54 protein-coding genes and 1 pseudogene (1 of these 55 running past the window's edge) are annotated in these 57,671 nt (G+C 40.9%); 8 read left to right on the forward strand and 47 right to left on the reverse strand.

Going from position 1 to position 57,671, the window contains the following annotated elements; genetic code table 11:
* Positions 1-137: 137 nt before the first annotated feature.
* Complete coding sequence (gene rlmD / locus HMPREF1125_RS06065) at positions 138-1,499, reverse strand: 23S rRNA (uracil(1939)-C(5))-methyltransferase RlmD (RefSeq protein WP_001050320.1); 1,362 nt, start codon at positions 1,497-1,499, stop codon at positions 138-140.
* Positions 1,500-1,554: 55 nt separating this feature from the next.
* Here rlmD and HMPREF1125_RS06070 point away from each other — a divergent pair, with 55 nt between their 5' ends.
* From HMPREF1125_RS06070 to HMPREF1125_RS06080, 3 genes are all read left to right on the forward strand, one after another.
* The gene (locus HMPREF1125_RS06070; protein WP_001093504.1) at positions 1,555-2,331 is read left to right on the forward strand and encodes an aminoglycoside 3'-phosphotransferase; all 777 of its coding nucleotides are present in this window, start codon (positions 1,555-1,557) and stop codon (positions 2,329-2,331) included.
* 10 nt (positions 2,332-2,341) lie between these two features.
* Entirely contained in the window at positions 2,342-3,118 is a 777-nt protein-coding gene (gene recX, locus HMPREF1125_RS06075; RefSeq protein ID WP_000705060.1) for a recombination regulator RecX, read from the forward strand.
* 88 nt (positions 3,119-3,206) lie between these two features.
* On the forward strand, positions 3,207-3,740 hold the full coding sequence (locus HMPREF1125_RS06080) for a DUF402 domain-containing protein (protein WP_000775318.1): 534 nt from the start codon (positions 3,207-3,209) through the stop codon (positions 3,738-3,740).
* Between the two features lie 71 nt (positions 3,741-3,811).
* Here HMPREF1125_RS06080 and HMPREF1125_RS06085 read toward each other — a convergent pair.
* The 17 genes and pseudogenes from HMPREF1125_RS06085 to HMPREF1125_RS06165 all read right to left on the reverse strand — a co-directional run bounded on the left by HMPREF1125_RS06085 (position 3,812) and on the right by HMPREF1125_RS06165 (position 21,644).
* Positions 3,812-4,579: pseudogene (locus HMPREF1125_RS06085) on the reverse strand (epoxyqueuosine reductase QueH).
* 124 nt (positions 4,580-4,703) lie between these two features.
* Positions 4,704-6,326 carry a chaperonin GroEL gene (gene groL, locus HMPREF1125_RS06090; protein ID WP_000031570.1) on the reverse strand — a complete coding sequence of 541 codons (1,623 nt, stop codon included), beginning with the start codon at positions 6,324-6,326 and terminating at the stop codon, positions 4,704-4,706.
* A gap of 15 nt (positions 6,327-6,341) precedes the next feature.
* A complete protein-coding gene (gene groES / locus HMPREF1125_RS06095) occupies positions 6,342-6,626 on the reverse strand; it encodes a co-chaperone GroES (protein WP_000917328.1) in 285 nt (94 codons plus the stop codon).
* Between the two features lie 308 nt (positions 6,627-6,934).
* Positions 6,935-7,330, reverse strand: coding sequence for a single-stranded DNA-binding protein (locus HMPREF1125_RS06100; protein ID WP_000282461.1), 396 nt, complete (start codon positions 7,328-7,330; stop codon positions 6,935-6,937).
* 76 nt (positions 7,331-7,406) lie between these two features.
* A complete protein-coding gene (locus HMPREF1125_RS06105; protein ID WP_001107781.1) occupies positions 7,407-8,168 on the reverse strand; it encodes an SDR family NAD(P)-dependent oxidoreductase in 762 nt (253 codons plus the stop codon).
* 41 nt (positions 8,169-8,209) lie between these two features.
* Positions 8,210-8,836, reverse strand: coding sequence for a YtpR family tRNA-binding protein (ytpR, locus tag HMPREF1125_RS06110; protein WP_000578279.1), 627 nt, complete (start codon positions 8,834-8,836; stop codon positions 8,210-8,212).
* A 15-nt stretch (positions 8,837-8,851) separates the two neighbouring features.
* Positions 8,852-9,169: a thioredoxin family protein gene (locus HMPREF1125_RS06115; RefSeq protein WP_000632376.1), complete on the reverse strand. Its 318-nt coding sequence runs from the start codon at positions 9,167-9,169 to the stop codon at positions 8,852-8,854.
* Positions 9,166-9,465 carry a DUF4651 domain-containing protein gene (locus tag HMPREF1125_RS06120; protein WP_025172335.1) on the reverse strand — a complete coding sequence of 100 codons (300 nt, stop codon included), beginning with the start codon at positions 9,463-9,465 and terminating at the stop codon, positions 9,166-9,168. The genes HMPREF1125_RS06115 and HMPREF1125_RS06120 overlap by 4 nt, the downstream gene beginning before the upstream one ends.
* Before the next feature lie 92 nt (positions 9,466-9,557).
* Complete coding sequence (locus HMPREF1125_RS06125; RefSeq protein WP_000724448.1) at positions 9,558-10,817, reverse strand: N-acetylmuramoyl-L-alanine amidase family protein; 1,260 nt, start codon at positions 10,815-10,817, stop codon at positions 9,558-9,560.
* A 119-nt stretch (positions 10,818-10,936) separates the two neighbouring features.
* A complete protein-coding gene (locus HMPREF1125_RS06130; RefSeq protein ID WP_000105252.1) occupies positions 10,937-12,544 on the reverse strand; it encodes a CTP synthase in 1,608 nt (535 codons plus the stop codon).
* Between the two features lie 246 nt (positions 12,545-12,790).
* The gene (rpoE, locus tag HMPREF1125_RS06135; RefSeq protein WP_000418415.1) at positions 12,791-13,381 is read right to left on the reverse strand and encodes a DNA-directed RNA polymerase subunit delta; all 591 of its coding nucleotides are present in this window, start codon (positions 13,379-13,381) and stop codon (positions 12,791-12,793) included.
* A gap of 448 nt (positions 13,382-13,829) precedes the next feature.
* Positions 13,830-14,855, reverse strand: coding sequence for a DUF4435 domain-containing protein (locus HMPREF1125_RS06140; protein WP_000164975.1), 1,026 nt, complete (start codon positions 14,853-14,855; stop codon positions 13,830-13,832).
* The gene (locus HMPREF1125_RS06145; RefSeq protein ID WP_001256120.1) at positions 14,842-16,287 is read right to left on the reverse strand and encodes an AAA family ATPase; all 1,446 of its coding nucleotides are present in this window, start codon (positions 16,285-16,287) and stop codon (positions 14,842-14,844) included. Before HMPREF1125_RS06145 ends, HMPREF1125_RS06140 begins: the two co-directional genes overlap by 14 nt.
* A gap of 60 nt (positions 16,288-16,347) precedes the next feature.
* Positions 16,348-18,999: a valine--tRNA ligase gene (locus tag HMPREF1125_RS06150; protein WP_000032151.1), complete on the reverse strand. Its 2,652-nt coding sequence runs from the start codon at positions 18,997-18,999 to the stop codon at positions 16,348-16,350.
* Positions 19,000-19,017: 18 nt separating this feature from the next.
* On the reverse strand, positions 19,018-20,349 hold the full coding sequence (locus tag HMPREF1125_RS06155) for a hypothetical protein (RefSeq protein ID WP_002883037.1): 1,332 nt from the start codon (positions 20,347-20,349) through the stop codon (positions 19,018-19,020).
* 53 nt (positions 20,350-20,402) lie between these two features.
* Positions 20,403-20,969, reverse strand: a complete 567-nt coding sequence (locus tag HMPREF1125_RS06160) for a GNAT family N-acetyltransferase (RefSeq protein ID WP_000196172.1) — start codon at positions 20,967-20,969, stop codon at positions 20,403-20,405.
* Between the two features lie 279 nt (positions 20,970-21,248).
* Positions 21,249-21,644 carry a helix-hairpin-helix domain-containing protein gene (locus tag HMPREF1125_RS06165; protein ID WP_000038706.1) on the reverse strand — a complete coding sequence of 132 codons (396 nt, stop codon included), beginning with the start codon at positions 21,642-21,644 and terminating at the stop codon, positions 21,249-21,251.
* 280 nt (positions 21,645-21,924) lie between these two features.
* On the opposite strand from HMPREF1125_RS06165, the gene HMPREF1125_RS06170 reads away from it, so the two are divergent.
* A complete protein-coding gene (locus HMPREF1125_RS06170; RefSeq protein WP_080585595.1) occupies positions 21,925-22,116 on the forward strand; it encodes a DUF898 family protein in 192 nt (63 codons plus the stop codon).
* A 93-nt stretch (positions 22,117-22,209) separates the two neighbouring features.
* On the opposite strand, the gene HMPREF1125_RS06175 is transcribed toward HMPREF1125_RS06170, so the two are convergent.
* From HMPREF1125_RS06175 to HMPREF1125_RS06235, 14 genes are all read right to left on the reverse strand, one after another.
* Positions 22,210-22,464, reverse strand: coding sequence for a DUF1912 family protein (locus tag HMPREF1125_RS06175; protein ID WP_000119714.1), 255 nt, complete (start codon positions 22,462-22,464; stop codon positions 22,210-22,212).
* 9 nt (positions 22,465-22,473) lie between these two features.
* Positions 22,474-23,808: a DUF438 domain-containing protein gene (locus HMPREF1125_RS06180; RefSeq protein WP_000752877.1), complete on the reverse strand. Its 1,335-nt coding sequence runs from the start codon at positions 23,806-23,808 to the stop codon at positions 22,474-22,476.
* Positions 23,808-24,041 carry a DUF1858 domain-containing protein gene (locus HMPREF1125_RS06185; RefSeq protein WP_000368742.1) on the reverse strand — a complete coding sequence of 78 codons (234 nt, stop codon included), beginning with the start codon at positions 24,039-24,041 and terminating at the stop codon, positions 23,808-23,810. The genes HMPREF1125_RS06180 and HMPREF1125_RS06185 overlap by 1 nt, the downstream gene beginning before the upstream one ends.
* 109 nt (positions 24,042-24,150) lie before the next feature.
* The gene (locus tag HMPREF1125_RS0102230; protein WP_000505779.1) at positions 24,151-24,333 is read right to left on the reverse strand and encodes a hypothetical protein; all 183 of its coding nucleotides are present in this window, start codon (positions 24,331-24,333) and stop codon (positions 24,151-24,153) included.
* Positions 24,334-24,548: 215 nt separating this feature from the next.
* Complete coding sequence (gene rbfA / locus HMPREF1125_RS06190) at positions 24,549-24,899, reverse strand: 30S ribosome-binding factor RbfA (RefSeq protein WP_001273601.1); 351 nt, start codon at positions 24,897-24,899, stop codon at positions 24,549-24,551.
* Between the two features lie 250 nt (positions 24,900-25,149).
* Positions 25,150-27,915 (reverse strand): translation initiation factor IF-2, encoded by a 2,766-nt coding sequence (gene infB, locus HMPREF1125_RS06195; protein ID WP_000039181.1) that lies wholly within the window; start codon positions 27,913-27,915, stop codon positions 25,150-25,152.
* Between the two features lie 16 nt (positions 27,916-27,931).
* A complete protein-coding gene (locus tag HMPREF1125_RS06200) occupies positions 27,932-28,231 on the reverse strand; it encodes a YlxQ-related RNA-binding protein (protein ID WP_001041393.1) in 300 nt (99 codons plus the stop codon).
* Complete coding sequence (rnpM, locus tag HMPREF1125_RS06205) at positions 28,224-28,517, reverse strand: RNase P modulator RnpM (protein ID WP_000857554.1); 294 nt, start codon at positions 28,515-28,517, stop codon at positions 28,224-28,226. The genes HMPREF1125_RS06200 and rnpM overlap by 8 nt, the downstream gene beginning before the upstream one ends.
* 21 nt (positions 28,518-28,538) lie before the next feature.
* Positions 28,539-29,675, reverse strand: a complete 1,137-nt coding sequence (nusA, locus tag HMPREF1125_RS06210; protein ID WP_000032281.1) for a transcription termination factor NusA — start codon at positions 29,673-29,675, stop codon at positions 28,539-28,541.
* A gap of 42 nt (positions 29,676-29,717) precedes the next feature.
* Positions 29,718-30,197, reverse strand: a complete 480-nt coding sequence (gene rimP / locus HMPREF1125_RS06215; protein ID WP_000338690.1) for a ribosome maturation factor RimP — start codon at positions 30,195-30,197, stop codon at positions 29,718-29,720.
* A 126-nt stretch (positions 30,198-30,323) separates the two neighbouring features.
* Complete coding sequence (gene trmB, locus HMPREF1125_RS06220; RefSeq protein ID WP_001266090.1) at positions 30,324-30,959, reverse strand: tRNA (guanosine(46)-N7)-methyltransferase TrmB; 636 nt, start codon at positions 30,957-30,959, stop codon at positions 30,324-30,326.
* Positions 30,956-31,750: a cell cycle regulator CcrZ gene (gene ccrZ, locus HMPREF1125_RS06225; RefSeq protein WP_000363022.1), complete on the reverse strand. Its 795-nt coding sequence runs from the start codon at positions 31,748-31,750 to the stop codon at positions 30,956-30,958. The genes trmB and ccrZ overlap by 4 nt, the downstream gene beginning before the upstream one ends.
* 47 nt (positions 31,751-31,797) lie before the next feature.
* Positions 31,798-32,847 (reverse strand): ABC transporter permease, encoded by a 1,050-nt coding sequence (locus HMPREF1125_RS06230; RefSeq protein WP_000653793.1) that lies wholly within the window; start codon positions 32,845-32,847, stop codon positions 31,798-31,800.
* Entirely contained in the window at positions 32,844-33,575 is a 732-nt protein-coding gene (locus HMPREF1125_RS06235; RefSeq protein ID WP_000889935.1) for an ABC transporter ATP-binding protein, read from the reverse strand. Before HMPREF1125_RS06235 ends, HMPREF1125_RS06230 begins: the two co-directional genes overlap by 4 nt.
* 67 nt (positions 33,576-33,642) lie before the next feature.
* Between HMPREF1125_RS06235 and HMPREF1125_RS06240 the strand changes: the two genes are divergently transcribed.
* The 3 genes from HMPREF1125_RS06240 to HMPREF1125_RS06250 all read left to right on the forward strand — a co-directional run bounded on the left by HMPREF1125_RS06240 (position 33,643) and on the right by HMPREF1125_RS06250 (position 35,064).
* Positions 33,643-34,053, forward strand: a complete 411-nt coding sequence (locus HMPREF1125_RS06240; RefSeq protein ID WP_001278328.1) for an HIT family protein — start codon at positions 33,643-33,645, stop codon at positions 34,051-34,053.
* Positions 34,054-34,062: 9 nt separating this feature from the next.
* On the forward strand, positions 34,063-34,341 hold the full coding sequence (locus HMPREF1125_RS06245) for a hypothetical protein (RefSeq protein WP_000777737.1): 279 nt from the start codon (positions 34,063-34,065) through the stop codon (positions 34,339-34,341).
* Positions 34,342-34,410: 69 nt separating this feature from the next.
* Positions 34,411-35,064, forward strand: a complete 654-nt coding sequence (locus tag HMPREF1125_RS06250; RefSeq protein WP_025172336.1) for a hypothetical protein — start codon at positions 34,411-34,413, stop codon at positions 35,062-35,064.
* A gap of 77 nt (positions 35,065-35,141) precedes the next feature.
* Here the strand turns inward: HMPREF1125_RS06250 and dnaJ are convergent, their stop codons facing one another.
* The 15 genes from dnaJ to HMPREF1125_RS06330 form a co-directional block, all read right to left on the reverse strand.
* A complete protein-coding gene (dnaJ, locus tag HMPREF1125_RS06255) occupies positions 35,142-36,278 on the reverse strand; it encodes a molecular chaperone DnaJ (protein WP_001066312.1) in 1,137 nt (378 codons plus the stop codon).
* A gap of 312 nt (positions 36,279-36,590) precedes the next feature.
* The gene (locus tag HMPREF1125_RS06260; protein WP_000868702.1) at positions 36,591-36,920 is read right to left on the reverse strand and encodes a hypothetical protein; all 330 of its coding nucleotides are present in this window, start codon (positions 36,918-36,920) and stop codon (positions 36,591-36,593) included.
* Positions 36,921-36,971: 51 nt separating this feature from the next.
* The gene (gene dnaK, locus HMPREF1125_RS06265; RefSeq protein WP_000034657.1) at positions 36,972-38,795 is read right to left on the reverse strand and encodes a molecular chaperone DnaK; all 1,824 of its coding nucleotides are present in this window, start codon (positions 38,793-38,795) and stop codon (positions 36,972-36,974) included.
* A 237-nt stretch (positions 38,796-39,032) separates the two neighbouring features.
* Positions 39,033-39,461, reverse strand: coding sequence for a hypothetical protein (locus HMPREF1125_RS06270; RefSeq protein ID WP_000412896.1), 429 nt, complete (start codon positions 39,459-39,461; stop codon positions 39,033-39,035).
* A 15-nt stretch (positions 39,462-39,476) separates the two neighbouring features.
* A complete protein-coding gene (grpE, locus tag HMPREF1125_RS06275; protein ID WP_000046038.1) occupies positions 39,477-40,001 on the reverse strand; it encodes a nucleotide exchange factor GrpE in 525 nt (174 codons plus the stop codon).
* Positions 40,002-40,027: 26 nt separating this feature from the next.
* Entirely contained in the window at positions 40,028-41,062 is a 1,035-nt protein-coding gene (gene hrcA, locus HMPREF1125_RS06280; RefSeq protein ID WP_000255761.1) for a heat-inducible transcriptional repressor HrcA, read from the reverse strand.
* Positions 41,063-41,222: 160 nt separating this feature from the next.
* The gene (locus HMPREF1125_RS06285; RefSeq protein ID WP_000836734.1) at positions 41,223-41,735 is read right to left on the reverse strand and encodes a DUF2812 domain-containing protein; all 513 of its coding nucleotides are present in this window, start codon (positions 41,733-41,735) and stop codon (positions 41,223-41,225) included.
* A 34-nt stretch (positions 41,736-41,769) separates the two neighbouring features.
* Entirely contained in the window at positions 41,770-42,345 is a 576-nt protein-coding gene (locus HMPREF1125_RS06290; protein ID WP_000412692.1) for a DUF2812 domain-containing protein, read from the reverse strand.
* Positions 42,345-42,665, reverse strand: a complete 321-nt coding sequence (locus tag HMPREF1125_RS06295) for a PadR family transcriptional regulator (RefSeq protein WP_000423977.1) — start codon at positions 42,663-42,665, stop codon at positions 42,345-42,347. The genes HMPREF1125_RS06290 and HMPREF1125_RS06295 overlap by 1 nt, the downstream gene beginning before the upstream one ends.
* Positions 42,666-42,777: 112 nt before the next feature.
* Positions 42,778-44,124 (reverse strand): type I glutamate--ammonia ligase, encoded by a 1,347-nt coding sequence (glnA, locus tag HMPREF1125_RS06300; RefSeq protein WP_001122897.1) that lies wholly within the window; start codon positions 44,122-44,124, stop codon positions 42,778-42,780.
* Between the two features lie 36 nt (positions 44,125-44,160).
* Complete coding sequence (gene glnR, locus HMPREF1125_RS06305; RefSeq protein ID WP_000664335.1) at positions 44,161-44,517, reverse strand: transcriptional repressor GlnR; 357 nt, start codon at positions 44,515-44,517, stop codon at positions 44,161-44,163.
* Between the two features lie 76 nt (positions 44,518-44,593).
* Positions 44,594-45,121 carry an FUSC family protein gene (locus HMPREF1125_RS06310; protein ID WP_000119909.1) on the reverse strand — a complete coding sequence of 176 codons (528 nt, stop codon included), beginning with the start codon at positions 45,119-45,121 and terminating at the stop codon, positions 44,594-44,596.
* A gap of 134 nt (positions 45,122-45,255) precedes the next feature.
* Positions 45,256-49,443 (reverse strand): antigen I/II family LPXTG-anchored adhesin, encoded by a 4,188-nt coding sequence (locus tag HMPREF1125_RS06315; RefSeq protein ID WP_000791197.1) that lies wholly within the window; start codon positions 49,441-49,443, stop codon positions 45,256-45,258.
* A gap of 169 nt (positions 49,444-49,612) precedes the next feature.
* Complete coding sequence (locus HMPREF1125_RS06320) at positions 49,613-50,812, reverse strand: phosphoglycerate kinase (protein ID WP_001096770.1); 1,200 nt, start codon at positions 50,810-50,812, stop codon at positions 49,613-49,615.
* A gap of 242 nt (positions 50,813-51,054) precedes the next feature.
* Positions 51,055-55,785 carry an endo-beta-N-acetylglucosaminidase gene (locus tag HMPREF1125_RS06330; protein ID WP_000792775.1) on the reverse strand — a complete coding sequence of 1,577 codons (4,731 nt, stop codon included), beginning with the start codon at positions 55,783-55,785 and terminating at the stop codon, positions 51,055-51,057.
* A 333-nt stretch (positions 55,786-56,118) separates the two neighbouring features.
* Between HMPREF1125_RS06330 and HMPREF1125_RS06335 the strand changes: the two genes are divergently transcribed.
* Positions 56,119-57,671: the 5' portion of a Na/Pi cotransporter family protein gene (locus HMPREF1125_RS06335; RefSeq protein ID WP_000026626.1), read on the forward strand. The gene runs 79 nt beyond the window's last position; 1,553 of the gene's 1,632 nt are visible here — the first part of the coding sequence; its start codon is at positions 56,119-56,121; its stop codon lies beyond the right edge, outside the window.

Consider the following 57,671-nt stretch of genomic DNA (forward strand, 5'->3'; position numbering starts at 1 on the left):
CGGTGTCTTAACCCCTTGACCAACGGACCTTGAGCTTTTCAACTCTTTCTATTATACCTACTTTTCCTCCTTTGTCAAGGACTTTTTTAAAATACTTTAATTTTTTACCGCCTACATTTATCTTTTATAATGTTAGCTTATTTCCTAGTTTTCTTAACCAACTTCACGACCGCTTCTGTCCGTGCAGTGTGGGGAAACATATCGACTGACTGGATATACTGAAGATCATATACTTTCACTAGTTTAACCAAATCTCGCGCTAATGTCGAAACATTACAAGAAACATAAACCATTTTTCCCGGTACATAGGTTAGGATGGTATCTAATAACTTGTCGTCTAACCCCGTACGAGGAGGGTCAACTATCAGGGCGTCCGCCCTATAGCCCTCTTGATACCAGCGGGGAATAATCTCTTCTGCTGTTCCTGCTTCGTAATGGGTATTGTCAAATCCCATTTTTTTAGCATTTCGCTTGGCATCTTCTATGGCTTCTGGAATAATATCCATCCCTCTGAGACTCTTGACCTTCTTTGCGAAGGCAAATCCAATCGTCCCAACACCGCAATAAGCATCAATCAGATGGTCTTCTTTGCTGACATCCAGAGCCTTAATTGCTTCACTATAGAGAATTTCTGTCTGCTCCGGATTAAGTTGATAGAAAGCTCGAGGGGAGAGAGAAAACTCATAGTCGAGTACTCCTTCTTGAATGCTCTCTTGGCCCCAGATAATTTCCGTCTTTTCACCATAGATTTCACTTGTTTTTGCTGTATTTGTATTGACAGCAACCGTGACAACTTCTGGAAAATCATTGACTAGATCTTTGACTAGTTGATTTAAATTAAGCTGGCGATTTGTGACGATGATAATCTGGACTTGTCCATTTTTTCTTGCTCTGCGTACCATGATGGTGCGAACGCCTAGCGTTTTTCTCTCATCGGTGATGGGGATTTGGTGGTAAGTAAGAAGTTCAGCTAGGCGATTCGCAATCACTTGGGTTTCCTTATCTTGCACCAAACAGTCTTTCAACTCTACGAGATAATGAGAGTTTTGCGCATACAAACCTGCCTTGACCTGATTTTTAAATTTCCGAGTCTGGAATTGTAGCTTAGCACGGTAGTACTTTGGTTCCTGCATTCCGATAGTTGGACGGATTTCATAGTTTTCATATCCTGCAGGAGCAAATTTTTTCAGGGCTTGATGGAGCAGATCCGTTTTGAACTCTAACTGTTTATCGTAGTGGAGGTGCATGATTTGGCAACCGCCACATTCATTATAAATCGTACATGCAGGTACGACTCGAAATTTAGACTTCTTATTAACCTTTAGTAATTTGGCTTCAACAAAGTTACGTTTAATAGAAGTAATCTGACAATAGACATCTTCTCCTTTGAGGGCGCCTGGCACAAAAACGAGGGTTTTCTGGTAGAAACCGATTCCCTCACCATTGATGCCCATCCGCTTGATTTTTAAAGGTATTTTTTGTTTGACTTTTAGATTCATAAGTCTATTATACCACGTAGTTTCTTAATGGTTAAGAATATGTTACAATAAAACCATGAATACAAAGACATCTCATTTTTCCCCATTGGATTTTCCTGAGCAATTACGAACTTATATAGAGGGAGCAACCCTTTCTGACAGCTCTTCTCATTCAGGCGCAACGGTTCTCTATCTTGATTCAGGTTACTATTTGAAAATTGATCAAAAGAGAAGATTAGAGCGAGAAGCTGCCATTGCAAGGTGGTTTGAAACCAAAGGACTGGGAACTCCAGTTATCGACTATTTATCTACAGATAAAGACTACCTTTTAACAAAAGAAGCGTCTGGCAAAGATGCCCTTGCCTTTCTGGATCAGCCAGAAACAATTTGCCGAACCATGGCACATGCCCTTAAAAAACTTCACAACTTACACCCACACAATTTTCCATCAGAAAATCATTTACAAACCTATAAAGATAGAGCTTTGAAAAACTATGAAAAAGGCGAGTTCTATGCCAAGGCCCTCCTACCCCAATTTCAGATTAATAGTCGCGAAGAGGCCTTCCAACTCATCCAAAAACAAGGACACCTTTTAAAGACTGATGCCTTTATTCACGGTGATGCCTGTCTACCAAACTTTATTCTAAAAGATGCTAGCCGTTTCTCTTGCTTTATTGATCTGGGCTTGGCTGATTTTAGTGATCGTCATATCGATCTCTTTTGGGCAGTTTGGTCTCTAAACTATAACCTAGATAACCCTAAATACGCTGAACTGTTTCTTGACTATTACGGCAGAGAAGAGGTCGACACAAACAAACTTCGACTCGTTGCTGCCTTTGAAGTATTTGGATAAAAGGTAAACCATGAAAATCACAAAACTTGAAAAGAAAAAGCGCCTCTACTTGATGGAACTAGATGGACAGCAAACCTCTTATATCACGGATGATACCATTGTCCGTTTTATGCTATCTCGAGATAGGGTCATTAGTAAAGAGGAACTTACCGAGATTCAGGACTTTGCTCAGTTTTCTTATGGTAAGAATCTCGCTCTCTACCATTTATCCTTCAAGGCCCGTACTGAAAAGGAAGTGCGAGAGTATCTGAAAAAGTATGATATTGATGAAAAAATAACTAGTCAAGTTATCGCTAACCTTAAAGAAGACAACTGGATTAATGATTGTCAGTATGCCTACTCTATTATCAATGCCAATCAACTTTCTGGAGATAAGGGACCTTATGTGCTAGCTCAAAAACTGTCTCAAAAAGGGATTGCCAAATCAACGATTGAAGAGGTTTTAAAGGATTTTGATTTTTCAGAGGTTGCTCAACGTGTGGCGGAGAAACTTCTTAAAAAATACATGGGAAAGCTTCCCGCTCGTGCCTTGCAGGATAAGATCATTCAAAGCTTGACGAACAAAGGCTTCTCCTATTCTGATGCTAAAAATACTTTTGATGACTTGGATAATCAAGTCGGCCAAGAAACGACTCAAGAACTCATTTTTAAAGAGCTAGACAAACAATATGCTAAGTATGCTCGAAAGTATGAAGGATACGAACTTAAACAGCGTTTAACCCAAGTTTTAGCCCGAAAAGGCTATGATTTTTCGGATATAGCCAGCGCTCTCAGAGAATATCTTTAACATTTTCGTGTAAAATTCAAAAAAATTAGACCAATTTATGATATAATAGTAAACGATAAACTTATAAATTGTAGAAAGTTGGTTAGTTATGAAACTTCCAAAAGAAGGCGACTTTATTACAATTCAAAGTTATAAGCATGATGGGAGTCTTCACCGTACTTGGCGAGACACCATGGTACTAAAAACAACAGAGAACGCCATTATCGGCGTCAACGACCACACACTAGTTACCGAAAGTGACGGTCGTCGTTGGGTGACTCGAGAACCGGCTATTGTTTACTTTCACAAAAAATATTGGTTTAATATCATTGCTATGATTCGCGATAATGGGATTTCCTACTATTGCAATATGGCTAGTCCCTACTATCTAGATGAGGAAGCCCTGAAATACATTGACTATGATTTGGATGTCAAGGTCTTCACTGATGGTGAAAAGCGTCTCTTGGACGTTGAAGAGTATGAGCGCCATAAACGCAAAATGAAGTATTCTGATGATTTAGACTATATTTTGAAAGAACATGTTAAAATCCTTGTTGATTGGATCAACAATGGACGCGGTCCTTTCTCAGAGGCTTATGTCAACATTTGGTACAAACGCTACATAGAACTAAAGAATCGGTAAAGTTGTCAAGCCGGGGTGAGAGCCCTGGTTTTTTTTATTTGAAAAACCCAGCTTTACAGCTGGGTTAATTGCTATATATCTAATTTAGTGACGGTAAACTTGATATGGGAATAGTCTTTTTCAACATCCTTATCCAACAAAAAAGCCGTGGCATCCTTCTTAACCTGAATAAGGTCTATATTCTGGGCTTGAGCTGCATAGACGCATCCACAATAACATTGACGGTAGATATCATACTCCTCACACATCTCCACCGAACGCTTGTAGCCTTGGTTTTTCTTGAAATCACTTGGGAGATAGTGAGTGGTATAAATCTTTTGCACATCAATTCCGATACTGTTGATGGTTTGAGAATTCTTATGGGGACTGATGGTCAAGGCTGAACCAAAGTAGTCAAAACCCAAGTCCATAGCTACCTGTGCTGTTTTGTCCAAACGGTAGTCAAAACAAACCTTGCAACGGTCGCCACCTTCTGGCTCTTCTTACAGTCCTCTGACTAACTTCCGGTATTCATTGGGTTCATAGGGAGCTTCTAGGTATTGGACCGTATTTCCTGTTCGCTCATTGAAATCACTGACAAATTTCTTGGTGACGTAAGCTCGCTTGTGGTATTCTGCCTTGGGATGGATATTGGAATTGGCAAAATAGATGGTCACATCTGCATACTTGGTCAAATATTCGAGGGTATAGGTACTGCAAGGGGCACAGCAAACGTGCATGAGAATAGTTGGACGTTCCTCATTTTTTTCCCAAACCTGAACCATTTTCTGCATAACACGGTCATAATTAATCTTCTGATTGGGATTCATCTTGCTCAGAATTTCTTCTACATCGATCATGTTCTTCTCCTTCTTCTAGTCTTATTTTATCATATAAGTTAGGAGAGCTCAAATCTGTTTAGAATAGAAAACCTTAAAAGGAGGGATGCATGTTCCCTCCTTTTGTGTTTTTTATAAGTTGCTTTTACATCATGCCGCCCATCATGCTTGGATCCATTGCTGGAGCTGGGGCTGCTGGTTCCGGTTTATTGGCTACGACTGCTTCCGTAGTCAAAATCAAGCTGGCTACAGATGCTGCATTTTGAAGGGCTGAACGGCTCACTTTCACTGGGTCAATGATTCCTTCTTCAATCATGTTGACCCATTCGCCAGTTGCTGCGTTGAAGCCTGTACCAACCTCAGCATTCTTCAAGCGGTCAATAACAATAGAACCTTCGAATCCCGCATTGTGGGCGATTTGGCGAACAGGTTCTTCCAAGGCACGGAGAACAATATTGCGCCCTGTCGCTTCATCTCCTGTCAATTCCAAATCAGCTACGGCTGGAATGACATTGGCAAGAGCAGTTCCACCACCTGCAACGATTCCTTCTTCAACAGCTGCACGAGTAGCGTTGAGGGCATCTTCAATGCGGAGTTTCATTTCTTTCAACTCAGTTTCAGTTGCAGCTCCGACCTTGATGACTGCAACACCACCTGACAATTTTGCCAAGCGTTCTTGCAATTTTTCTCGGTCAAACTCTGAAGTTGTGGTTTCTATTTGAGACTTGATAACCGCAACACGGTGAGAAATCGCTTCAGGATTTCCAGCACCTTCTACGATAACCGTGCTATCTTTGTCCACAGTTACTCTCGCTGCTTGACCAAGAGCTTCAATTGTCGCATCTTTCAACTCAAGACCAAGGTCTTCTGTGATAACTGTTCCGCCTGTCAATATGGCAATGTCTTCAAGCATGGCTTTGCGACGGTCACCAAAACCAGGTGCCTTAACTGCTACTACGTTGAAGGTTCCACGAATCTTGTTCAATACAAGAGTCGGAAGAGCTTCGCCATCCACATCATCCGCAATAATCAAGAGCGGACGATTGCTTTGGAGAATGCTTTCTAGAAGTGGCAAGATTTCTTGGATATTGGAAATCTTCTTATCTGTAATCAAGATGTATGGATTTTCAAGGTCAGCCACCATCTTTTCGCTATCTGTCACCATGTACTGTGAAAGGTAACCGCGGTCAAACTGCATTCCTTCCACGACTTCGAGCTCTGTTTCCATACCACGTGACTCTTCGATGGTGATGACGCCGTCTTTACCAACTTTTTCCATGGCTTCAGAGATGTATTCGCCGACTTTTTCAGAACGAGAAGATACAGCAGCAACCTGAGCGATGGCTTCTTTATTGGCAACAGGGATGGCGTTGTTTTTCAAAGCTTCTACAGCGGCAGCAACTGCTGTTTCAATCCCACGACGGATACCGATTGGGTTGGCACCTGCTGTGACGTTCTTGATTCCTTCACGGACGATAGCTTGGGTCAAGACAGTTGCAGTTGTCGTTCCGTCACCTGCGATATCGTTGGTCTTTGAAGCCACTTCTGATACCAACTTGGCACCCATATTTTCAAAATGGTCTTCCAACTCGATTTCTTTGGCAATGGTCACCCCGTCGTTGGTGATGAGCGGTGAACCGAATGATTTTTCCAACACAACGTTACGACCTTTTGGTCCCAAGGTTACTTTAACAGTGTCTGCAAGGATATCGACACCACGAACCATAGCTGAACGAGCATCAGATGAAAATTTAATTTCTTTTGACATACTTACTTTCTCCTTCTATTCTTCAATGATTGCCAAGATGTTGGCTTCGCCAACGATGATGTACTTTTCATCGCCATCTTTTACATCAAGACCTGCATGTGCTTCAACTAAGACACGGTCTCCAGGCTTAACGCTTGGAGCTACCAAGTCACCGTTCAAGGTACGAACACCTTGTCCAGTAGCTACAACTTGGGCTGTTTTTGTTTTTTCTTGGGCTGAGCCTGCAAGGACAAAGCCTCCAACAGTTTGTTCTTTTTCTTCGATTTTCAAGACCACACGGTCTCCTAATGGTTTCAACATCTGTTTTCCTCCATGATGAGATACATATTATTAGCACTCTTTGTATATGAGTGCTAATTCATAATTCTATTGTATCACTTGGTCAGAAATAGTCAAGAAAAAAGTCTGACTTTCTCAAGATAAAAAGCCTGAGACCAACTCAGACTTTTTAATGTTTATACTCAATGAAAATCAAAGTGCAAACTAGGAAGCTAGACGCAGGCTGCTAAAAATACAGTTTTTAGGTTGTAGATAGGACTGACGAAGTCAGTTACCTATACCTACGGCAAGGTGAAGCTGACGTTGTTTGAAGAGATTTTCGAAGAGTATTAAAATGGCAATTCCTCCTCTTCCAAAACCAAATCTGCCAAATCCTGTCCGGCATTATTTTCACGCATAGCTCGTTGGGCACGACTTTCCAAAAGTTGGAATCCTGTCACAAGAACTTCAGTCACATAGTTCATCTGGCCATTTTTCTCAAAGCGACGGGTACGAAGTTCTCCATCCACAGAGATAAGACTACCTTTAGTTGCGTAGCTTGCCAAGGTTTCAGCCAATTTTCCCCAAAGAACAAGATTGACAAAATCAGCTTCGCGTTCCCCATTCTGGTCTTTGTAACGACGGTTCACAGCGATCGTTGCGCGCGCTACTGACTTGTCATTGTTGGTTTTGTGCAATTCTGGTGTAGACGTCAAACGCCCAATCATGATAACTTTATTATACATTTTTCATCCTCCTACTTATCTATTCGCAGGAAATCAAAAAAAGTTACAGAAATTTGTAACTTTTCAAGGAATTTTTTTACTTTTTATGAACCATAAATCCAGTCGCCTGTTGATTGGCCATAATGGTCATATCTGTAATCTGCACACGACGAGGTTGACTGGTCACATAGACCACTGTGTCTGCAATATCCTGAGCTTGCAAGGCTTCGATTCCCTGATAGACCGCCTCAGCTTGCTCTTTGTCTCCATGAAAACGTACGGTTGAGAAATCTGTTTCAACGATCCCCGGTTGAATGGTTGTCACCTTAATGTCCGTTGCAATCGTATCAATCCGTAGCCCATCTGAAAAAGTCTTGACAGCAGCCTTGGTGGCTGAATAAACCGCTGCACCCGCATAGGCGTAGATTCCTGCGGTTGACCCCATGTTGATGATATGCCCTTGATTGGCTTTTACCATTGCTGGCAAGAAAGAACGAGTGACTGCCATCAACCCCTTGACATTGGTATCCAACATGGTCAGCATATCCAGCTCTTCATAGTCTTGATAGGGAGCTAAGCCAAGAGCCAGCCCGGCGTTATTGACCAAGATATCAATCTGACCTATCGTTTCTAGAATATCGGAACAAACAGTCTTTACCATGGTCATATCCGTCACATCCAGCGAAAAGATCCAAACTGTTTGATTTGGAAAGACTTCTGCAAACTCCTCCTTAAGAGCTTCTAGTCTGTCTGTCCGTCGTCCTGTTAGAACGACATTCTCCCCCTGCTCCAGATAAGCACGCGCAATCGCTTCACCGATTCCTGAGGTCGCCCCTGTAATCACTACATTTTTTGCCATCTTATTTCCTTCTATCTGGTCTATCAAATACTGACAACTTCCTAGGCAGTCCAATGTTTGGCTGGGTCAAATGGAGTTCCAACAACTTGGTCTTCTGATAATTCAATAACACCACGTTTTTGCGGAGCATTTGGCAAATGCAATTCACGAGGGCTGCACATCATACCAAAACTCTTTTCACCACGAAGTTCGCCTGGGAAAATGAGATTTCCTTTTGGCATCATAGCTCCCGGAAGGGCTACAATAGTTTTCAAACCGACTCGCGCATTAGGTGCCCCTGCAACAATTTGCACTGTCTTGTCACTTGCGACTGCAACTTGGCAGATATTGAGGTGGTCGCTATCTGGGTGGGCTACCATGTCGACAATCTCACCGACAACAAACTTTGGTTCCTTATCGTTGATAATTTCTTCTGTAAAGCCTTCTGCCTGCAACTCTTGGTTCAAACGTGCTACTTGCTCATCTGATAAAAAGACTTGACCGCGCTCTGCAATTTCAAACAAACTTGAAAGGTCAAAAATATTCCAAGCCACTGTTTCCCCATTTTCTTTGAGGAAAACACGGGCTACTTCCCCTTTTCGTTCAACATCTAGCTTGGCATCTCCGCTGTTTTTCACGATGACCATAAGGACATCACCAACATGTTCTTTGTTATATGTAAAAATCATTGTTTCCTTTTTCTCCTATTTCAGTCCTGTTAAAAAGTCGATAATTTGTTCCTTGCTTTTTCGGTCACGATTGACAAAACGGCCGATTTCCTTGTCCTTTTCTAGCACAACAAGGCTAGGAATCCCGTAAACATCCCAAAGTTTAGCCAGATCCATATACTGGTCACGGTCCACTCGAATAAAGGTGAATTCTGGATTGGTCTCCTCAATCTCTGGCAAGGCAGGATAGATATAACGACAATCTCCACACCAGTCCGCCACGAAAAGAAAGACCTTCTTGCCATCCTGCTCGACAAAACCTGCGAGTTCTTCTATACTAGCGGGAGTAATCATAATACTTCCTCCTCATAGACCAGATCTTCATTTTCATAGACAAAGGTATAGTGACGGCCATTCTCGAAAATGACTCCTCCGACGAGTCGCTCTAGACTGCTTTCGTAGACTTGAACATAGAGAGTCGCAATCTCTCCCATATCTGAGAAAAGATCACGCACGGTAGCGGTCAACTCCTCTTGCGTCTTCATGAGTTTGTGATTATCTGCTGCTTTTTTAGCCCCCAAAGCAAGGGCACTTAGACCAGCCACAGTCAAGCCAGTCATCCATAATTTCTTAGCTTTCATACCTTTCATTGTAACACAAAAAAGGTTCTAGGACAAATAGGGAAGCAGTATATGGCAAGGAAAATCCCCTTCCCTCAATGAGGAAAGAGGACATCTTATCCTTATTGCCAAGCGCCTGAACTGCCCACATAATAGCCATCAGGTGTGTAGGTATTGCGAAGCATTTTACCAGATGAGTCTAAGTAGTACCACTTGCCTTGGACTTGAATCCATTCGTTACTTGCCATAACTCCTGAGCCTTTAAGATAGTACCAAGTATCACCATAGTAGAACCAGTCATCTCTCAAGAGAGCGCCTGAATCGGTTAGGTAATACCAGTCACCTCGGTAGAAAAACCAGGTGCTCTTTTTCATGACACCTGATGATTCAAAATAATACCATTTACCTTGGATATACACCCATTCTTGGCTTGCCATAGCTCCTGACGATTTTACAAAATACCAGTTGCCTTGGTCATAAATCCATTCGTTACTCGCCATGGCTCCTGAAGATTTGAGATAGTACCAACGATTATTGTAAAATTTCCACTCATTACTCATCATAATGCCAGAATCTTTGAAATAGTACCAAATATCTTCACTGCAGATCCAACCACCATGAATCATGCCACCAGCCCCATCCATGAAATACCAATATCCTTGGTATTTTAACCAGTCATTTTTAACTAGCTCGCCTTGTTTTTGGTAGTACCAGATTGAGTCTGATTTGAACCAGCCTGCAGTTTCAAAAATTGGATAAAAACTTAGCAAACTAGTTCCGCTGTATGGTCGAGTTATTTCTCCGGGTTTCTCAAGCTTCACACTATCATATTGACTTCCTCTCCATGCTACGACCTTCTTACCCTTAGAAGTATCAGGCAGGGTTGCTGTATAAGTCTTTGTTTTATAATCCCACTTGGTATCTAAATAAGTGTACTGGTCTTTTTCCTCCTCAAGGCGATAATAACTACTCTTTCCTCCGTGATAAATATCGTCCATTACTTTTGTAGACCAAGTCTTGACTTCATCTCCACTCTTGGCCTCCACCTTGATATCCCCACTATAGCCATAAGGAACGTAGAAATTCAAGTAACGTCCTTCCTCTCCGACCATGGATTTTTCCTTTTCTTCACCTAGGAAATTTGTCGTTTGATCCTGACCGTTTAGACTGATCGTCCATTCGATTTTTTCAGTTTTTGGCAAATCCAAGACCTGAATATCTACTTCATGACCATTGTTAAAACGAGCTACCTTGCCATTTTCATAGATAATACCACCCTTAATAGGCCAAACCTCTTTCAGTTCAAACGCTTGACCAGTTTGGGGGAGAGCTAGTAGGGCTAGACCTGCTAGAGACAAACCAAATAGTGTGATTTTTTTCATTGTAAATCCTCCTCAGATGTTGTTACGTTAATTATATCACTATGTTTTTTGTTTGCAAATCTTATCCTAAATATGCAAACAAAAAACCTCTGAGATTGTTCTCAAAGGTTCTGATTTTGCTAATTGCTGTTCTCAACAGCTGCAGTGACAAAGGCAGTGTAGAGTTCTTCTGGGCGGTTTGGACGGCTTGACAGTTCAGGGTGATACTGACAAGCCACAAAGAATTTATTTTCAGGAATTTCCACAATTTCTACCAAACGATTGTCTGGAGAAACTCCTGAAAAGACAAAACCTGCTGCCTCAAACTGCTCACGGAAGGCGTTGTTAAACTCATAGCGGTGACGGTGACGGCGTTGCACCACTTCTTGATTGTGATATGCAGCAGCCGCCTTAGAGCCACGTTTCAACTTAGATGGATAAAGTCCCAAACGAAGGGTTCCACCCATATCCTCAACGTCAATCTGATCACGCATGATATCAATGATAGGGTATTTTGTTTCTGGTGCAAGCTCTGCAGAATTAGCACCTTCAAGCCCTAAAACGTGACGAGCAAACTCGATACAAGTCAACTGCATTCCCAAGCAGACACCCAACATTGGAACATCATTTTCACGCGCATAGCGAATGGCTTGGATTTTCCCTTCAGTACCACGTTGACCAAAACCACCTGGTACGATGATTCCATCTGCATCAGACAAGATTTCTGCTACATTCTCTGCTGTCACATCATTGGCATTAATCCAATTGATCTTCACTTCTGCGTCGTTAGCATATCCAGAGTGTTTCAAGGCTTCGACCACTGAGATGTAGGCATCTTGCAACTCCACATACTTACCAACGAGGGAAATTTTGACCTGTTTCTTGAGGTTCATGACCTTATCCACCATAGCTGACCACTCTGTCATATCCGCTGCTGGTGCATCTAATTTCAAGTGGTCACAGACAATCTGGTCCATACCTTGTGCCTGCAAGTTCAATGGAATTTGGTAAAGGTGTTCGACATCCAAAGACTCGATAACAGCTTCTGGAGCCACGTCACAGAACTGAGCTAGTTTATTTTTAATTCCTTGACCAGCTGGTTTTTCTGTACGAATGACCAACATATTTGGCTGGATTCCCAAACCGCGCAATTCTTTTACTGAATGCTGAGTTGGCTTGGTCTTCATCTCACCAGCAGCCTTGAGATATGGAAGCAAGGTTGTATGGATGTACATGACATTATCTGCACCCACATCTGCCTTCATCTGACGAAGAGCCTCTAGAAATGGCAAGGACTCGATATCTCCAACGGTTCCACCAACCTCTGTGATAATGACATCAGAGTCGGTCGTTAGAGCAGCACGCTTGATTTTTTCTTTCAAAGCATCTGTGATATGAGGAATGACTTGAACAGTTGCCCCAAGGTACTCGCCACGGCGTTCCTTACGAAGAACTTCACTGTAGATTTTACCAGTTGTCACGTTGGAATATTTGTTGAGGTTGATATCGATGAAACGTTCATAGTGACCCAAGTCCAAATCTGTTTCAGCTCCATCATCAGTCACAAAGACTTCCCCGTGCTGGTAAGGACTCATGGTTCCCGGATCGATGTTGATATAAGGGTCAAACTTTTGAATGGTTACTTTTAAACCACGATTTTTCAAGAGACGACCCAGACTTGCTGCGACAATCCCTTTCCCAATAGACGATACCACACCACCAGTTACAAAAATATATTTCGTAGACATAGATTCCTCTTTCTAAAATGCTCAAGGCCTTGTTAACTACGAGGGGACATAGAAAACAAGACCCTTATGAATAACGACTTTTCAAGAAAACTTCCTGAAAAACAAAAATAGCTCCCTAGTAACTAGGGAGCCCCGACCTCTAAAAGAGGTGCCCGAACAATATGATACCTTAAAGCAGAACATTTGTCAACCCGAATTGGTAAAACAGGAAAAAAGGAGATCAGGTGATCTCCTCTGTGAAGTCTTTTACTCTTCTTCACTCGTTTCAGCGTCATCGTCAGAAAACTCGTCGTCTTCTTCGTTGAGATCCACGTCTTCACCCAAGTCATCAGGGGCGATTTCGTTGATTTCCGCATCATAAGCTTCCACTTCATTTTTCTCATCATCTGGATTTTCATCATCGTATGAAAGAGCTGGGTCTGCTTCGTATGCGTCTTCGTCTTCTGGATCATCTGCATTGTAGTCAATGGCATCTGAATCACCATCCATGAAGGCATTGACACGTTTTTTCTTAGCTTTTGGTGCTACTTCATCGTCGTCACTTTCTTCAAGAGCGATGATTTCTTCGTCAATTTCGTCTACACCATACCATGAACGAAGACCCCATTTGTTGTCCCCAAGTGAGATGAAGCTACCGTCAAAGTTCAACTCTGTGTAGAACAAAGGCAAAGCTTCGCGGATATCGCTGTTTGATGTTCCAAGGTAGTTTTGAATTTCGTTTACAAGATCGCTAAAATGCATCTCATGATCGCGACCACGAAGTTCTAAGATAGCACGCGCTACCTCAATCATAGATAGTTCACTTTTTTCTTGCCCAGCAAATACTTCTAATTCCAAAGCGTTTCTCCTCATTTTTACTACTATCGCCAGAGCGAACAGACTCTGACCTCATTTTATCATGTACTCTTTATTGTACGATAATTTTGCGGAATAGTCAAAGGTTAAATGGGAGAAAGTGACAGGACTTTTTATTTCTTTGCTATCCAGCCGATAGCATCGCGAGGTGGTTTTTCGGTATCAATCCAGATGAATTCGATGCGGTTATATATGAAAATTAAGCTTCAATATCGTACTTCTCAGGTAGGTTCGAACTTACAGAATTTGTCATGTAGTAACCTGCTTTCTAGAAATTTATCATTTAGTATGAAATCTTGTTAAAATATACTAAGTTTAGCTTTATGAGCAATAATGTCCGTTATGAATTACTTTAAATAATTATTAAATTAAGGTCTTTAGTAAAACATATACATTTGTTAACGACTTTATTCTAGATTATCAAAAAATATTAATTGGATATTTTTTCTTCAAAATAAGATAACAAACTAGGAGAAGTAATTGCATGCTTTGCTAGATGAGACAATAATGTTTTTTCAGGAGAATTTAAAGATAAATTTGTTTTACATCCGTAAGAAAATTCTGTTTGTCTAAGAAAATTAACTAAAAATTTGAAATCTTCTTTTCCTCTAAAAAAGTAATTAATATCAAAAGATTCAGTTTGTTTATAATACTGGATAAATCTTTTAATACCTCTTTTTTTACACTTAAAAAGATTTAATAGATCTATGAAATGACTAACATCATCACCTTCACTTTTTAACTTACTTATTTTTTTTACTAACTGAAATTCATAACGTGTAATTAAATAATCAATATCTATATCATATAATGGTTTCCCATCGATACCCGCATTAATAAGTTCTATAGAAAAATCTTTTATGATTATACAATTAATAATATTGAATTCTTCAAATTTCAACTGAAAACCATATTTTATGCACAACATGCTGAATAAATTATAGTCAGTTAATTTATCAATAAAACTCTGGTGCAATTTTTTATATTTAGATACTAATTCATCAAACTCTGTACTTCCTCGATTGTATCCAATTTCTTCCTCTATAATTCTCTTAATGACTTCAGAGGAAGTATAAAAATTCTCTATTGAATAAAAATCGGTTTGATAGACTCCTTCATAACAAGGTTGCAATGAACCTACATTATCGTAATCTTTATCTATAAAAAATAATAATTGATTTTTAGGAATCAACGATTCTTCTCTACAAATTTTTTGATGTATTTTTAAAACTTCACTTTTTCCACCACATTCATACTGATTACACAAAGGGTAGCTTTTCAACAAACTATAATGAACCTCTTTAAATTTATTAAAGTAATAGAATCTATCATAGCCTTCAAAAAAGAAATGATAGGTATCCATATTCCTATTTTTTCTTTGAGAAAAATCAAGCCATGCAGATGCCGCATTTTTAGATTTTTCTCTCATCTCCTCTGCTCGACTATTCTTCGTCATAATTCTTATCTCCACTAAAAACTTCAAAATCAGAAACATTATCAAATAGGTTTTCAAATATGAACGGAGAATGTGTAACTGCAACTAGAAAGAATAAGGAATTAGAGTTGGAGATGTCCACTAGGAATTCTTTTTGCCATTCAATTGACAATGATAACTCTGGTTCATCAAATAATACAATGGTTTCTTTATCTTCCAATAGTATTTTTGAAAAAATAGATACCAATTGTTTTTCACCAGAAGATAATTGATTTAATTCAATTTTTTTCTTCTCTCTGGAATAAATAGCTATGTCTAAAGAGGACTGATCGTAAACAAACTCTTTGTTAATGAAGTATTTGTTCACGACATCAACAAATCGTTTAATTCTATTATCTATATCACTTAATTTTGAATAATTTTCCAAAATTTTGTTTAATAGATTCATAAGATACTTATCTTTATCCTCTGATAAACCATCTTTTTCAAATTTATCTATAATAATATCAATTGTTCTCTTTTCAACTTTACTCCCTAAACGACTCAATGCAATTCTAACTGTTTCGGAATCAGATTTTTTAAGTTCTGAAAATTCAAAAGCATTGCCAGTAGTATATTCATTTAACAAACCTGTTGTCATTTGTTCATAGTTTTGGCTTGTAACTGTTTTTATACCATATAAAATATTATCAATCTGTTTTTTTACATCTTCCATTCCAAAATTTATCAAATTTTCTTTTATTTCTTCACGGAATGGCAGGTCGGTAATATCATTGCTTGCAAAAATCTCTTCTTCAATTCGCCTATAAGTTGGGAAGTACAATATTTTTTTATCTTTTTTAAAAGCCTCTATTCTACTAACAAAAGTTTTAAAAGGATTCTCATACTCACCATTATGTGAATGAGTTAGATGAGAATCGTCATAAATAGTTGCTAGAGAATACAAAAAATAATTATAGGGAATCCTATTATTAATCCTATTTTTCTTATACAGACTCTCATGATTTAACTTTTTAAAATCGGTCGCATTTTTCACATCATGAATAATTGATTCATCTATATCTTTCATCCATCGTTCATACACAACATTGTTACCATATAATTGTTTCTGTTTAAGCACCCTATGGAAATCTAATTCACCTCTGCGATTAATATCATTAAACTTCCATAATGAATACTTCAAATAAATCTCATCCTCATTAGGGAAATCAATGTAATCCATTACTTCCTCTTTTGAGAATTCAATTATCTCATTGTCATTAAATTCAATAGAGATTTTTGTAAAATCAATTTTTTTAAGTTCAACATAGTTACCACTTAGTAAATAGTATAAAATATTTAAAACAGTAGTCTTACCAACACCATTCTCTCCTACAAAAATATTAACAGCATTATTAAAATGTATACTTACCGTCTTAGAATCATGTAACCCTTGTATTTTAAAGCTTCTCATATAAACCTCCATTCGCCCTATTATACCACAAAAACACGGCATTCCGCCGTGTTTCTGTATTTATTTCACCAACTTCTTCATCTCATCAATACGTGCTACGGTCGCGTCGTACTTGGCTTGGTAGTCGGCTTGTTTATCGCGTTCTTTTTGAACGACTTCTGGTTTAGCATTGGCCACGAAGCGTTCGTTAGAGAGCTTCTTACCTACCATGTCCAGTTCTTTTTGCCATTTAGCCAGTTCCTTGTCGAGACGAGCCAATTCTTCTTCGACATTGAGGAGGTCTGCCAGTGGCAAGTAGATTTCTGCTCCTGTGATGACGCTTGACATAGCGAGTTCAGGTGCAGGGATGTTTGATGCGATTTCCAAGTGTTCTGGATTTGTGAAACGTTTGATGTAGTTGACATTGCTGTTAAAGAAGGCTTCCAAGTCGCTATCGCTTGTCTTGACAAGGATGGTGATTGGCTTGCTTGGTGCAACGTTTACTTCCGCACGCGCATTACGAACGGCACGGATCAAGTCTTTGAGACTTTCCACACCAGTGTGAGCAGCAAGATCTTCAAAGGCTGGGTTGACAGTTGGGTATTCTGCTGTCACGATAGAGCCTTCTGAGATTTGTCCAAAGATTTCTTCTGTCACGAATGGCATGATTGGGTGGAGGAGACGAAGGATCTTGTCCAAAGTGTATAGGAGAACAGAACGTGTGATGACTTTCTCTTCTTCGTTATCGCTATAAAGGACTTCCTTGGTCAACTCAACGTACCAGTCCGCAAACTCATCCCAGATGAAGTTGTAGAGGATGTGTCCAGCCACACCAAACTCAAACTTGTCAAAGTTTTCAGTAACTTTGCCGATCGTTTCATTGAGATTGTGAAGAATCCAGCGGTCTGTGACATTTCCAGCTTCCTTGTTGGCAACTTTTTCCACATTGGCAGTTGCTTGCTCAAGGGTCAAGCCTTCATTGTTCATGAGGATGTAGCGAGAGATGTTCCAAATCTTGTTAATGAAGTTCCATGAAGCATCCATTTTCTCATAAGAGAAGCGCACGTCTTGACCTGGTGCAGAACCGTTTGAAAGGAACCAACGAAGGGCATCGGCACCGTATTTCTCGATGACATCCATTGGATCAATCCCGTTACCGAGAGATTTCGACATCTTACGTCCTTGCTCGTCACGGATGAGACCGTGGATAAGGACGTTTTTAAATGGCTGACGACCTGTGAATTCCAATGATTGGAAGATCATACGAGACACCCAGAAGAAGATGATGTCGTAACCTGTTACCAAGGTTGAAGTTGGGAAGTAACGTTTGAAGTCTTCTGAGTCAATATCAGGCCAGCCCATAGTTGAGAATGGCCAAAGGGCAGAACTGAACCAAGTATCCAAGACGTCTTCGTCCTGAGTCCAACCATCACCTTCTGGAGCTTCTTCGCCGACATAAATTTCACCTTCAGCATTGTACCAAGCAGGGATTTGGTGACCCCACCAGAGCTGACGAGAGATTACCCAGTCATGGACATTTTCCATCCATTGGAGGAAGGTATCGTTGAAACGAGGTGGGTAGAATTCTACCTTGTCCTCTGTGTCTTGGTTGGCAATAGCATTCTTAGCCAATTGGTCCATCTTGACGAACCATTGAGTAGACAAGCGTGGTTCAACCACAACACCTGTACGCTCTGAGTGACCAACACTGTGGACACGTTTTTCGATTTTAACGAGGGCACCGATTTCTTCCAACTTGGCAACGACTGCCTTACGAGCTTCGAAACGGTCCATGCCTGCAAATTCGAAGGCCAAGTCATTCATGGTTCCGTCGTCGTTCATGACGTTGACTTGTGGCAAGTTGTGGCGTTGACCAACCAAGAAGTCGTTTGGATCGTGGGCAGGGGTGATTTTCACGACACCTGTACCAAACTCAGGATCTGCGTGTTCGTCCCCAACGATTGGGATGAGTTTATTAGCGATAGGAAGGATGACGTTTTTACCAATTAAGTCCTTGTAGCGTGGGTCTTCTGGATTGACCGCAACGGCAACGTCCCCAAACATAGTCTCAGGACGAGTTGTCGCAACTTCAAGGGCGCGTGAGCCATCTTCCAGCATGTAGTTCATGTGGTAGAAAGCACCTTCGACATCCTTATGGATAACCTCGATATCAGACAGTGCTGTGCGAGCTGCTGGGTCCCAGTTGATGATAAACTCACCACGGTAGATCCAGCCTTTCTTGTAAAGTTCGACAAAAACCTTGCGGACGGCTTTTGACAAGCCTTCGTCAAGAGTGAACCGTTCGCGAGAGTAGTCTACAGAGAGTCCCATCTTGCCCCATTGTTCCTTGATGGTAGTGGCATATTCGTCTTTCCATTCCCAGACTTTATCTAGGAATTTTTCACGACCGAGGTCATAGCGGGAAATGCCTTCACCACGCAAGCGCTCCTCAACCTTAGCCTGAGTCGCAATCCCCGCGTGGTCCATCCCTGGCAGCCAAAGCGTATCAAATCCTTGCATACGTTTTTGACGGATGATAATATCCTGCAAGGTTGTGTCCCAAGCGTGACCAAGGTGGAGTTTCCCAGTTACGTTTGGTGGTGGAATCACGATTGAATAAGGCTTAGCCTTTTGATCGCCTGAAGGCTTGAAAACATCCGCATCAAGCCATTTTTGGTAACGACCAGCCTCAACCTCGGCTGGATTGTATTTAGGTGAAAGTTCTTTAGACATGTGTGTTCTCCTATCTTTTTATAACGGTCTGACTAGACCTTCTTCTACTCCTGTTTTCAAACTGCCAAAACAAATTCTTGTCATTGCTTCATTTTCTATTAATTCAGAATATTTCTCTTCAGATTTCTTAGCAAAATTACGGAAATACCACTCAACATGGTCGCTTAAATCGACTGACTTATACTGCTCAAAATTATCAAACGATGCAATGTAACCAATATAAACCTGAATTGACAAAGATTCGTCAAAATAAGCATCATTAACAAAATGATAATTTGTTTTTTTATCTAAAAGAAATTTATTCAACTCTGTAACTAAGTTATATTGTTGTTCATTTAAATTAAAATATTCCTCATTTAATAATACCCTCTTATCAGGTTTATTAAAATCATACCTAGTATCTGAAGTCATTTGTGAAACCAATTTTCCAATTAAAACAACAATCATATCTGTTATTTGTAATCCAACATAGTCTCTAGAATTACAGGACTCTTCAATTTTATTAATCTTTAAACTACTAAATATGTCACTAGGTATTCCTTCATCTAGGAAAAGGACCCATTCAATATTTTCATCAGGATATCTTTGCTCAGTCATCCACAAATCAAATGCCCACTTTACTTTATCCCAATCGAAAGATAGTTCTAAGCAAGGTTCGGATAACTTAATTTTATGGTCATTAATTACCCTATCCATTGAAATAATGAGTTGTTGATAAACATCTAATTGCCGAACCATCCTCATATTTCCTTGATTATTATTAATTATCCTATTCAAATCCTGCTTTATTAGTTTCAACAAAGGTCTTGTTGGCAATGTTTTATCCAATAAAGCTTCAATAACTTTTTTTGAAGCCTCAATTTCAGCATATTTGGTTAAAACATATTTAGCAATAAACGGTGAAAAATCTGTCTCTTCCTCTAAAAAATAAAAGAAGTTAGTTAATCTTGATGAGGTAATAATCGACATTTTGCTAATCATAAACAATAAATTATCAACTTCGAATTTATTTAGCATCTTAAAGATGGATAAATAAAACTGAACTTCATTATTTTTCATAGAAGCAATTCCATACTCAAAGTTTGATTTCAACAAATCTAAACCTTTAAGTTCTTTATTCTTATTTTTCAATGATTGCCAAAGTTGTTTTCTGCTTGATAAATAAGTTTCAACAATTTGATTATACTCCTGTTCAATTGTTTCATAGGTTACTTCATCAATTTGGATCACATTAGCAACATATGAATGCATATTATCATTAGCATAAGATAATTTATTTTGCTTATCAAACGGCTTTGTAATTTTAAAGGAATTTTGTGGACCTTTTTCGTCCATAAATAGATAATTCATTTTCTCTCTCTTTTTCTTTTCCCCCAACTGTTCGAAATATTCGAACAGTTCAACTAGCAAATTTTAGTTTCCCACTCGCTCCTCAGTAGCCCATACCTCAAATCATCACAGCGATTGCCTTGGGTATCCTTGCGGTCTCGGATACGAGCTTCGAGGGTAAAGCCAAGCTTCTCAGCGACTCGTTGACTTTGGACATTGTAACCAAAACAAGTTAGTTCAATCTTGTGTAGGTTCAATTCTTTAAAAGCTAAATCAATCAAGGTACGTGCCGCTTCGGGCACATAACCTCGTCCCCAATAGTCTGGATGTAAGATATAGCCAATCTCCAAGACATCATCCTCGTGACGACGAGGGAAATCAACAGAGCCGATGACCTTATCGGTTCCTTTAGCGACAATTCCATAGCCCGCTGGGAGATTGTTCTTTTCATTACGCTCGGGAAGGATATGCTCCAGATAATAAATCTCATCTTCCAAGGTCTTGACGGGAGGAAAGCCTGCTGGGTAGGAAACTTCTGGCCTATTGGCATAGTCAAAGATATCCACAACATCAGCCACGGTACGGACTCGTAAGACTAGCCGTTCGGTTTCTATACGTTCTGGCAACTCTGCTCTTGTCATCCTTCTACCTCGCTTTCTACAAAAAATCGCCCCTGCCATATACATGACAGGGACGAATGTGCTAATCCGCGGTACCACCCAATTTCGGGCAGATGCCCGCAACTCTCGTCTTTAAAACAAAAAGACATTTTTATTTCAATTTTTCATCCATCAGCAACCAGTTATGACACATTTGTGGACTTCTCAGCACCGCCACTTTCTGTAAAATGTGGGATCCAAAACACCTCTGATGGCTCTATTGTAGCAAGTTTTTCTCGGAAATGCAAGGCTCAAGAAAGATTACTTGAAGCTGATTCCGTGCTCTTTTAATTTCTTGATGGTAGCTGGGCCGATCCCTTTCAAGGCAAGGAGTTCCTTTTCAGTCCAGTTTTTAAAATCAGAAGCTGACTTGATGCCTTCATCATAGAAAGTCTTGGCGCGGTCGACTGAAAGTCCACCTAGGTTTGCTGCGAATTCTTCTACAGAGCTTGTAACCTTTTGAGCTTGCTCTTTAGTTGCTTCTACTGCTTGTTCCACTTTTTTAGAGACAACTTTTCCCGCTTCACTAGCAGATTTTTCTGCATGCTTCACAACTTTTTTTGTTTCTTCGACAACCTTGGTCACTGTAGTTGAAAATGCACCTGAACGGCGAAGGCTGTTTCTTAATTGTTTTTTACGTTGGAGTTTCTTTGACATGATAAAATCCTTTCAATAAAAAATCCCTGTTTTGACAAGGATTTAATAAAGATATTCTATCAAGATTTTGGAAAAAAATCAAGAAAGGAAACGAGATTGTTCTTAAAAATCTAGCCGTTTTTTCTTTCAATCTAATTCGACAATGATTCAACTTCTTGATAAAATATGCAATAATGTGCAAGATTAATTCACATAAAAAGCTGATAAGGAGAACAATATGAATAATGAAAGTTACTTTGATGGTGGTCTTTTGAGCTAGGTTAGATATGCTATCCTAGCCATGATTATCATAGGCTTTACTATTGGAATCGCTACGCCTTGGGCAGTTTGTATGATGCAAAACTGGAAAGTTAAGCGCACTGTCATCGATGGACGTCGCCTCTATTTTGACGGAACAGGTTCTCGATTTTTCAGGAACTGGATCAAGTGGTTCTTGCTCACCATCATCACTTTGGGCATCTATTCATTCTGATTGCATATCAAAATGGAACAATGGATTACCAAACACACACATCACGTATAAACAGAAAAAGTGCGTTCATACGCACTTTTTGATTTGTAACGATTAATAATTTCGCTCACCAAATAATCCCTCTGGTAAGTCATGGAAACCCTTGCCCGCCTTGAAATTTTCAAACTTACCAAGCAAGAACTGATAAGCATCCAAGCGACTTTCGTAGCGAATCATGGCATCTTTGGCGCGTTCATCTTGCTCTTCTTCGTAGACTTTTTGACTTTCCTTGTGCGCCATGTCGTTGATCATGATCTGGGTATTGACCCAAGCTTCAAATTCCTTCATAAATTCCTGTTCGTAACTCATTGATTCTCCTTATTCTAATCCACGGAAATAGTCCGTATCAATCTCTCGGTAGGGTTGGATATCCTGAACATACTCTAGCACGCCTTGGAATTCCCCGTTTTCATTGTGCACTGCGGCATAGGTGATGTGGACAAACTTGTCTCGCGACTCTGACTTGAACCACATTTCATACTTGTCCTTGACCCCTTCACGAAGACCTTTCATAACGGCCTTCACCTTGTCTAAGTACTTGGGCGGATGGCAGAGTTCTACATTGCGCCCGACTTGGGACGGTGTCCGTTTGAAAATCATCTCATCAGCTGGCGTATTGTCATTGTAATACTGGAAAATATCGTCTTTATTGACAAAAGTGATTTCCATAGGGAGGTGATTGAGGATGAGGTTGGCCTGCTCGACCGAGAGATAGCCATTGCCAAAAGCCTGTTGACTATGGCGGTCCAGCACTGCTTCCTTTTCCTTAGGGGTAAAGGTAATGGTAAACTGGCCTTCTGGCGTATCTATAACTTGCTGCACTTGGCCTTCAGCCGTATCTAGTTGCACGGGCTCCTCTGTACTCTTTTCCTCAACAAAACTCTGACGTTCTGGAACCCATTTCTCAGACGGACGGATAATGGCATAGCCGTAGGCATCGCTCTCCTCTGCAATCTGAATCCAGTCATCCTGAGTAAAGGACTCAAGGAGAATCATGAGAAGGATGGACTCTTCCTTGAAAATCATACTTTCAAACTCTATCGCAAAAGCTTCAAGATCTTCTTTTACACTGCTAATCGACACTTCTGGCAGTGACTTAGCTGTCGTTAGAGCTGTTTGAAAGAGTTCCCTGATCTGGTCATCCACTCCCCACATAACCTTTGGAGGTGAATCGTGTCCATAGCGCTCCATGATGGGAAAGAAGAGCTCTTCCTTGCGCTGATAGTGGATGTCAAATTGCCCCAAAAGTCCCATTTGACGGACCAAGCCCTTGCGCATCTCTGCCAGCATTTCCTCATCTTCCATAGACTCATAGGTATCCAACAGTCTCCGAATGCGAATCAAAGCTGCACGGAGAGCCAGATTTTCATCCTTGAAGACGCGAACTGGGTGGCCAGGGTGTTCAGTCTCCTCCACTTCGACGCCCTTAACAGCATTTTTAAAAAGATTGGCATGGACATCACAGAGCTCCATGACATCTTCAAAGGTGACACCTGAGTCTGAGTTCATCAGCTCGTGCTCCATGAGGGAAATCTCAATAGCTGAGACACCTGTAAAGGTTGCATCAAAACGCTCCTGAACCGACTCGGGAGAGGCGCCATTGTGCAATTCTAGCAAAATATCCCGTAGGATATGAATCCGTTCATCTGCCATTAGTCTAATCCAATCACTTCATAGCCGTTCGCTTCTAGCGTGCGGACAATCTTGTCCATAGGAGTTCCTTCAAGTTTAGAACCCTGCTTCAGCGATACTTTGCGACCGACTGTGTTGCGCATCAAGGGATTAGCAAGTGGTTTAAAACCCAGCTCCACTAGGATTCCCAAGACTTCTGGATGCTTGTCCACCACTTCTGCAACGGGAATTGACACATCGATGATATTATCCATGACGACCTCCATGTATGTTCTAAAATGATTTTACTGCTTATATTATACCATATGGGAAGAGATTAAAAAAACTAGCGGTGGAGTTCCTGCCAGTTTCTTTCATTTCAAGTTATTCTTTATCCTCTGGTTTTGCGAGCCACTGGGCTACATCCATTAGCTTGTCAGCAAGCAGTACTTTCCCGAAACCTACTAGAGCATTGTCATCTTTCTTCATGTTCTTCAGAACTTTGACGCTTTGCATCATGAAAAAGTAATTCCCGTAAGTCTTGGCTAGAATTTTTATGAACCCCATATTACCTTCCCTCGTCTAACTGCAGTTTCTAACTGATTGCTATACCAGACTAGCTAGTTATTGATTAAAAATCATTTCATCTTACTCTTTCCAATTTCTATACTATCATACAAGCTGAGTTTTATAAAGCTTTTTAACAATTTTTTACTCTAGAAAGATTCCCCAGTATTTTTTATTGCCATTTCCCCACCAAAAAAGAGGGTGTCCCCTCTTGCTTAATTCTTATCCAGATTGCGTAACATCTCGTCAATCTTGTTTCCATATTCAATGGATTCGTCTTTGACGAAGGTTAAATCTGGGATTTTGTACAATTTCAAATTGCGACCAAGTTCACGTTTGATCGTACCAGTTGCTTTTTCAAGCCCGATTTGAGCTTTTTGGTTATCCGAAGCAAGGTTACTCAAAATGGTGTAGTAAACCTTGGCGACAGACAAATCCCCCAGCATCTGAACATCTGTAATGGTCACACCTTGGACACGTGGATCACGGACTTTCTTTTGCAAAATCTCATTGACTTCACGCTTGATTTCCATGCCCACACGATCCGTACGAAAATGATTTGCCATGATATTCCTTTCTCTACTTTGAACCAAAAGCTAGGCCAGCAGACCTAGCTATTTTTAAATTTCTTGATTTTTAATTCAAATTGAAACGACGTTCAATTTGAAATCACCTGCTTCTTTCACTGTGGTGAAAGTGATGGAACTGATTTATCAGTCCCATCACAGGGGATTTTTGAGACCTTAGGCTCAAAAATAAGCAATGAAACCATCGGTTTGCTTGCGTCCCTCACCACCTAAGAAAGGAGCAAAAATCTTAACGTTTGATTTCTTCCATGACGTATGCCTCAATCACATCATCCATCTTGATATCATTGTAGCCATCAATCATGAGACCACCTTCACGACCGTTTGTAACTTCTTTGACGTCATCTTTGTAGTGTTTCAAGCTTGCAAGTTCACCGTCATAGATAACGACACCGTCACGGATAACACGGACTTTAGAGTCACGGGTAACTTTACCACTCGTAACCATGAATCCACCGATGGTTCCCACTTTAGATACCTTGAAGGTTTCACGGATGATTGCTTCACCGATAACTTTTTCTTCGAATTCTGGATCAAGCATTCCTTTCATGGCTTCTTCCATCTCTTCGATAACCTTGTAGATAATACTGTGGAGACGGATTTCTACATCATCTTCTTCTGCTTGTTGACGAGCTTGTGGTGTAGGGCGTACGTTGAAACCGATGATAAAGGCATTTGAAGCTTCCGCAAGAGTCACATCAGATTCATTAATGGCACCGACCGCTGAGTGAACGATGGTAACTTTGACACCTTCTACATCGATCTTTTGAAGCGAGGCAGAAAGGGCTTCAACTGAACCTTGTACGTCGGCCTTGATGATGACGTTAACAGACTTGAGCTCGCCTGCTTTAAGCGTATCAAAGAGGTTTTCAAGGCTGACACGTTGAGTTACTTGACGTTGCTTCATAAGAGCACGTTTCGCACGTTCTTCACCTGCTGCACGCGCAGATTTTTCATCTTCGTAAACGGCAAAGTGGTCACCCGCCATTGGTGCTTCGTTCAAACCTGTGATAGATACTGGTGTTGATGGTCCAGCAACCTTAACACGACGACCAAGGTCATTGGTCATGGCACGGACACGACCGAAGGTATTTCCGACAACGATTGGATCTTGGACATTCAAGGTACCTTGTTGAACAAGAAGGGTTGCGACCGCACCTTTTCCTTTATCTAAGCGTGCTTCGATAACGGTACCGATCGCACGCACTGTTGGGTCGGCCTTGAGTTCTTGGATTTCAGCCACAAGTAGGACCGTTTCCAATAGTTCATCGATGTTTTGGTTGAATTTAGCTGAGATTTCAACAAATTCAGAATCTCCACCCCAGGCAGTTGACATAACACCGTGTTCAGCCAATTCACCGATAACGCGTTCTGGGTTGGCACCTGGTTTATCAATCTTGTTGATGGCTACGATAATTGGAACGTTCGCTGCTTTTGAGTGGTTGATGGCTTCGATAGTTTGAGGCATAACCCCGTCGTCGGCCGCTACAACCAAGATGGTAATATCGGTAACAGAAGCACCACGCGCACGCATAGACGTAAAGGCTGCGTGTCCTGGCGTATCAAGGAAGGTAATCTTCTTGCCATTTTCCACGATTTGGTAGGCACCGATATGCTGAGTGATACCACCCGCTTCACCTGTCGCAACACGAGAGTTACGAAGGGTATCCAAAAGTGTTGTCTTACCATGGTCAACGTGTCCCATGATGGTTACAACTGGTGGACGCTCAACCAATTCATCTTCATTGAGGTAGCCATCTTCGACAAAGAAACGTTCGATGTCGGCATTATCCACTTCAACCTTTTGTTTGGCTTCGATACCGTAATCCACCATGAGGAGTTCAATGGTTTCTCCGTCCAAGGATTGGTTTTGTGTGGCCATAATTCCCATCATGAAAAGCTTCTTAACGATTTCAGCTGGTTCACGTTTGATACGTTTTGCGATTTCTGCAACAGTCATACCATCTGTATATTCGAATTCTGTTGGCAATTCGTGGAACTTACGCTCTGTAACAGGTTTTGGAGTCTGATTACGATTGTTCTTGTTATTGCCTTTTTTGTTCTTCTTATTGTTATTCCAGTTACTATTTCTTTGATTTCTCACTTGATTCTGACTACTTCGATTCTTTTGTTGTTTTCTAGGACCATCTTCTTCGTGATCATAATCGTCACGTTCTTTGTCTGGTCGAGCTTGTTTTTTACGACGTGTATCCACTGGCGCTTCTTTCGCTACAGGAACTACTGCTACGGCTGGCTGCGTTTGTTCAGCTAACTTAGCAGCTTCCTCAAAGATTTCCTCAGGCTCCTTGCGTTTATTAGCTTGAGCCAAGGCTTCTTTGGCAGCTTGCGATTGTTTGAAGCGCTCCTCGCTTGAGCGTGCGTACTCTGCATTTTGCTCCGCTTTTAGGGCTGCTGCACGGGCTTTAAAGTCAACACGTGGTCCAGCTGGTTTTGGCTGGAAGTCTTGTTGCTGACGGCGATCATTGCCACGATTACCTTGACCTTGAGGTTTCTTCCCTTGGTCGTTAAAACGACGATTGTCGCGATTTCCTTGACCAGGTTTGCCACCATTACGGCCGTCGTTTTTCTGACGGTTACCGTTTTGTTGTTGGTCACGGTTATTGCCCTTACTTTGTTTGCGTCGCTCTGCCTGCTCTTTTGCACGTGCCTCACGCTCCGCCTTGAAGTTTCGACTCTGCGGTCTTGCAGCCACCACTTTTTCTTCCTTAGGAGCTGCGGGTGTAGCCGGTTTACTTTCTTCCTTAGCAACAGCTGGTTTAGCTGATGCAGGCTTTTCCACCTTCTTTTCTACACTTGCTTCTGCCTTAGGAGCAGGTTCAGGCTTAAAGCTCGCTGCGATTCGCTCAGCAGCAGCAGCTTCCACGCTCGATGAGTGGCTTTTCACATCCAAGCCCAACTCTTTTGCACGCGCTACAACTTCTTTACTTTCTTTTCCAAGTTCTTTTGCGATTTCGTACAATCTTTTCTTAGACAAATCATGTCCTCCTCTTCTATTCCATAAGAGACCTCATTTTCTTTGTAAATCCAGCATCTGTCACAGCCAAAACCTTTCTCGATTTTCCAACTGCTATGCTTAATTCCAGTGTTGAAAACACGGTTATAACTTCTACTTGATAATAGTCACTTTTATCTTGAATCTTCTTGGTCAGATTAGGAGCAGCATCATGAGCTAGAAAGACTAGCTTGGCTTTCTGGTCTTGGATGGCCTTGACCACCAATTCCTCACCCGATATAATCCGGCCTGCTCGCTGAGCAAGTCCCAAGAGATTGCTTATCTTTTGCTTATTCAAGTCCTAACTCTCTTCTTTTTACTTTGTGATCCACATAGGCGATCAACTCGTCATAAAAGCTTTCTTCCACTTCCATGTTAAAGCTACGGTTAAAGACTTTCTTCTTTTTTGCCTCTAGGGCTTCTGCATTGTCTAGCTTGATATAAGCGCCACGGCCATTGGCCTTGCCTGTCGGATCGATAAAGACATCTCCTTCCTTGTTCTTGACAATACGGAGTAAATCACGCTTGTCAATCACTTCGTTGGATACAACAGACTTGCGCAAAGGGATTTTTCTTGTTTTCATCTTTCCCTCCTCTAGCAGCTTTTATTCTTCTGTCAATTCGTCCGCAACTGCGTAATCCACTTGACCTGCTTCTTCCATAGCTTCAAACTCACTTGCAGACTTGATATCGATACGGTAACCCGTCAAGTGAGCTGCCAAGCGAACGTTTTGTCCACGACGACCGATGGCAAGAGAAAGCTTGTTATCAGGTACAACGACCAAGGCACGTTTGCTGTCATTTTCATCAAAGATAACTTGGTCAACCTCTGCCGGTGCGATGGCATTGTAGATAAACTCAGCTGGATCTGCTACCCACTCAATAACGTCAATGTTTTCTTCGACAGGAATCATACGATCACTCTTGGCATCGTAACGAGCTGGGTGGAATTTGCTGGTGATTTTCTTGATATTAGCACCACCACGCCCAACGATTGTCCCGATAGCATCCACGTTTGGATTATGGCTGCGAACGGCAACTTTAGTACGGTCACCAGCTTCGCGGGCTACGCTCATGATTTCGACAGTTCCATCGTAGACTTCGGGAATTTCTTGCTCCATCAAGCGTTTGATCATTTCTGGATGGCTACGGCTAACAAAGACGTTGACGCCACGAGGATTGTCTTCAACCTTGTAAACGTAGACTTCGATACGGTCGTGGGAAGCAAAGACTTCACCAGGGATTTGGTCTTGTTTTGACAATTGAGCTTCGATGCTGCCAAGATTGACATAAATAAAGCGGTTGTCAAAGCGTTCTACTGTACCAGACATGATTTCTTGCTCATGTTCTTTATAAGTATTGTAAGTGATGGCACGTGTTTGCTTGCGCATTTTTTCCATGATGGTTTGTTTGGCAGATTGGGCTGCTACACGACCAAACTCAGCTGGTGCTTCTTCAAACTTAATCTTGTCACCAAGCTCATAGGCTGAATTAATGGCAAGGGCATCTTTCAAGCTGATTTCCAAACGGCTATCAAATACTTCATCTACAACTTCACGGACAGTATAGACAGTAAAATCACCTGTTTTTTCGTTGAAGTCAATAGCTACGCTGTCAGATTGACCATAGCGTCTGCGATAAGCGGAACGAAGCGACTCTACTACTGCGTCGATGATGTCTTCTTTTTTGATTCCCTTGTCTTCTTCCAAAATGCGGAAGGCCTCTAGCATTTCTTTACTCATGTTTTCTTCACTTTTGAATCCTCAAAAGCTATCCTTTCTTTTCTATAATTTTACTGCTAAACGTGCTTTTGATACTAAACTGTATGGAATTTGGACAGTTTTCTTACGTGTTTTGTCCATATACTCCACAGTCAACTCATCGTCTTCAAAGGCCAACAAGGTTCCCTCAAAGACTTTCTGCTTGTCGATGGCTTGGTAGAGCCCGACATGGATGTATTTTCCAACTGCTCCAGCGACGGCATCCTTAGTTTTCAAAGGACGTTCCAAGCCTGGACTGGTGATTTCTAGGAAATATTGTTCTGGGAAGGGATCAGGCTTGATAGTATCAAGAACAGGACTGATGATTTCTGTCAGGTCTGCCGTGTCGTTCAAGGTAATTCCTTCGGGTTTATCTACAAAAATACTGAGAATCATGTCACTGCCAATCTTTCCATACTCGATATCCACGAGCTCGAAAGGCGCTTGGATGACAGGTTCTACAACTTCTCTGACTAATTCTACGATTGTTGCGATTGCGTCCACCTCCTCATAAGCAAGAGGCGAAGATATTTCCCCGCCTCTCTTTCTCATATTCTTACTATCAGTATAGCACGTTTGTCAATTTATGTAAAGCATAAGCACTCAAACAGCTGGTTTTCAAGCTATTCCTTAAAATTCTGCCTCAACTCGGTAGATCACTTGACCTTTGCTGGAGAATTTTTGCTCATACTCCGTCATGACATTGCCTTCAAAATCACTGGCATGCAAGTCCAGCCAAACACCATTGAGTTTCATCCCATACTGAGAAAAGCTCACTAGACTGTACTCAAACAAGCCACGGTTATCTGTCTTGAAATGGATTTCCCCATTCTCAGGCAAAATACGCTTAAAGGTATCCAAGAAACTCTTGTAAGTCAAACGACGTTTTTCATGGCGTTTTTTAGGCCAGGGATCTGAAAAGTTTAGGTAGAGGCGATCAATCTCACCGTCTTCAAAGTAGTCTGTCAAATCTGAACCGTCTACCCACAACAACTTGATATTAGGAACTCTAACTTCTAATACCTTATCCAAGGCATAACTTAATACCGACTTTTGGATATCAATCCCGATATAGTTGATGTCAGGGTTTTGCTTGGCCATTCCTGATACGAAGGCTCCTTTCCCACTTCCAACCTCAACATGAATAGGATGATCATTTCCAAACAAGTCTCGCCATTTCCCTTTAGCTTCCAAGGGATTGAGGACAACATACTGGGGATTAGCCTCTAGTAACTCCGTCGCCCCTTTACGATTTCTAACTCTCATCTCTTCTTTCCATACTTATCACGGAAGACGCGCAAGGCATAAATCTCCCGGTTTACATTGTCTAAATCTTGATTTTCACAGTATTTGGCAATCTGGTTCAAGTAAGAATACTGACCATACCAGTACAATTTATCTAACACTGTCTGATTGTACTTATAGCCGTAGTCTCTCAACCATTGACGCCACTGATGATCTGGAATGTAGTGGCATAGCAAATGTGCCACATCAAACATACGATCCGTCAGGCGAACCGAATCCCAATCCACTAGATAAACAAGTCCACTCTCTGTCTCGATCCAATTACTATGGCGAAGGTCTCCATGCACAATCGTTGCATGCTCTTCCCTAAAGCCTGGAACCGTCTTACCTAGTTCAGCAATCACACTGTTCAAATAGTGATTCTGCTTCAAGATTTCTGGTACTTCTTGTTGCCAAGAACGCAATAAATCAACTGGTTTTTCCATGGTATATCCCAAACGGCTCAACTGCTTCATCAAGGGACGCGAGCGGTGAAGGCGGTTCAAGATATTGATAATCTGCTTGCGATTCATGTCGTAAGGGGTCAATATTTTGCCCGTCAACCATTCCTGGGCACACATATCACTGCCATCTGGCAAACGACGAGTCCATAGTAATTGAGGAGCGATTTGTTCTCTGGCTAAGCCAGGTAGGATTGGAGAGGTGTTCATTTTTACAAAGACGCGCTTCCCATCAGGGTAGCTTCCCATATAAGCTTTGCCGCTCTTCCCAGGGATAGGAGTCAGCGTTAGCTCATTATCACCCAAGTCCATTTCTTTCCTCCGTATAAAGTTTCCTTACTATTCTACTAGTTTTTAGTCTATTCGTCAACCAATCTTTTTAGTTGGTAAGGCAAATAAAACAGTTGTAGGAAGAGACTAGCCCCTACAAGAGCCAACAAGGCTATTTTTTCTTGAAAAACCACTGCTCCGACCAGCAATTCTAACAAAAGAACTGCAATTCCCACACCGACTACAATCTGTTTCAATCCCTTCTCTTTCTCCCCTTTTTCTAATGGAAAGAGCTGGGTCAAGTATTGGTAGTCAAAGGCGTGATAGAGGGCTAGCAATTGGAAGAGCAAGAGGTAGTTAAATAGAACCACCACTGCTGTCGCTATCCAAGCTTGCTCGATAAAGACTAGAGCTAGCAAGGATAGGAGCAAGAGGCGCAAACTGAGAGCAAAGAGATCTCCATTTCGAAGATAAGAACGAAGATAGAGGTTTTGCCAAATCTTCCCTGGAACCTTTTGAACAGTCTTTAGGATAAAATCCAAATAAGCGCGACGTCTGACACTATTTGAAACGCCCTTGACCTGCGTAAAGAGAGCAAAGAAACGAAGCAAGACTTGCTTTCGCTTGCTTTCTTGGGCGATCACATAGTCCCAGTCCAATCCAGTCTCAGTAAGAAATTTACTGGCTTTTTGACGAAAGACTAGGTATTTCCCAGCCCCTAATAAAAGCACATAGGCAAGAAAGACTGGCAAACCATAGCCCATGGCTAAAAATAAGGGCGCAAATAAAAGCAAGAAAAGGGTTTGGACAAAGAGCCAAAAGACCAGTGAGCGTACCGTCTGCTCTTTGAGATGGGACTTAACCTCTTCTTCACTGACTAAGAGAAAGAGCTTGTCAGATGCCTCCATATAAGTGGCAATCCCTCCCCAAGCCAAAAGCAAGGCAGATACAATCCCCAAAAACAAGAGGATGGGCCAGTGATTTTCAGGAAAATCTTGCAAGAGTTGACTGTACTGGTAAGATAGAAAACCGATGAGAACTAGTAGGAACAAGACAAAGTGGTCATTGAGAACATAACGCAGATAACCGACACACTCCTTACGAAAAGCCTGCTTTCGCTTTAAAAACAAGTCTTTCATAACTCCTCCTCTTTGGTCAGAGCCAAGTAAATATCATTCAAACTCGCTTCAGGCATGTCAAAGGCTTCGCGCAGTTGCTGGAGGTTCCCCTGAGCCCTCACCTCCCCCTTGTGGAGAATAACAAAGGCGTCACACATCTTCTCCGCCGAATCTAGCACGTGGGTACTCATGAGGATAGACTTGCCTTTTTGCTTTTCCACTTCCAAAAGCTGAATCAAGTCAGAAATAGCCAGCGGATCGAGCCCAAGAAAAGGCTCATCCACGATAAAGAGGCTCGGATCCACGACAAAAGCACAGATAATCATGACCTTCTGCTTCATCCCTTTGGAGAAATGAACTGGAAACCAGTCCAATTTTTGGTCCAAACGAAACATTTTCAACAAAGGTTCTACTCGCTCAAAAGCGACTTTTTGCTCAATACCATAAGCCATGGCCACCGTTTCGATATGCTCTCTGAGGGTCAATTCCTCATACAGACTAGGAGTCTCAGGAATGTAACCAATTTGCTTGCGGTAGTTGGTCGCATCTTCTCGCAGGGTCAAACCATTAATCTTAATTTCTCCACTGTAAGGCGTCAAAAGACCGATAATCTCATTGATTGTCGTTGATTTCCCAGCACCATTGAGACCAATCAAACCAACCAACTGCCCACTTTCAACTGTAAAGGACACATCTTTCAAGACAGGGACGTGAACATAGCCTCCTGTCAGGTTTTTAATTTCTAACATATTTTCTCCGAATCTGGTATAATGTAGCTATATTATATCAAAATTCAATACAGTAGAGGTGGATTTTATGTCAGATTGCATTTTTTGTAAGATCATCGCAGGGGAGATTCCTGCTTCAAAAGTATACGAGAATGAGCAGGTTCTTGCCTTTCTTGATATCTCTCAAGTAACGCCTGGACACACGTTAGTCGTACCAAAAGAACATTATCGCAATCTTTTGGAGATGGATGCAGCAAGTGCCAGCCAACTCTTTGCCCAAGTGCCACTAGTAGCTCAAAAAGTTATGAAAGCTACCAAAGCTGCTGGTATGAATATCATCGCCAACTGCGAGGAAGTCGCGGGTCAAACGGTCTTTCATACACACGTGCACCTCGTACCTCGCTACAGTGCAGAAGATGACCTCAAGATTGACTTTATCACCCACGAACCTGACTTTGACAAACTTGCCCAAGTCGCTGAAACCATTAAAAACGCTTAAGGAGATGCCATGAAACTATCAAATCTACTGCTATTCGCAGGAGCTGCAGCTGGAAGTTATTTTGTCGTGAAAAATCGCCAAGCCATTCAGGATGAAGTGCTAGATACAACTGACCGCATCGAAACTATCAAGGATGATTTGAATATCATCCAAAACAGCCTACAAATCATCGACCAACAAAAAGCCCTTATCAAGGAATACCAAAAGGATTTGACCTACAAGTTCAAAGTCTTGGAAAAAGATTTCCAAACCAGAATGGCGATCCTCCAAGAAGAAAAACAAGAATAATAAATCCTCCAACTTTCCTTAAATCCATTTTGGATTACTAGATTCGAACAGAAAAGGGAGGAAACGGAAATAAAACAGTTTTTTAAAATTCTGGCGCAGATTATCCTAATTCCTTGTGGCTGTCTCTGCCTTCTGGCGGCTCTAGCATTTCTACTACTGATGAATCTTTTTAAGGCATCACCAAGTGACATCCAAAAAGGGAATGACGACTTAAAACAAATATTTATCTCTCTAGACATGCCTCCTGAGAAAGTAGAATCAGATGGAAGGTATCAATTTGAAGGTGGAGGCTTAAATTTTTATGTTACTTTCTCAGATGAGGTTGTCAATAGCCACCCCGTCCTAAAGGAAAGTCCAAAACTCACCAAAAACCGACTTAAAGTCTATGTCCTCCAGACAGGAGATATTTCCTACTATAAAGTAGGAGACAACTTATTCAATCGTGGTTTAATACAATTTTTAGAAAAGGAAAGTGAGAAGTATTTCCAAGAAAAAGGAAAGAAATCAAATTCTTCTTACACAATTCTAACTTGGAAAGATCAGGAAAGTCTTAAAAAGGGAATTGCATTCTATGAAAAAGCTTTGATCTTAGTGGATATTCAAGATAACTCGGCAATCAAACACATTGATACTATTACCATTAAGCCTGGCAAGGAAGCGGAACTCAAGCAACTCATTCAGGAGATGGATACAGCTGGCTTGCTCACTCAAAAGTATAAATAGTAGACTAACTGGAAAATGATTTTTCGACGCTAAATTTTCAATGATAACAAAAAAAGAGCCCATCGGCTCTTTTTGTTTTATTCTCCTTCAAAGGCATCTTTTATGTGGTCAAAGAAGCCTTTTTTCTTTGGATTGACTTTCAAGTCACCTGCAGCTGCGAATTCTTTAAGCGCAGCTTTTTGGCGGTCGTTCAAACCTGTCGGAGTCACGACATTAACTGTAACATATTGGTCACCAACGGCACCACCACGAAGGCTCGGTGCTCCCTTGCCACGTAGACGGAATTTCTTGCCAGTCTGAGTTCCCTCTGGGATGACCAATTCAACATCGCCATGCACGGTTGGAATTTCCACAGTATCTCCTAGAGCTGCTTGGACAATATTGAGATTCAGCTTGTAGAAAATAGTTGTTCCTTCACGTTCAAATTTATCACTGGCTTCAACTGAAACCACCACGTACAAGTCCCCGTAAGGGCCACCGTTAAAGCCTGCTTCACCTTGACCAGCTAGGCGAATTTGTTGGCCTGTTTCCACACCAGCAGGGATTTTTACATGTACGCTATGAGCTTGTTTTTCATGACCTGTACCGTGACAAGTTGTACATGGATCTTTAATTTCTTTTCCGCGACCATGACAGACATCACAAGTTACTTGGCGACGCATCATACCAAGTGGAGTCTGCGTATCGACGTTAATGACACCAGCACCATGACAGCGTCCACAAGTGACTGGACTTGTTCCTGGCTTAGCACCAGATCCGTTACATGTACGACAGCTTGCTTCACGGTTGTATTTGACTTCTTTTTCCGTTCCGAAAATGGCTTCTTCAAAGGTCAAATTCACACGGTACTGAAGGTCATCCCCTTGACGAGGAGCGTTTGGATTGCGCGAAGCTCCGCCTCCTCCAAAAAAACTTGAGAAGATATCTTCAAAACCACCGAAGCCACCTGCTCCGTCAAAGCCACCGAAACCACCAGCACCACCAAAGCCACCGTTGGCACCTGCAGCACCATATTGGTCGTAGGCTGCACGTTTTTGGTCGTCACTCAAAGTCTCATAGGCTTCTTGAACTTCCTTGTACTTTTCCTCAGCACCAGGCTCCTTGTTGATATCTGGGTGATATTTTTTCGAAAGCTTACGATAAGCCTTTTTGATCTCGTCTGCCGAAGCGTTTTTTGACACCCCCAGACGATCATAAAATTCAGTATTGTTCATACAAGATACTAAGAGCGAACAGAAAGCGACTGAAATTTAGGAAACCTCCTAAGAAATCCTGATTTCTTAGGAGGTTTATCTAATTTCCAAGCTTTCCGCTCGAGTTCAATTACGAACACCCTTATTCCTTTCTATTAATATTACGGAACGAAACCACGATTTAGGTCGGGTTCAATTCCCTTCTTTTTTATGAGACAAAACCTAAATAAATGAGATTCCGTCCTTTTTTACCGAAAAACAGAGGCTGGGTTGCAACCTCTGTGGTACATTAATTTCAATCTATAGATACAACTAAATCAGATTTTGTATATTTTAATAAAGGTTTTTAACTTTATCATAACTAGCAACTGCGATATTTATAATTTTTTCATCTCCAATTTCATTATCAAAATAAACTTGTTTATTAATTGGAGCACCATCCTTCGTTTCCCTAGTATCTTTCGTAACAGGTAAAATAGTATCTATATGACATTTTAGCCAGGTTATATCTTCATTATTGTTTTTGGGTAATTCTAGAAATTTTCTATTTTTACCTTTGTTAGTTACACATTCCAAGGAAATGTAATTTGACTCTGAAGTATCACTTTCCACTATAGATGAATCTTTTTTCTGAAGCTCACTAATCAACTTACTAACCTTCATTCAATCCTCCTCATTCTCTGAGCTATGACTAAAATAGTCCACTGGACTATTTTATTTTTCCGTAAACTCTCCGTCTACGACGTCATCGCCTGCGTTTCCTGTTGCTTGTGCGCCTTCTGCTCCTGCTTGAGCTTGTTGTGCTGCTGCGGCTTGTTCGTAGAGTTTAACAGCAAGTCCTTGAGCTTTTTCGTTCAATGCTTCGAGTTTTGCTTTCATTTCGTCCAAGTTGTTGTCTTCTTGGGCTTTCTTAAGTTCATCAAGGGCAGCTTGGGCAGCATCACGTTCTGCGTCAAAGCCTTTGCCTTCAGTTTCCTTGATAGTCTTTTCAGTCGCAAAGATAGCTTGGTCTACTTCGTTACGAAGATCTACTTCTTCTTTACGTTTCTTATCTGCTTCAGCGTTTGCTTCTGCATCTTTCATCATACGGTCAATTTCTTCATCAGTCAAACCTGAGTTTGATTGGATAACAATTGTTTGTTCTTTTTGAGTTCCAAGATCTTTGGCCTTAACAGATACGATACCGTTCTTATCGATATCAAATGTTACTTCGATTTGTGGGATACCACGAGGTGCAGCTGGGATGTCAGTCAATTGGAAGCGTCCAAGAGTCTTGTTATCTGCTGCCATTGGGCGTTCACCTTGAAGAACGTGGATATCAACGGCTGGTTGGTTGTCTGCTGCAGTTGAGAAGACTTGTGATTTAGATGTTGGAATTGTTGTGTTACGGTCGATGAGTTTTGTGAAGACACCACCCATTGTTTCGATACCAAGTGACAATGGTGTTACATCAAGAAGGACAACATCTTTAACATCACCAGTGATGACACCACCTTGGATAGCAGCACCCATGGCAACTACTTCATCAGGGTTTACTGATTTGTTTGGTTCTTTACCAGTTTCAGCCTTAACAGCTTCTACAACGGCTGGGATACGAGTTGAACCACCAACAAGGATAACTTCGTCAATATCTGACAAGCTCAAACCTGCATCTGAAAGGGCTTGACGAACTGGAACTTTTGTACGTTCTACAAGGTCACGAGTCAAATCGTCAAATTTTGCACGAGTCAAGGTCATTTCTAAGTGAAGAGGTCCAGCTTCACCTGCAGTGATAAATGGCAAGCTGATTTGTGTTGAAGTTACACCAGAAAGGTCTTTCTTCGCTTTTTCAGCTGCATCTTTCAAACGTTGCATTGCCATCTTGTCAGTAGACAAGTCAATACCATTTTCTTTCTTGAATTCTGCAATCATGTGATTGATGATTTTTTGGTCAAAGTCGTCACCACCGAGTTTGTTATCCCCTGCAGTCGCCAATACATCGAAGACACCGTCACCCAATTCAAGGATAGATACGTCGAATGTACCACCACCAAGGTCAAATACCAAGATTTTTTCTTCTTTGTCAGTCTTGTCCAAACCATAAGCAAGAGCTGCTGCAGTTGGTTCGTTGACAATACGTTCTACTTCAAGACCAGCGATTTTACCAGCGTCTTTTGTAGCTTGACGTTGTGCATCGTTAAAGTAAGCTGGAACTGTGATAACTGCTTTAGTTACTTTTTCACCAAGGTAATCTTCAGCGTAACCTTTCAAGTATTGAAGAATCATAGCTGAGATTTCTTGTGGAGTGTATTCTTTTCCGTTAGCAGAAACTTTTTCAGAAGTTCCCATCTTAGATTTGATAGAGATCACTGTATCTGGGTTTGTAACTGCTTGACGTTTTGCGGCATCACCAACGATGATTTCACCGTTTTTGAATGAAACTACAGATGGAGTTGTGCGGTTTCCTTCTGGATTTGCGATGATTTTGCTTTCAGTTCCTTCAAGAACTGCTACTGCTGAGTTTGTTGTACCTAAGTCAATACCGATAATTTTAGACATGTGTTTTTCTCCTTAAATTTTATATTCTATTTTCTTTTTGATACTCTTCTTAGGTGGCGGCGCTGTCAGAGCCTGACTCGTCAATCTCTTTGACTAAACTTTGAGCCTAAGGTCTCAAAGTTTGCGCAAATAGCGCCACGGCGAAGAGTATCGTCTTTTGTTCGCTTCGCTCACTATTGCAAAGCTGAGCTACTTTTTTATCTTTCTTCATAGTTTATTGTCGTTTCGGACAGAGAGTTAGAAATGATTCTCATCTGAGATTTTGATATCAAATTCAATAATATCCCAAGAAAACAGCCACCTTTTTATTGCTTTCAAAAGTTTATAGCTAGGATTTTCAACGTTATGTAACACAGCATATCTACTTTGATTTTTACCTAAATACAGATAAGGATTGCCGTTATATTCTCCTAATGATCGTAAATATTTCAATCTTTTCTTTTCTGTACGCGCAACCTTTTTAATATGATTAGGTCTATTTAATGACCACTTCTCATACTGTGGTTTAAAAAATAAATTTTTGATCCAACCCCAAAACAAGCGTAAAAGTGGTAATATTAAAATCATAAAAACAAGAATAACAATTAACAACCCTAGTGTCATCTTTAAACCATAATCATTGATAAATTGCTGAACAATTTGGTAAATATGATCTAATTTTTCCATGTTTAATCTCCATCTCTAATTATAAACTACTACCATGGCTGGGCGTAGAATGCGGTCATGGAGTTTGTAGCCTTTTTGGAAGACTTGAGCGATGGTGTCTGCTGGGTGTTCATCGTCTGCTGGGAGAGTTTGAATGGCCATATGATAGTTATGATCAAATTCGCCGTCAGCTGCGATTTCTTCGATTCCTTCTTCTTTCAAAGCGTGAATCAAGCTCTCTTGCACCATCTCCAATCCTTTCTTCACATCATCTGTCAAACCTTCAACTGCTAGTGCACGTTCTAAGTTGTCGAGCGATGGTAAGATTGCTTTTGCTAGGTCCTGGCTACGGTAACGTTGCAAGTTTTGACGTTCTTCATTGGCACGGCGCTGGATATTTTGCATTTCCGCATGAGCACGAAGGTATTTGTTTTCGAACTCATCTGCACGTTCATTTGCCAAGTCCAATTCAGACTTCTCAGGAGTTGTTTCTTCTACCGTTTCCACAACTTCCTCTTCTTGAACTTCTTCTACTTCTTCATTTTTTATATCTTGGGCCATTTTCGCCTCCTTTAATGATTTCAATCTTAATGTACTTCATAATGATTGCTACTGAGATAGCGGTAAAAATCTGTCAACTTCATGGTCAAAACACGATTGACCACATTGACTTGATTGACCAATCGCTGGTAATCCAGATTGACCGGACCGATAATCGCTAGAATTCCAAAACCCCGATAAGGAATGAGGAACTTACTACTAATAACCGCTAGGTCTGCTAGACAGGACTCTTGACTGTCCGCAACACGGACATTTTGCATCTGATCTTCATGCAGACCCTCACGAATCTCCAAGGCTACCTTTTGTGGCTGATCAAAGAACTGATAGGCTGCCAGATTGGCAAAATTCAAGAGATTGACCTTGCCCGCCACCACAATGTTTTCGTTGAACATTTCCTTAAAGATGTGTTCAAAGAGATCCATAACATTGTCCGTTGTTGTGAAGTAACGCTGGATAATCTGCGGAATCTCCGTTCGAATCTTGTAGTGAATATCTAGAACTGTGTGACCGAGGAAACGTTCCTGAATGATGCTCTTCAGTTTCAGCAAATCTTCCTGCAAGAAGTTCCTTGGAATCAGAAATTGACTGGTAACCGTTCGAGACTCGTCTAGGGTAAATACTGCCAAGGCTGTATGTTGCCCTAGAACAACGATATCAAAAGCTGTTAACCGTTGCCTGCTCGGCTCAACATCCAGTGCCACTACCGTATAGCCACTCAAGTCTGTTAGTAGATTAGCAGCCTCTTGCAGAATATCCTCTAGCTTGAAGAATTCCTGATCAAAGGCTTTGACAATCTCATAAACCTCATTTTCAGCCAGTCGGTCAAAATCCAGTGAGTGTTTCACATAGTACTGAAAACCAGCAACACTTGGCATCCGACCGCTTGAAGTATGAGCCTTCTCAAGCAAACCCTGCTTTTCTAAAGCCGCCATATCATTACGAATGGTAGCACTGCTAGAGTTAATAGACTCTTGCAAAGCTTTGGATCCGACAGGTTCGTGCGTTTTGGTAAAGATGTCAATAATCAGATTTAAAATATCCTGCTGACGCTCTGTAACCATCTCATCACTCCTCTCTGTCTGATCAATTAGCACTCGGCACACTCAAGTGCTAACTCATGATTCTATTATACACCCTTAGAAGAGAATGTCAAGACAAAAACTCAAAAATTTAGCACTCTTTTGTCAAGAGTGCTAAAAGTCAGTCTAAAGACCTAGAATCTTACTTCCCATCTACTTGGTATTTTCTTTTAAGTCTGAAAAAACCATGGATTAGATAAGAAATTAAGCAAGCGTATAAAACGAAAATAATAAAGAAAGACATAGAAAGATCTTCTCTAAATAAACTCATACAAACAACAAAACCACCTAAGAAAGCAGCTGTACATGAACGAAGTCTATACCGCATAACTTCCCACCTGAGAGTCTTACTCATATAGACTTGATCCTCCGGAAGTAAATCAGAAGATGATTTACGAAGAATTGAACAAAAACCTGTTTCTATCAATTCCCAACCGCTATTTCTAAAATCTTGTAGTTCATGCTTATACTTTTTAAGAAATCTAGAATCATAGATACGGTAGATGATATCTTCCGGTTGACATTGGTCAAAATAGAAAAAACCAAAACTACTCGTTCTATACCTCCAACCTTTCAAATGCATCTCATGTAAATATTCTTCTACCTTATCCAAATCAAGAATGGTAAACACCCGAAATTGTGCTTTACTTTTCATAATCCTTCCTCCAAATTAGAAAACATACATTGTTTTATTTATCAGATAATTCTTTCCATTTTTGAAACAATTTCCAAAAAATATAAGAAATCTGAACCACAAGAGCCAACAATAAAATACAATCCATGATAGTAAGCAAAAATACTAGCCCGCTAAAAACGTCTCTTTCACTGAGCAACTTTAAGAACAACGGAATCAACATTGACAAGAAAAACAAAACAGGAAGCAACCGCAGTCTTAAAATCCGATGAACTATATCCAACTTCCCAGTAGCATCATTATAAATTTCAAACTCTGCATCCGATTCAATCTCAGAATGTGCTTTTCTAAAATAGGAAAAACTATTGAAGTCTGTAATATGCTCCCAGCCACAGTCTTTAAACAGTTGCAAATAAGAGGTTCTCTCTGATGTTCTCATTGGGTAAAAATCCAACTGATAAGACACTTGTTCAGGCTGACACTTTTCAAAGGTATACTTAACTGCAAACAACAAGATAGAATAGCTTACTTTCCTAAGTTTCCAGCCTTTAGCATGCATTTCTCTAAAGTATAGAGCCTCCCTATCATAATCCGCAATGGTAAAAATTCGGTAAACACTTTTCTTTTCCATCATCCTTCCTCCCGACTATTTCTGTAAAGTCGTTCAATACGTTTCAATTCTATCTCCAAAACTTTTCGTCCCAAATCTGTTATCTGATAAATTTTCCGTTTTTCCTCTTCTCGGACAAAGAAAATCAAGCCATCCTTTTCCATCTTTGACAAGGTCCCATACATGGTCCCTGGACTAATCGAAACTTGCGAATCTGTCATCTCCTTGACCTTTTGTGTAATACCATATCCATGGTTCTCCTTCTGTAGACAAAACAAGATATAAAAACCCGTTTCAGTCATGGGAAGGTAAACACGCCTGATCTTATCTGTTAATTCCATTTAACCACACTTCCTATTTAATTCGATATATCGCACTTCGTTATATAAACTATATCACAGTCCGATATAAAATGCAAAAAAAAGATCACCCTCAGGCAATCTTTCTTCTATATTAGTAAAGATCTAAATAATTATCAACTTCCCATTGTGAAACGAAGGTTGCATAGCTAGCCCACTCGATACGTTTAGCTTCGAGGAAGCTAGTGTAAATGTGTTCACCTAGGGCTGCCTTGACCACTTCATCTTCTGTTAAAGCTTTCAAGGCGTTATGAAGAGTTGATGGAAGATCGGTAATTCCAGCTTCCTTACGCTCTTCTGCTGTCATGATGTAGATATTTTCTTCGATAGGAGCTGGTGCTTCGATTTTGTTTTCAATACCATGCAAACCGACTTCCAAAAGAACTGCCATAGCGATGTATGGGTTTGCCATCGGATCCACTGAACGCAACTCAAGACGAGTTCCCATACCACGTGAAGCAGGCACGCGCACAAGTGGCGAACGGTTACGACCAGCCCAAGCAATGTAAACAGGCGCTTCATAACCTGGAACCAAACGTTTGTATGAGTTAACTGTTGGGTTCATGATAGCAGTATAGTTATAGGCATGCTTGATCAAACCACCAAGGAAATGGTAGGCCGTTTCTGACAACTGCATTCCTTTTGGATCGTTTGGATCAAAGAAGGCGTTATTTCCTTCAGCGTCAAACAAGGACATATTGCAGTGCATGCCTGATCCAGCAATACCAAATTTTGGTTTCGCCATAAAGGTTGCATAAAGCCCATGTTTGCGAGCAATAGTTTTAACAACGAGCTTAAAGATTTGAATCTTGTCACAGGCACGGAGGACTTCATCATACTTGAAGTCAATTTCATGTTGTCCAACTGCAACCTCGTGGTGACTTGCTTCTACTTCAAATCCCATTTTGGTCAAGACATTCACAATCTCACGACGTGTATTGTCCGCAAGGTCAGTAGGCGCCAAATCAAAGTAGCCACCCTTGTCATTTACTTCAAGTGTTGGGTCTCCATTTTCATCTAGTTTAAATAGGAAGAATTCTGGTTCTGGCCCAAGGTTAAAGGATTTGAATCCTACTTCTTCCATGTGACGGAGAGCACGTTTCAAATTTCCACGAGGGTCACCTGCAAATGGTTTACCTTCTGTTGTATAGACATCACAGATCAAACCTGCAACACTTCCGTTTTCATCTCCCCAAGGGAAGACTGTCCATGTATCCAAGTCTGGGTACAAGTACATATCTGACTCATTGATACGTACAAAACCTTCAATAGAAGATCCATCAAACATAGCCTTATTTGACAAGACTTTATCTAACTGTTCATCTGTAGCAGGAATTTCGACGTTTTTCATCGTTCCCAAAATATCTGAGAACATGAGACGGATAAAGGTAACATTTTTTTCCTTGACTTCACGACGAATATCTGCAGCTGTGATTGGCATGAGTTTTCTCCTTAATGTATGACTACTTGCGGTTGCCTAACCGCGACCAAAAGGTGATCGTACTGAAGCAAAGCGACCCTGTTGGAGGAGTTCATTGTGAAGTGCGCGACGCACCTCCGTCTGACTCACCACTTTCTTGGACTTCGCCTCACGTTCAGCATATTTTTTCTTAATCGCAGCAATATTATGACCTTCAGAGATATAATCTTTGATTTCAAGCAGACGATCCATATCATTCAACGAATACATGCGACGGTTCCCTTCGTTTCGATCAGGTTTAATCAACTCTTGATCTTCATAATAACGAATCTGACGCGCCGAGAGATCGGTCAATTTCATAACACTGCCGATAGGAAAAACAGCCATATTTCGGCGAAATTCTCTTTCCTTCATTTACAATTCCCTTCCTTCTGTCTATTATAGTCTAAAAAAAAACAAACGTCAATCGATAATGTTATAAAATGTAACATTATTTTTCTTTTTTCTCTAAAAAGAGATGAATACGATCAATATCATAATTTACGAGAATTGCGACAAAAACTCCCATGAAAGTTTCCGATACCCGCGCAAATACGTACAAAATTGTTTCACCGCTCGGTATTGATAGGGTAATGATTAACATAGCTGCTACACCACCAATAACCCCCGATTTATTATTCATGGCCACATTTGTCATAATGGTTAACATAGTGCAGATTGGAACAACCACCAAGGTCACCCAAAAGGCTTCATGAAATAGGGTATTTAAGAGAAAAAAGATAAGGGCGTAGAAGCCACCGATACTATTTCCTAGAATACGTGAAGTCCCAAAATGGACACTCTTATCAAAACTCTCCCTCAGACTAAAAACCGCTGTCAAAGCACCGATTTGAAGACCTTTCCAGCCAAAAAAGCCAAAAATCAAAAGAACTAGAAAAACGGCAATTCCCGTTTTAAAAGTCCGCATACCAAGTTTGAACTGTGACTTATCAAATTTATATTTTTTAAAATAACTCATAATCTCAACTTTCTACTACCATTTTAACATAAATCAGTTGATTTTATGAATGAAAATCAATAGGAAGCGTTTTTAATTCAAGCTACAAGAAAAAGAGGAAACAGAGTTCCTCTTTTCTATTTAACTTCCAGAAATTAGTTGCTTTCGTCTTCTTTTCGTTTCAACTGACCAAGTCCTAAAACTCCTACTAAAGCTGCTAGACCAAGATATGGCATGTAGCTTGAATCATTTGTACCTGTTTGAGGTAGAGTAGGGTTTCCTTTTGGATTTGGATTAGAATTAGGGGTTGTTGGCTCTTCTGGTTTCTTAGGTTCTGGTGTTGTAGTACGAACTGTGTTTGAAGCGTAAGCAACTTTATTCACAGTATTTACATAGGTATTTTCAAAGGTTCCAACAGCAATTCGTTTCATTTGAATATAAGTCTCAGCCTGGAATGGGGAATCCAACTGAATCTCTTGAAGGAATTCTTCCTTGAAGCGAATTGTAATCATTCCTTTATCTTGATCATGTTCAACCTGTGTTTCAGCTGTTAAGTCTGTACCTGCCTTGATAACACGACCGTCTTTCAATCGGATATCAACCTTAGCAAGAACTTTATAGTTTCCAGTGTATTGATCACCTTTTTGGTCATAATCATCTACAAAACTATAGTCATTCAAGTCCTCAGAATGATTTTGTGGGATCAAACCACCGATTAAACGATAATTGAAGTACTGGTTCAACGGAATTGTTTGGCCATCAATATTGTCACTGCTTGGATCCATACTGATTGTCACATCTTTTTTCGGTGTGATTTTCGGTACGTTGTTGACAACTACTTCTGTAGCATAGCCATTTCCAAAATCGATTTGGTAGGCTTTGTTTTCATACTTACCACCCGTTTGGCCAAATTCAGGTTTAACCGTCATCGGATCTGTGATTAGTAATGATTTTCCTGTTGCTACATAGTTCTTGTAGAATTCAGCTGGATTATCAGCTGAGAAGAGTTGGAAAGCACCTTTAACAGTGATGTTTGCTTTCTTCAACAGCTCTTGAACCTTCTTAGGCGCAGCTTCTAAACTATCAAATTGTTGAACACTGATACCTGATACAAGATTACCTTCTAGATCGCGAATCTTAACCAATTCTGGATGAAGGCTTAAGGCTTCTTCTGGATAATCATCCACATAGTAGAAACCATTTTGAATCGCTTCTTTAGAAGATTTATCTCCCTTGTATTGGTCCAAATCCCATGTGAGTTCATAGTAGTTCGTTGAACCAGCTAGAACTTCTTTGCCATCAATATTCAAACCTTGCTTGTTCTTGTTAACTTTCAAAGGCTTGATGTAGTTGTTATTTGGATTGTCAGGATCATTTGGTTTACCTGGAGTCGTTACACGAACAATGTTTGACTTGACACCGTAGGCATCGTTGACTGTCAGAGTGAAGTTATTAGTATAAGTTGCCCCATCGTTCAAGACTCGACCAACAACCGTTGGATGAAGAGTCTCAACAGGTTTAGTTAAGTCAGCATTGTATGTTGCCAATGTCTCATCAGTAGCCTTAAAGGTTACAGTGTGACTAGCTTTGTCATAGCTTGTTTCAAAACCTTTGCTTGCAGCCTTGGTTGCTTCCAAATCAAACTGATAGCCAGTTGGAAGTGGATCTACCAATACAAACGAAGTTGTTTTTGGACGTCCTGCAGTTAAAGCTTCCGTTTTCAACTCAAACTTCACTACAGACTGCTTAGCAACTAGAGTACGATTGATATCTACTCCATCCTCATTTTTAATTTCTTTATTAATCTGAGGTTGTGCAAATAGACGATTGTAATGGTAGTGAACTGTTGGCACCGCTGGTGGTGTTGGTAACTGCTTAGGAGTTGGTGCTACCGGCGGAGTTGGCAATGGATCATAATTTGGCTCTTCTGGTTTTGATGGCTCCGGTTGATCTGGAGTTTTTACCGGTGGTGTTGGCTCGTTTTCATAGCTTGGTGCTACTGGAGCTGGCTCCAATGGTTTCTCTGTCTCATACATTGGTTGAGTTGGAGCTGTTGGTGCAACAGGTTTCGTCGGAACCCCAATTGCATTAATGTTTGAATTGAAAGCAAACCAAACATTCCCACTTTTAGAAGAAGCCATATTAAAGCTAATCTCCGATTGAGTTATTTCACCGACAATAGCACCGTACCAATTATTTGGACTAGAGGTTGTATCCCATTCCGATGTATCCCAACGAGCCCCTAGCGATTTTTCTGCATTTGATGAATCTGCATAAGCAGAGTTATTTTCATGAATCTTGATAGATGAACCAGAAATTGGAATATATTGACCGTTAAAGTTTCTAACACTTTCAATTGCATCTTTATCAATTGCCCCACTACCGTTACCTCTATTTAGAGATGAAAAATTAACTAATCCTCCTGTGAGATTCATAAGTTGACCTTCTTCATCATAAAACTTGACTTTTACATTAATGTTTGTAGAAGTAAAATAATCATTATACCATGCTGTCACAGTTGGATCACTCGAGGCAAACATAGTCATTTTGGTTCCATCGTTAAAACCTGTTTCTTTTAATGTGTAAGTGTAAACTACTTTTGAAATTTTCTTACCATTAAAACTTGAATTTTTTAGACCAGTATAGGTAACATCAACTGGTTTATCCTTTTCTAATACAAGCTTTGCATAAGTGTTATTCGAATTGATTGCATTGAAATATGAATATGCTGTAGATTTTGTCCTATCAGGATTTGTTGGCGAAATCCCCCATGATTTTACCAAAGCATCTAATTCCTGCTGCCCATATTGATGTACAGATGAATCAATTGTTCGTATTGCATTTGGTTCTGATTTAAAGTTCAACGATTGTGATCTTGGTTCTGAAAGATAACCATCTTGCTTCTTTTTACTCTCCGCTTCTGCGAGTGCTGCAGTATAGGCTGCGAAATCTTTCTTATATTGTCCACTATCTGCTTGATATTGGGCTAATTTAGCTTCATACTCAGCTTTTGCGGCTGCATTACGTTGCTTGATTTCTTCATTCTCAGCTTTAATCGCAGCATTTTTTGCCTTGTTGTCTTCAACGGCCTTTTCATAGGCTGCTTTTGCATCAGCATTTGCTTTTTGAACGCGAGCTAGTTCTGTCTGATAAGCCGCTAACTTAGTTTGGTAGTCTGTTTCGTTAGCTGCATTCGCTTGCTTAACTTCCGCCAAATCTGCTTCGTATTTCTTCATCGCAGCTTCATAAGTCGATTTTGCAGCAGCGTTACGTTGCTTAATCGCTTCATTTTCAGCTTGAATCGCTGTGTTTTTAGCTGTGTTTTCTTCAACTGCCTTTTCATAGGCTGCTTTAGCTTCCGCATTTGCCTTTTGAACACGAGCCAACTCTGTTTGATAAGCTGCTAATTTAGCTTGATAATCAGCATCATTATCTGCCTTAGCTTTCTTAATAGCTGCGAGATCTGCTTCATACTGCTTCACCGCCGCTTCATAAGTTGCTTTTGCAGTTTCATTACGTTGTTTAATCGCTTCATTTTCAGCTTGAAGCGCTGCATTCTTTGCAGTGTTTTCTTTTACTGCTTTATCATATGCCTCTTTAGCTTCCGCATTAGCTTTTTGTACTCGAGCTAATTCTGTCTGGTATGCTGAAAGTTTATTTTGATAATCCTGTTGACTATCTTCATTTGCTTTTTTGATAGTTGCTAAATCTTTTTGATATTGTGCTAGCTTAGCCTCATATTCTGCTTTAGCTGTTGCATTGGCAGTGTTGATTTTTTCAACTTCTTCTTGATGACTTTTTAGATCTTTTTGATACTTGTCATCCGCTGCTTTGTTTTCAGCATTGACTTTATCTGTTTCTGCCTGATGAGCTGCGACTTCTTTTTTATATGCTTCAGTTGTCTTCTTTATTTCTTTTGCTTGTTTAGCATAGTCGCTTTTAATCTCATCTTGTTTTTGAGCATTCTCTGTAGCAGTTGTGGCTGTTCCTTTGTCTTTTGTTTCATCTTGAACTACCTTAACTCCTGCAGATTTTGCATCAGAAACTGTTTTATCCAGATCAGCTGATGATACTTCTACTGGCAAAGCTGAGTCTTTAGAACCAGCCTTAGCTTGACTTTCTTTGGCAACTTGGCTCATATTCCCCTGAGCTTCAGGTAGATTTGTGGCTGGGTTTCCTGTTGTTGCAACCTCAACTGTACTTGTACTAGTTGTCTCTGTAACTTCGTCAGCAAAAACTGCCTGATCTGCAAAAGCAATCAAAGCAGTTCCTAAAACAGCACCACACAAAGTTTTCGCAACTTTGCTTTTACGAAATCCATAGACTTCTTTTTTATTTTTCATTATAAGCCATTTCCTTATCTAAATTTAGTCGTTACTTCTTATATTAGCACTTTACAAGGCAAGATACAAATATTTACTCTTTTTTCTCTCTATTTATAGAAAAATTCCACATGTTTATAAATTAAATTAAAAAGAAGATGATCAAACCATCTTCTTTTAGTTAAACTATTTATTTTTCAGTCAAGGCTGCAAGTCCTGGAAGAACTTTACCTTCGAGGAGCTCCATTGAAGCTCCACCACCAGTAGAGATCCATGAGAACTTGTCTGCACGTCCAAGGTTGATCGCTGCGGCAGCTGAGTCACCACCACCGATGATTGATTTCACACCTGGTTGTTTCACGATAGCATCCATGACACCGATTGTACCAGCTTGGAAGTCTGGGTTTTCAAACACACCCATAGGTCCGTTCCATACAACTGTTTTGGCACCAGTCAAAGCTTCATCAAACTTAGCAATTGATTTTGGACCGATATCCAAACCAAGGAAGCCTGGATCAACTGCTTCACCTTCAGTGTCTTTCACTTCAGTGTAGTCTGCAAATGCGTTTGCTTCTTTTGAGTCAACTGGCAAGATCAATTTGCCGTTTGCTTTTTCAAGAAGAGCTTTCGCAACATCCAATTTGTCTTCTTCTACAAGTGAGTTACCGATTTCGATACCTTGTGCTTTGTAGAATGTGTAAGTCATCCCACCACCGATAAGAACTTTATCAGCTTTTTCAAGCAAGTTTTCGATAACACCGATCTTGTCTGAAACTTTTGAACCACCAAGGATAGCCACGAATGGACGTTCTGGAGCTTCAACAGCTTCTTGGATGTAGGCAATTTCGTTTTCAAGAAGGAATCCAGCAACTGCTTTTTCAACGTTTGCTGAGATACCAACGTTAGATGCGTGTGCACGGTGAGCTGTACCGAATGCATCGTTTACGAAAATACCATCTCCAAGTGATGCCCAGTATTTACCAAGTTCAGGATCATTTTTAGATTCTTTCTTGCCGTCAACATCTTCGAAACGAGTGTTTTCAACCAAGAGAACTTGTCCATCTTCAAGAGCGTTAACAGCGGCTTCCAATTCAGCACCACGTGTAACACCTGGGATAAATTTAACTTCTTGTCCCAATTTAGCAGCCAAGTCAGCAGCTACAGGAGCAAGTGATTTACCTTCTTTGTCTGCTTCTTCTTTTACACGTCCAAGGTGAGAGAAGAGGATTGCACGTCCACCTTGTTCAAGGATATACTTGATAGTTGGAAGAGCTGCAGTGATACGGTTGTCATTGGTAATCACGCCATCTTTAACAGGTACGTTGAAGTCAACACGAACGAGAACTTTTTTCCCTTTCAAGTCAACGTCTTTAACAGTCAATTTTGCCATTAGATATGACTCCTTCTTTTTTTATACGTGTTAATTATATCACAAAATCAACAAAAGAGATAGAAAAACCCTAAACTTTTCTTGTTCTTTCTTATAATTAAAACTAGCATTTTTTAAAATCAAATCTAGAAAAACCTTATCAAATAAGTAATCAATGCGAGATAAAATAATCAAAACAAGGTTTGACTGTAGCCAAACCTTGTTTTTAGTTTTTATGAGGAAATCCAAGAATTCTAAATCGATTAGTCTTCTTTTTTCTTTCTAGCAAGCAAGCCATAGCCACTCATTGCTCCGAGAAGTCCCAGAGCTACTAGACTGGCATCTGTTTCAACACCAGTATTTGGAAGTTGATTTGTTGCTTTTTCTACTTTGACTGGTGTTTCCACCATTGAATTGTCTGTACTTGGTACTAGCTGTTCAACTTTTTCCTTGGTACCAATTTCAACAATTTCTGGGATAGCTTCCTTGAGAACTTCAGTTGAACGAAGGGTGCGATTGCCTTGGGCATCTACTTCTACCAGACGACGAATTTGCCCTTCTTCTCCTTTTTGGACAAGTTGACGTTGACCTTTCAGAAGGCTTGCATTTGGTCGCTCTTGACGTTCGAAGGCCACTGTATCCTCTTCAATTTCTAGTTTCGGAATTTCTAAAACTAGGTCTTTTACTCCCTTAACTGGTTGGTTGCTTGATAGAACTTTTGTTCCAACTTCTGTGATTTCTGGGATAGCTTCCTTGAGAACTTCAGTTGAACGAAGGGTGCGATTGCCTTGGATATCTACTTCTACAAAGTGATGAACTTGACCTTCCACACCTGCTTGAACTAGCTGGCGTTGTCCTTTGAGAAGCTCGGCGTTTGGTCGCTCCTGACGTTCATAGGCCGTTGTTTCAGTTTCAATAACTAGTTCAGGGAGGGCTTCAACTGTTGGGGCTACTTCACTTGGATCCATGCTTCCAACATGATGGCTTTCTTCTGCAGGTGCTAGTTTCTTATTCAACTTTTCTTTCATTTCCGCAAAAGCTTGTGGAGTTGGCATCTCTGAAGCCAACAAAGTTTCTGCTTGTTCAATCAACTCAGCTTTAGGATCTTTTTCACGGATAGATTCGAGCAAACCTTCCAATTCTTCTCTAGCTGTCTGATAACGCTGATTTCCATCCAAGTCTGTCCCTGCTTGTTTCAACTCATTCAAAGCCCGGTTGACTTCTTCTTGACTAGCATTGTGGTTTTCTGCTACAGCTTTCGCTGCATTGAGCTTCTCTACTAGTACTGCTTGTTTGTCCTCGCTAGAGAAGGTGTAGGCAAGGGTTGACTGACGGCCTTGGGCAGCAGTGATTTCTTGTTTGAGGTACTCATCGTTGACAGCTGCTTTTGGAGAAACCAAAACATCAAACTCAGCGGTGTGTCCCTTGTAATGCAAGGTCAAGGTCTGGCGTCCAGTCTTTTGAGAACCGTAGCCCGTAATTTCAACACCTTGATCAGTAAAGCTGTGAGTCTCTTCTGTCTCATCATCATAGAGAACTCCGAAGCGACCTTCAGAGAGATCCAGTTGATCCCCTACTAGATAGTCTGTTTTTGGTTTCTTCGTAATGTACAAACCTGCTACTTCCTTTGGTTTTCCTTCATCTTGACCAGTCACTTGTACCTTCAAGTCACCAGTAACTGGAAGTCCAAGGTAGCTGACTGTGAGCTTTTGTTCCCCTTTTTGATGAGCGTCGTAGCCAGATACTGTCACACCTGAGTGAGTAAGGTTGATCAGCTCATCGGCTTGTCCCCCTTCGTATTGAACACGGAGGGTTCCGCCTCTGAGGTCGAGATTTTCACCTTCTTTATAAACTGTCTTCTTAGGTCCTTTTTCAAGGCTAACTGCAGCAATTTTTCTTTCATCCTGCGGAATCGCTACTGCCAAGGTGTTACTGATTTCTTTGCCAGGTAGTTGGGTACGATAGTAGAGGAGAGTTGGTTGCTTGTCAAAAGCCAATGGCGCTGTTGCCAAGTCGCCACCATTTTCAGACCTCAAAGTTGCAATTGGTGTTTGTGAATCTGCCTTGTCGTAAACGGTGATGGTTGCGCCTGCTGGAACATCAGAGAAACCTAGTTGAACTTGATGGTTTCCAAGTGAACGGACAGCTACCTTATACATTGGAATATTTTGACTTTCTGTGTCCAAGGTTTCATACATCTTCCAGTTGTAGATACGAATGGCTTTCCAAGGTGTTCCGTTATCAGATGTGATAACTTTTAGACGCCAGTCTTGAGCAGTAATTGGTTTGTCAAGAGTGATATCTGTCACGTGCGCTTTATTGCCACGGACTTCCTTAGCTAACTTCCATTCACCATCCGCATCTTTATAATAAAGGTCAAAGTCTTTGGTGTTCATCAAACCGTCGTTTACGGATTCTCCACCAGCTCCCGCATGATCCATGACCCATCTAACAACACGACGTGGTTGGGTCAAACGAATATCTACACTACCACTCAACTGAGCTGAAGACCACTTATCTGACAAGCTAGTAATGGTACCGTTCAACATACCTTCGATGCCTTCTCCACCTTCAGTATTTGGGAAAGTGCTACCAATAACCGTTGCCCCTGGAACAATATTTTTAGCCAAAGGTCTTGGGAGAGTTGTATCCTGAACAGTCATGCCCCAGTTGAGGGATGCCGTCGCCGCTTCAGAACGAAGTCCATTTTTACCAACTGCAACAACTTTCAATTCCTGAGTCGTACCAGTCGCATTAGCAGAGCGGCTAACTTTTGGCAAGTAGATAGTGGAAGCAGATGATCCTGTTAACAAACGCCAGTTATCTCCATCTTTTTCGTAGACTTCATAGAAATCTGCATCTTGGTTACCCGCAAACTGGACCACTGCTTCAGCTTCTTGGGCATTCTTGAGAGATTGTTTCACAACAGAAAGTCCCGTCGGCGCTTGTGGTGCTTGGTGGTTATCTGAAATTGTTAATTGACCTAAGTTGAACTGATAATCTTTTACAGCACCTTCATGTTCGAAGAAGAGTTTAACTGCATAGATAGTCTTTCCTGCTAGTGAGCTGAGGTCAAATTCTTCATTTGTCCAGTTATCAGAGAGAGTCAGTTCTTTCCATGCAGCTGCATCCTCAAATTTGTAGTCTGGAGTCGTAGAGAAGGCCATATAAACTTTCGAGCCTTTTCCTCCCTTGTGGGCAACCCGAAGTTTGGTTTTCTCCGTTACTTCTAGTTTAGTAGAATACAAATTCACATCTTGGTCCGTCTTACCAGCTACATCACCTGAGAATTTAAGGGAGTTCCCACCATTATAGGCATCTGTAAAGTCATATTCTGCATGGAGTTTTCCCCCCGTCGAAGTCTGCCACCAACGCCATGTTGGTAAGACACCTGAAACCGAACGGTAGTTCCACTCAGAATCCTTAGAAACTTTACTGTCTACAAACCACTTTCTACCATGTCCTGTATTAAAAGAGGTAGTGAAGGTTCGGCCTACTGCTGGAGTGCGGTCCGCAACTAAATTAGCAATTCCATACCACTCTTTGTCCGCTGGTTTTTGAGCCGTTGGATCTCCTTGATAACCTGTAAAGAAGATGTCCTCGTTCTTGTGGTAATCTTCACCTGTTTTCCCTAGACTGGTAATCGTATCTGGTGCAAAGAGTCCAAGGGACAAACGCAACTTGCCATTTTCATCTAAAAGAGCATCCCATTTTACTTTGGTCTTATAGGAGCCACCTTGCTGCAATTCTAAGCCTGCAAAAACATCATATTGACTACGTTCTAGCCATTTTGCCATCTCTACAGAGTGGTCATTCTTTTCCTTGTTCCAGTTAAAATTGGCAAAAAATTGATCCGCAGGGACCTTGTCACCTTCTTTTTGCATAAACTGGTAGTTGTAGTCTCCCAAGCCATCTTCGTGGTAACGACCATATTTGTAGGTCATGGCATCGTACCAAGCATACTTAATTGGGTGGTTGACCTTAGCTGCGTATTCTTTTGTATAGAGCATGAATTGGCGCATTTTTTCACCAAGAGGTGCTACCAATTCCCCCGTTGTTTCTTGGTTGATAAAATACCCATCAAAGCCATAGTATTTAGCGAGATCAACAAGTTTACGTGCAATCGGGAAGGTACCATCCTCATCTTGTTTCAAGGCAGCGGCAAATTTCTCTTGGTCGGCAATGCTATTTGACCAGTTGAAAAAGAGGGTTCCATAAACGGGAACTCCGTTGCGGTGCCCGGCATCAATGACATCTGGAGTAGGGACTAGGCCTTCCCAGAAGACCATTGAATCCAAATATTGCCAGTAATCAAAGGCATAGGCCTTGAATTCTTCTCCACCAACAGAAGCATGGTCTTTAGCTTTCGAGTTGGTATTTGCTAGCGCCTGGACCTTGGCTCTTCTGCTTGCTTTTTCGTTAACCAACTGACCTCTGTGGCGCTTGGCGAGTTCAACTGAGGAACGGTTAATGGGATCATCCTCACGCGCACCCGGTTCCCATTTCAACAAATCTTCCCATGTATCAAATTTGATTTCTTTTGGTCGGAGACTCTTTTCTTCATTTTTAGGAACGTCTGCTAGAGTCGGTTTGTCGGCTTTCTTCTCATCAACTTGAGGAGCTTCCTCTGATTTGACTTCTTCTTTTTTAGTTGGTTGAGCAGGTTTGTCAGCTTTATCCGTCGGAGTTGGCTTTGCTTCTTCTTTTTCATTAACTAGATCCGTTATTGCTGGAGTGTTTTCTGAAATAGGTTGCTCAGCTACTTTGTTCTCTGTTTCCTCTAATTGCTTTTCGATAGCTACGGTGTCTGGATTAGTTGTTTCACTGGCACTTGTCGCTTGAGTGCTCGTATTAGTGGCTGTTTCAGGGGCAGAGACCTGTTCCGCAAGAGCTGGGCTTGCGAATAGAGCTGAACCAATCATCAAGGAACAAGCCCCGATTGACAGTTTTCGAATACTGTAACGGCAACGTTTTTCAAAAAATAGATTTTTCATCTTATCCTCCCAATATAATAAAAAGTAAGCGCTTTGCTTTTTTGATAAAAAGTAACTGTTCTCAGTGTACGTCACTAGAACAGGATCATCTTCATTTTATCCTATATGAAAGCGATGTCAATCTATTTAACATAAAAACTATAACTAGGATAATAATCAGTAAAATTTGGACACAATCCTATAAATCATCTATCTTAAAGGGAAACTATCTCTCATTTTAAAAGAAAGTTCTTGTTTCTCATGAAAATTTCAGCTAAACACTTGTGAGATTTACTTTTATCCTTTAAAATAGAATAGGAGAAATTCCGTTATTATTTTTCGGAGGAAAAAGAAATGTCCATTAATTGGCAGGAAATTTTATTTCACTTTTTAGGTGGTCTGGGACTATTTTTATATAGTATCAAGACCATGGGAGACGGTTTGCAACAAGCTGCTGGAGATCGCCTTCGTTTTTACATTGACAAATATACCAGCAATCCCTTCTTCGGTGTGCTGGTTGGTATCGGTATGACGGCGCTGATTCAATCAAGTTCAGGTGTAACAGTCATTACAGTCGGACTAGTCAGTGCGGGACTTTTAACCTTACGTCAGGCTATCGGTATTGTCATGGGTGCCAATATTGGAACCACCGTTACATCCTTTATCATCGGTTTTAAGCTTGGAGATTATGCTTTACCAATGCTCTTCATCGGGGCTGTCTGTCTCTTCTTCACCAAAAATCGCTCGATCAACAACATCGGACGTGTTCTCTTCGGTGTAGGAGGTATCTTCTTCGCTCTCAATCTTATGAGCGGTGCAATGGAACCCCTAAAAGACCTGCAAGTCTTTAGAGACTACATGGTTGAACTAAGTAAGAGTCCTATTCTAGGTGTCTTTGTCGGAACTGGACTGACCCTACTCATTCAGGCTTCTTCCGCAACTATCGGTATCTTACAGAACCTGTACGCAAGTGGTTTGATTGACCTTCAAGGTGCCCTACCGGTCTTGTTTGGTGATAATATCGGGACGACCATTACAGCCATCATTGCTTCTCTTGGAGCCAATATCGCTGCCAAACGTGTTGCTGGTGCCCATGTCGCCTTTAACGTGATTGGTACGGTTATCTGTATTGTCTTCCTTGTACCTTTCACTGGCTTGATTCAATGGTTTGAATCTGCACTCAATCTAGCTCCAGAAATGACCATTGCCTTTGCCCACGGAACCTTTAATATTACAAATACCATTATCCAGTTCCCATTCATCGGCGCCTTGGCTTACATTGTTACCAAGCTCATTCCTGGTGAAGATGAAGTTGTTAAATACGAGGCTCTCTACTTGGATGAACAACTCATCAAACAGGCGCCTTCTATCGCTCTAGGAAATGCCAAAAAAGAACTTCTTCACTTGGGGAACTATGCTGCAAAAGCTTTTGACCTTTCCTACGACTACATCGTCAATCTAGATGAAAAACTAGCTGAGAAAGGCCATAAGACTGAAGAAGCAATTAACACAATTGACGAAAAACTCACTCGTTACCTGATTAGCCTTTCAAGCGAATCCTTGAGTCAAAAGGAAAGTGAAATTTTAACCAATATTCTTGACTCATCACGTGATTTGGAACGGATTGGAGACCACGCAGAAGGGTTAATCAACCTAACAGACTATCTCCAACGCAAGAATGTTCAGTTCTCTGAGGCCGCTTTGGAAGAGCTAGCTGCGATTTATCACGCTACCACTGAGTTCATCAAAGATGCCCTTGATAGTGTGGAAAACAATGATATTGAAAAAGCTCAAAGGCTGATTGAACGTCATAAAGAAATCAACAATATGGAACGCGTTCTCAGAAAGACCCACATCAAACGCCTTAACAAGGGCGAATGTTCAACACAAGCTGGGGTCAACTTTAT

Origin of the sequence: Streptococcus oralis SK304, from assembly GCF_000287715.1 — a bacterium.
Classification (GTDB): Bacteria; Bacillota; Bacilli; order Lactobacillales; family Streptococcaceae; genus Streptococcus; species Streptococcus oralis_Y.

What these genes read in the sequence shown, in the direction of transcription:
- HMPREF1125_RS06175 (WP_000119714.1), bottom strand. Translation starts at nt 22,464, where the DNA reads ATGAGTTACGAACAGGAATTTATGAAGGAATTTGAAGCTTGGGTCAAT.
- HMPREF1125_RS06130 (WP_000105252.1), bottom strand. Translation starts at nt 12,544, where the DNA reads ATGTCTACGAAATATATTTTTGTAACTGGTGGTGTGGTATCGTCTATT.
- nusA (WP_000032281.1), bottom strand. Translation starts at nt 29,675, where the DNA reads ATGAGTAAAGAAATGCTAGAGGCCTTCCGCATTTTGGAAGAAGACAAG.
- HMPREF1125_RS06165 (WP_000038706.1), bottom strand. Translation starts at nt 21,644, where the DNA reads ATGTCAAAGAAACTCCAACGTAAAAAACAATTAAGAAACAGCCTTCGC.
- ccrZ (WP_000363022.1), bottom strand. Translation starts at nt 31,750, where the DNA reads ATGGACTTGGGTGATAATGAGCTAACGCTGACTCCTATCCCTGGGAAG.
- HMPREF1125_RS06230 (WP_000653793.1), bottom strand. Translation starts at nt 32,847, where the DNA reads ATGAAAGACTTGTTTTTAAAGCGAAAGCAGGCTTTTCGTAAGGAGTGT.
- groES (WP_000917328.1), bottom strand. Translation starts at nt 6,626, where the DNA reads ATGTTGAAACCATTAGGAGACCGTGTGGTCTTGAAAATCGAAGAAAAA.
- glnR (WP_000664335.1), bottom strand. Translation starts at nt 44,517, where the DNA reads ATGAAGGAAAGAGAATTTCGCCGAAATATGGCTGTTTTTCCTATCGGC.
- HMPREF1125_RS06320 (WP_001096770.1), bottom strand. Translation starts at nt 50,812, where the DNA reads ATGGCAAAATTGACTGTTAAAGACGTTGACTTGAAAGGGAAAAAAGTT.
- HMPREF1125_RS06160 (WP_000196172.1), bottom strand. Translation starts at nt 20,969, where the DNA reads ATGACAAGAGCAGAGTTGCCAGAACGTATAGAAACCGAACGGCTAGTC.
- rnpM (WP_000857554.1), bottom strand. Translation starts at nt 28,517, where the DNA reads ATGAAAACAAGAAAAATCCCTTTGCGCAAGTCTGTTGTATCCAACGAA.
- hrcA (WP_000255761.1), bottom strand. Translation starts at nt 41,062, where the DNA reads ATGGTTACAGAGCGTCAGCAGGATATTTTAAATCTGATTATTGACATC.
- HMPREF1125_RS06145 (WP_001256120.1), bottom strand. Translation starts at nt 16,287, where the DNA reads ATGAGAAGCTTTAAAATACAAGGGTTACATGATTCTAAGACGGTAAGT.
- HMPREF1125_RS06310 (WP_000119909.1), bottom strand. Translation starts at nt 45,121, where the DNA reads ATGAGTTATTTTAAAAAATATAAATTTGATAAGTCACAGTTCAAACTT.
- HMPREF1125_RS06070 (WP_001093504.1), top strand. Translation starts at nt 1,555, where the DNA reads ATGAATACAAAGACATCTCATTTTTCCCCATTGGATTTTCCTGAGCAA.
- dnaJ (WP_001066312.1), bottom strand. Translation starts at nt 36,278, where the DNA reads ATGAACAATACTGAATTTTATGATCGTCTGGGGGTGTCAAAAAACGCT.
- HMPREF1125_RS06260 (WP_000868702.1), bottom strand. Translation starts at nt 36,920, where the DNA reads ATGAAGGTTAGTAAGTTGATTAGTGAGCTTCAGAAAAAAGATTCATCT.
- rlmD (WP_001050320.1), bottom strand. Translation starts at nt 1,499, where the DNA reads ATGAATCTAAAAGTCAAACAAAAAATACCTTTAAAAATCAAGCGGATG.
- grpE (WP_000046038.1), bottom strand. Translation starts at nt 40,001, where the DNA reads ATGGCCCAAGATATAAAAAATGAAGAAGTAGAAGAAGTTCAAGAAGAG.
- HMPREF1125_RS06295 (WP_000423977.1), bottom strand. Translation starts at nt 42,665, where the DNA reads ATGGAATTAACAGATAAGATCAGGCGTGTTTACCTTCCCATGACTGAA.
- HMPREF1125_RS06170 (WP_080585595.1), top strand. Translation starts at nt 21,925, where the DNA reads ATGATTATCATAGGCTTTACTATTGGAATCGCTACGCCTTGGGCAGTT.
- HMPREF1125_RS06080 (WP_000775318.1), top strand. Translation starts at nt 3,207, where the DNA reads ATGAAACTTCCAAAAGAAGGCGACTTTATTACAATTCAAAGTTATAAG.
- groL (WP_000031570.1), bottom strand. Translation starts at nt 6,326, where the DNA reads ATGTCAAAAGAAATTAAATTTTCATCTGATGCTCGTTCAGCTATGGTT.
- HMPREF1125_RS06315 (WP_000791197.1), bottom strand. Translation starts at nt 49,443, where the DNA reads ATGAAAAATAAAAAAGAAGTCTATGGATTTCGTAAAAGCAAAGTTGCG.
- HMPREF1125_RS06140 (WP_000164975.1), bottom strand. Translation starts at nt 14,855, where the DNA reads ATGACGAAGAATAGTCGAGCAGAGGAGATGAGAGAAAAATCTAAAAAT.
- dnaK (WP_000034657.1), bottom strand. Translation starts at nt 38,795, where the DNA reads ATGTCTAAAATTATCGGTATTGACTTAGGTACAACAAACTCAGCAGTA.
- HMPREF1125_RS06330 (WP_000792775.1), bottom strand. Translation starts at nt 55,785, where the DNA reads ATGAAAAATCTATTTTTTGAAAAACGTTGCCGTTACAGTATTCGAAAA.
- glnA (WP_001122897.1), bottom strand. Translation starts at nt 44,124, where the DNA reads ATGCCAATCACAGCTGCAGATATTCGTCGTGAAGTCAAGGAAAAAAAT.
- HMPREF1125_RS06185 (WP_000368742.1), bottom strand. Translation starts at nt 24,041, where the DNA reads ATGGATAATATCATCGATGTGTCAATTCCCGTTGCAGAAGTGGTGGAC.
- HMPREF1125_RS06105 (WP_001107781.1), bottom strand. Translation starts at nt 8,168, where the DNA reads ATGGCAAAAAATGTAGTGATTACAGGGGCGACCTCAGGAATCGGTGAA.
- HMPREF1125_RS06120 (WP_025172335.1), bottom strand. Translation starts at nt 9,465, where the DNA reads ATGAAAGGTATGAAAGCTAAGAAATTATGGATGACTGGCTTGACTGTG.
- HMPREF1125_RS06180 (WP_000752877.1), bottom strand. Translation starts at nt 23,808, where the DNA reads ATGGCAGATGAACGGATTCATATCCTACGGGATATTTTGCTAGAATTG.
- HMPREF1125_RS06240 (WP_001278328.1), top strand. Translation starts at nt 33,643, where the DNA reads ATGTCAGATTGCATTTTTTGTAAGATCATCGCAGGGGAGATTCCTGCT.
- HMPREF1125_RS06245 (WP_000777737.1), top strand. Translation starts at nt 34,063, where the DNA reads ATGAAACTATCAAATCTACTGCTATTCGCAGGAGCTGCAGCTGGAAGT.
- trmB (WP_001266090.1), bottom strand. Translation starts at nt 30,959, where the DNA reads ATGAGAGTTAGAAATCGTAAAGGGGCGACGGAGTTACTAGAGGCTAAT.
- HMPREF1125_RS06115 (WP_000632376.1), bottom strand. Translation starts at nt 9,169, where the DNA reads ATGATTACTCCCGCTAGTATAGAAGAACTCGCAGGTTTTGTCGAGCAG.
- HMPREF1125_RS06100 (WP_000282461.1), bottom strand. Translation starts at nt 7,330, where the DNA reads ATGTATAATAAAGTTATCATGATTGGGCGTTTGACGTCTACACCAGAA.
- HMPREF1125_RS06150 (WP_000032151.1), bottom strand. Translation starts at nt 18,999, where the DNA reads ATGTCTAAAGAACTTTCACCTAAATACAATCCAGCCGAGGTTGAGGCT.
- rbfA (WP_001273601.1), bottom strand. Translation starts at nt 24,899, where the DNA reads ATGGCAAATCATTTTCGTACGGATCGTGTGGGCATGGAAATCAAGCGT.
- HMPREF1125_RS06155 (WP_002883037.1), bottom strand. Translation starts at nt 20,349, where the DNA reads ATGAATTATCTATTTATGGACGAAAAAGGTCCACAAAATTCCTTTAAA.
- HMPREF1125_RS06270 (WP_000412896.1), bottom strand. Translation starts at nt 39,461, where the DNA reads ATGGAAAAATTAGATCATATTTACCAAATTGTTCAGCAATTTATCAAT.
- ytpR (WP_000578279.1), bottom strand. Translation starts at nt 8,836, where the DNA reads ATGATTTTTACATATAACAAAGAACATGTTGGTGATGTCCTTATGGTC.
- HMPREF1125_RS0102230 (WP_000505779.1), bottom strand. Translation starts at nt 24,333, where the DNA reads ATGGGGTTCATAAAAATTCTAGCCAAGACTTACGGGAATTACTTTTTC.
- recX (WP_000705060.1), top strand. Translation starts at nt 2,342, where the DNA reads ATGAAAATCACAAAACTTGAAAAGAAAAAGCGCCTCTACTTGATGGAA.
- HMPREF1125_RS06235 (WP_000889935.1), bottom strand. Translation starts at nt 33,575, where the DNA reads ATGTTAGAAATTAAAAACCTGACAGGAGGCTATGTTCACGTCCCTGTC.
- HMPREF1125_RS06285 (WP_000836734.1), bottom strand. Translation starts at nt 41,735, where the DNA reads ATGAAAAGTAAAGCACAATTTCGGGTGTTTACCATTCTTGATTTGGAT.
- HMPREF1125_RS06125 (WP_000724448.1), bottom strand. Translation starts at nt 10,817, where the DNA reads ATGAAAAAAATCACACTATTTGGTTTGTCTCTAGCAGGTCTAGCCCTA.
- HMPREF1125_RS06290 (WP_000412692.1), bottom strand. Translation starts at nt 42,345, where the DNA reads ATGGAAAAGAAAAGTGTTTACCGAATTTTTACCATTGCGGATTATGAT.